Source organism: Pantoea sp. BL1, assembly GCF_000963985.1.
Classification (GTDB): domain Bacteria; phylum Pseudomonadota; class Gammaproteobacteria; order Enterobacterales; family Enterobacteriaceae; genus Pantoea; species Pantoea rwandensis_B.
This window is the reverse complement of record NZ_JZRH01000055.1, coordinates 1-57,671: the sequence shown is the minus strand read 5'-3', so window position 1 is coordinate 57,671 and position 57,671 is coordinate 1. Positions and strand designations below refer to the sequence as shown.

The 57,671-nt window shown below is 53.5% G+C and carries 50 protein-coding genes and 1 pseudogene (1 of these 51 running past the window's edge); 21 read left to right on the top strand and 30 right to left on the bottom strand.

All coding sequences use genetic code 11. The features are described 5' to 3' along the window. The 9 genes from VH86_RS21960 to serC form a co-directional block, all read right to left on the bottom strand. Positions 1 to 361, bottom strand: partial view of a winged helix-turn-helix domain-containing protein gene (locus VH86_RS21960; RefSeq protein ID WP_045834101.1) — the 5' portion only. The gene continues 857 nt to the left of window position 1, outside the view; the window shows 361 of its 1,218 coding nt (coding positions 1–361); the start codon lies at positions 359 to 361; its stop codon lies off the left edge, out of view. A 23-nt stretch (positions 362 to 384) separates the two neighbouring features. After that, the gene (gene lpxK / locus VH86_RS21955) at positions 385 to 1,386 is read right to left on the bottom strand and encodes a tetraacyldisaccharide 4'-kinase (RefSeq protein WP_045834100.1); all 1,002 of its coding nucleotides are present in this window, start codon (positions 1,384 to 1,386) and stop codon (positions 385 to 387) included. Beyond that, entirely contained in the window at positions 1,383 to 3,131 is a 1,749-nt protein-coding gene (msbA, locus tag VH86_RS21950) for a lipid A ABC transporter ATP-binding protein/permease MsbA (protein ID WP_045816269.1), read from the bottom strand. Before msbA ends, lpxK begins: the two co-directional genes overlap by 4 nt. Positions 3,132 to 3,165: 34 nt before the next feature. Then, entirely contained in the window at positions 3,166 to 5,424 is a 2,259-nt protein-coding gene (locus VH86_RS21945) for a DNA internalization-related competence protein ComEC/Rec2 (protein ID WP_045834099.1), read from the bottom strand. Positions 5,425 to 5,624: 200 nt separating this feature from the next. After that, on the bottom strand, positions 5,625 to 5,909 hold the full coding sequence (gene ihfB, locus VH86_RS21940) for an integration host factor subunit beta (protein WP_003849360.1): 285 nt from the start codon (positions 5,907 to 5,909) through the stop codon (positions 5,625 to 5,627). A gap of 86 nt (positions 5,910 to 5,995) precedes the next feature. Beyond that, the gene (gene rpsA / locus VH86_RS21935; protein ID WP_034820570.1) at positions 5,996 to 7,669 is read right to left on the bottom strand and encodes a 30S ribosomal protein S1; all 1,674 of its coding nucleotides are present in this window, start codon (positions 7,667 to 7,669) and stop codon (positions 5,996 to 5,998) included. A 122-nt stretch (positions 7,670 to 7,791) separates the two neighbouring features. Beyond that, on the bottom strand, positions 7,792 to 8,472 hold the full coding sequence (cmk, locus tag VH86_RS21930; RefSeq protein WP_045834098.1) for a (d)CMP kinase: 681 nt from the start codon (positions 8,470 to 8,472) through the stop codon (positions 7,792 to 7,794). A 197-nt stretch (positions 8,473 to 8,669) separates the two neighbouring features. Next, positions 8,670 to 9,956 (bottom strand): 3-phosphoshikimate 1-carboxyvinyltransferase, encoded by a 1,287-nt coding sequence (gene aroA, locus VH86_RS21925; RefSeq protein WP_045834097.1) that lies wholly within the window; start codon positions 9,954 to 9,956, stop codon positions 8,670 to 8,672. An 81-nt stretch (positions 9,957 to 10,037) separates the two neighbouring features. Further along, entirely contained in the window at positions 10,038 to 11,123 is a 1,086-nt protein-coding gene (serC, locus tag VH86_RS21920; RefSeq protein ID WP_045816273.1) for a 3-phosphoserine/phosphohydroxythreonine transaminase, read from the bottom strand. 313 nt (positions 11,124 to 11,436) lie between these two features. On the opposite strand from serC, the gene ycaO reads away from it, so the two are divergent. The 4 genes from ycaO (at position 11,437) to pflA (ending at position 17,663) form a co-directional block, all read left to right on the top strand. After that, positions 11,437 to 13,197, top strand: a complete 1,761-nt coding sequence (gene ycaO, locus VH86_RS21915; RefSeq protein ID WP_045834096.1) for a 30S ribosomal protein S12 methylthiotransferase accessory factor YcaO — start codon at positions 11,437 to 11,439, stop codon at positions 13,195 to 13,197. Positions 13,198 to 13,552: 355 nt separating this feature from the next. After that, positions 13,553 to 14,413, top strand: a complete 861-nt coding sequence (gene focA, locus VH86_RS21910) for a formate transporter FocA (RefSeq protein WP_038647829.1) — start codon at positions 13,553 to 13,555, stop codon at positions 14,411 to 14,413. Positions 14,414 to 14,480: 67 nt separating this feature from the next. Continuing rightward, positions 14,481 to 16,763, top strand: coding sequence for a formate C-acetyltransferase (gene pflB / locus VH86_RS21905; protein WP_045834095.1), 2,283 nt, complete (start codon positions 14,481 to 14,483; stop codon positions 16,761 to 16,763). Between the two features lie 159 nt (positions 16,764 to 16,922). Further along, positions 16,923 to 17,663: a pyruvate formate lyase 1-activating protein gene (gene pflA, locus VH86_RS21900; protein WP_038647833.1), complete on the top strand. Its 741-nt coding sequence runs from the start codon at positions 16,923 to 16,925 to the stop codon at positions 17,661 to 17,663. A gap of 48 nt (positions 17,664 to 17,711) precedes the next feature. On the opposite strand, the gene VH86_RS21895 is transcribed toward pflA, so the two are convergent. Then, a complete protein-coding gene (locus VH86_RS21895; protein ID WP_045834094.1) occupies positions 17,712 to 18,863 on the bottom strand; it encodes an MFS transporter in 1,152 nt (383 codons plus the stop codon). Between VH86_RS21895 and VH86_RS25955 the strand changes: the two genes are divergently transcribed. Further along, the gene (locus tag VH86_RS25955; protein WP_197080241.1) at positions 18,811 to 19,038 is read left to right on the top strand and encodes a hypothetical protein; all 228 of its coding nucleotides are present in this window, start codon (positions 18,811 to 18,813) and stop codon (positions 19,036 to 19,038) included. The two genes, VH86_RS21895 and VH86_RS25955, sit on opposite strands and share 53 nt — an antisense overlap. Before the next feature lie 137 nt (positions 19,039 to 19,175). Here the strand turns inward: VH86_RS25955 and serS are convergent, their stop codons facing one another. The 5 genes from serS to lrp form a co-directional block, all read right to left on the bottom strand. Continuing rightward, a complete protein-coding gene (gene serS, locus VH86_RS21890; RefSeq protein ID WP_034820608.1) occupies positions 19,176 to 20,468 on the bottom strand; it encodes a serine--tRNA ligase in 1,293 nt (430 codons plus the stop codon). Positions 20,469 to 20,564: 96 nt separating this feature from the next. Next, positions 20,565 to 21,911 carry a replication-associated recombination protein A gene (locus tag VH86_RS21885; protein WP_038647837.1) on the bottom strand — a complete coding sequence of 449 codons (1,347 nt, stop codon included), beginning with the start codon at positions 21,909 to 21,911 and terminating at the stop codon, positions 20,565 to 20,567. A 7-nt stretch (positions 21,912 to 21,918) separates the two neighbouring features. Then, entirely contained in the window at positions 21,919 to 22,530 is a 612-nt protein-coding gene (lolA, locus tag VH86_RS21880) for an outer membrane lipoprotein chaperone LolA (protein WP_034820613.1), read from the bottom strand. Positions 22,531 to 22,705: 175 nt separating this feature from the next. After that, positions 22,706 to 26,215: a DNA translocase FtsK 4TM domain-containing protein gene (locus VH86_RS21875; RefSeq protein WP_045834093.1), complete on the bottom strand. Its 3,510-nt coding sequence runs from the start codon at positions 26,213 to 26,215 to the stop codon at positions 22,706 to 22,708. 119 nt (positions 26,216 to 26,334) lie between these two features. Beyond that, entirely contained in the window at positions 26,335 to 26,829 is a 495-nt protein-coding gene (lrp, locus tag VH86_RS21870; RefSeq protein WP_006118610.1) for a leucine-responsive transcriptional regulator Lrp, read from the bottom strand. Between the two features lie 521 nt (positions 26,830 to 27,350). Between lrp and trxB the strand changes: the two genes are divergently transcribed. The 5 genes from trxB to infA all read left to right on the top strand — a co-directional run bounded on the left by trxB (position 27,351) and on the right by infA (position 33,256). After that, positions 27,351 to 28,316 (top strand): thioredoxin-disulfide reductase, encoded by a 966-nt coding sequence (trxB, locus tag VH86_RS21865; protein WP_045834092.1) that lies wholly within the window; start codon positions 27,351 to 27,353, stop codon positions 28,314 to 28,316. Between the two features lie 146 nt (positions 28,317 to 28,462). Continuing rightward, positions 28,463 to 30,232, top strand: a complete 1,770-nt coding sequence (gene cydD, locus VH86_RS21860; protein ID WP_045834091.1) for a cysteine/glutathione ABC transporter permease/ATP-binding protein CydD — start codon at positions 28,463 to 28,465, stop codon at positions 30,230 to 30,232. Then, positions 30,232 to 31,962 carry a cysteine/glutathione ABC transporter ATP-binding protein/permease CydC gene (gene cydC / locus VH86_RS21855; protein WP_045834090.1) on the top strand — a complete coding sequence of 577 codons (1,731 nt, stop codon included), beginning with the start codon at positions 30,232 to 30,234 and terminating at the stop codon, positions 31,960 to 31,962. Before cydD ends, cydC begins: the two co-directional genes overlap by 1 nt. Positions 31,963 to 31,995: 33 nt before the next feature. Continuing rightward, positions 31,996 to 32,688 (top strand): leucyl/phenylalanyl-tRNA--protein transferase, encoded by a 693-nt coding sequence (aat, locus tag VH86_RS21850; protein WP_034820657.1) that lies wholly within the window; start codon positions 31,996 to 31,998, stop codon positions 32,686 to 32,688. Between the two features lie 349 nt (positions 32,689 to 33,037). Next, positions 33,038 to 33,256: a translation initiation factor IF-1 gene (gene infA / locus VH86_RS21845; protein ID WP_002211347.1), complete on the top strand. Its 219-nt coding sequence runs from the start codon at positions 33,038 to 33,040 to the stop codon at positions 33,254 to 33,256. A 95-nt stretch (positions 33,257 to 33,351) separates the two neighbouring features. Here infA and clpA read toward each other — a convergent pair whose 3' ends face one another. Both clpA and clpS read right to left on the bottom strand, forming a co-directional pair. After that, positions 33,352 to 35,631, bottom strand: a complete 2,280-nt coding sequence (gene clpA / locus VH86_RS21840) for an ATP-dependent Clp protease ATP-binding subunit ClpA (protein WP_045834089.1) — start codon at positions 35,629 to 35,631, stop codon at positions 33,352 to 33,354. 55 nt (positions 35,632 to 35,686) lie between these two features. After that, the gene (clpS, locus tag VH86_RS21835) at positions 35,687 to 36,007 is read right to left on the bottom strand and encodes an ATP-dependent Clp protease adapter ClpS (protein WP_034820663.1); all 321 of its coding nucleotides are present in this window, start codon (positions 36,005 to 36,007) and stop codon (positions 35,687 to 35,689) included. A 322-nt stretch (positions 36,008 to 36,329) separates the two neighbouring features. Between clpS and cspD the strand changes: the two genes are divergently transcribed. Continuing rightward, positions 36,330 to 36,551 (top strand): cold shock-like protein CspD, encoded by a 222-nt coding sequence (gene cspD / locus VH86_RS21830; RefSeq protein WP_038647847.1) that lies wholly within the window; start codon positions 36,330 to 36,332, stop codon positions 36,549 to 36,551. Between the two features lie 89 nt (positions 36,552 to 36,640). Here the strand turns inward: cspD and VH86_RS21825 are convergent, their stop codons facing one another. Beyond that, the gene (locus VH86_RS21825; protein WP_045834088.1) at positions 36,641 to 38,281 is read right to left on the bottom strand and encodes an ATP-dependent endonuclease; all 1,641 of its coding nucleotides are present in this window, start codon (positions 38,279 to 38,281) and stop codon (positions 36,641 to 36,643) included. Between the two features lie 135 nt (positions 38,282 to 38,416). Here VH86_RS21825 and VH86_RS21820 point away from each other — a divergent pair, with 135 nt between their 5' ends. The 3 genes from VH86_RS21820 to ltaE all read left to right on the top strand — a co-directional run bounded on the left by VH86_RS21820 (position 38,417) and on the right by ltaE (position 42,213). Continuing rightward, positions 38,417 to 39,313: a lysine exporter LysO family protein gene (locus tag VH86_RS21820; protein ID WP_038647851.1), complete on the top strand. Its 897-nt coding sequence runs from the start codon at positions 38,417 to 38,419 to the stop codon at positions 39,311 to 39,313. Between the two features lie 110 nt (positions 39,314 to 39,423). Continuing rightward, positions 39,424 to 41,145: a ubiquinone-dependent pyruvate dehydrogenase gene (gene poxB, locus VH86_RS21815; RefSeq protein ID WP_045834087.1), complete on the top strand. Its 1,722-nt coding sequence runs from the start codon at positions 39,424 to 39,426 to the stop codon at positions 41,143 to 41,145. Positions 41,146 to 41,214: 69 nt separating this feature from the next. Beyond that, the gene (gene ltaE / locus VH86_RS21810) at positions 41,215 to 42,213 is read left to right on the top strand and encodes a low-specificity L-threonine aldolase (protein WP_038647855.1); all 999 of its coding nucleotides are present in this window, start codon (positions 41,215 to 41,217) and stop codon (positions 42,211 to 42,213) included. Between the two features lie 163 nt (positions 42,214 to 42,376). Here the strand turns inward: ltaE and VH86_RS21805 are convergent, their stop codons facing one another. After that, positions 42,377 to 43,201, bottom strand: a complete 825-nt coding sequence (locus VH86_RS21805; RefSeq protein ID WP_045834086.1) for an N-acetylmuramoyl-L-alanine amidase — start codon at positions 43,199 to 43,201, stop codon at positions 42,377 to 42,379. Further along, a complete protein-coding gene (locus tag VH86_RS21800) occupies positions 43,201 to 43,521 on the bottom strand; it encodes a heavy metal-binding domain-containing protein (protein ID WP_038647859.1) in 321 nt (106 codons plus the stop codon). The genes VH86_RS21805 and VH86_RS21800 overlap by 1 nt, the downstream gene beginning before the upstream one ends. A gap of 97 nt (positions 43,522 to 43,618) precedes the next feature. On the opposite strand from VH86_RS21800, the gene VH86_RS21795 reads away from it, so the two are divergent. The 6 genes from VH86_RS21795 (at position 43,619) to artJ (VH86_RS21770) (ending at position 48,184) form a co-directional block, all read left to right on the top strand. Beyond that, positions 43,619 to 44,158, top strand: coding sequence for a lipoprotein (locus VH86_RS21795; RefSeq protein ID WP_045834085.1), 540 nt, complete (start codon positions 43,619 to 43,621; stop codon positions 44,156 to 44,158). 239 nt (positions 44,159 to 44,397) lie between these two features. Further along, positions 44,398 to 45,126, top strand: a complete 729-nt coding sequence (artP, locus tag VH86_RS21790; RefSeq protein WP_045834084.1) for an arginine ABC transporter ATP-binding protein ArtP — start codon at positions 44,398 to 44,400, stop codon at positions 45,124 to 45,126. Positions 45,127 to 45,141: 15 nt separating this feature from the next. After that, positions 45,142 to 45,873, top strand: a complete 732-nt coding sequence (gene artJ / locus VH86_RS21785; protein ID WP_038647863.1) for an arginine ABC transporter substrate-binding protein — start codon at positions 45,142 to 45,144, stop codon at positions 45,871 to 45,873. 6 nt (positions 45,874 to 45,879) lie between these two features. Next, positions 45,880 to 46,593, top strand: coding sequence for an arginine ABC transporter permease ArtQ (artQ, locus tag VH86_RS21780; RefSeq protein WP_038647865.1), 714 nt, complete (start codon positions 45,880 to 45,882; stop codon positions 46,591 to 46,593). Between the two features lie 3 nt (positions 46,594 to 46,596). Continuing rightward, entirely contained in the window at positions 46,597 to 47,265 is a 669-nt protein-coding gene (artM, locus tag VH86_RS21775) for an arginine ABC transporter permease ArtM (protein WP_038647867.1), read from the top strand. 187 nt (positions 47,266 to 47,452) lie between these two features. Next, complete coding sequence (gene artJ / locus VH86_RS21770) at positions 47,453 to 48,184, top strand: arginine ABC transporter substrate-binding protein (RefSeq protein WP_045834083.1); 732 nt, start codon at positions 47,453 to 47,455, stop codon at positions 48,182 to 48,184. Positions 48,185 to 48,247: 63 nt separating this feature from the next. On the opposite strand, the gene rlmC is transcribed toward artJ (VH86_RS21770), so the two are convergent. The 10 genes and pseudogenes from rlmC to VH86_RS21720 form a co-directional block, all read right to left on the bottom strand. Further along, positions 48,248 to 49,384 (bottom strand): 23S rRNA (uracil(747)-C(5))-methyltransferase RlmC, encoded by a 1,137-nt coding sequence (rlmC, locus tag VH86_RS21765; RefSeq protein WP_045834082.1) that lies wholly within the window; start codon positions 49,382 to 49,384, stop codon positions 48,248 to 48,250. A 48-nt stretch (positions 49,385 to 49,432) separates the two neighbouring features. Beyond that, positions 49,433 to 49,897 (bottom strand): YbjO family protein, encoded by a 465-nt coding sequence (locus VH86_RS21760; RefSeq protein ID WP_045834081.1) that lies wholly within the window; start codon positions 49,895 to 49,897, stop codon positions 49,433 to 49,435. Positions 49,898 to 50,095: 198 nt separating this feature from the next. Continuing rightward, positions 50,096 to 50,941: a putrescine ABC transporter permease PotI gene (gene potI / locus VH86_RS21755; RefSeq protein ID WP_038647875.1), complete on the bottom strand. Its 846-nt coding sequence runs from the start codon at positions 50,939 to 50,941 to the stop codon at positions 50,096 to 50,098. After that, a complete protein-coding gene (gene potH / locus VH86_RS21750; protein ID WP_034820712.1) occupies positions 50,938 to 51,894 on the bottom strand; it encodes a putrescine ABC transporter permease PotH in 957 nt (318 codons plus the stop codon). Before potH ends, potI begins: the two co-directional genes overlap by 4 nt. Before the next feature lie 9 nt (positions 51,895 to 51,903). Further along, positions 51,904 to 53,037, bottom strand: a complete 1,134-nt coding sequence (gene potG / locus VH86_RS21745; RefSeq protein WP_156150611.1) for a putrescine ABC transporter ATP-binding subunit PotG — start codon at positions 53,035 to 53,037, stop codon at positions 51,904 to 51,906. Between the two features lie 119 nt (positions 53,038 to 53,156). Continuing rightward, positions 53,157 to 54,266 carry a spermidine/putrescine ABC transporter substrate-binding protein PotF gene (gene potF / locus VH86_RS21740; protein ID WP_038647879.1) on the bottom strand — a complete coding sequence of 370 codons (1,110 nt, stop codon included), beginning with the start codon at positions 54,264 to 54,266 and terminating at the stop codon, positions 53,157 to 53,159. Positions 54,267 to 54,639: 373 nt separating this feature from the next. Then, positions 54,640 to 55,119 (bottom strand): YbjN domain-containing protein, encoded by a 480-nt coding sequence (locus VH86_RS21735; protein WP_038647881.1) that lies wholly within the window; start codon positions 55,117 to 55,119, stop codon positions 54,640 to 54,642. Between the two features lie 86 nt (positions 55,120 to 55,205). Next, positions 55,206 to 56,108 (bottom strand): 30S ribosomal protein S6--L-glutamate ligase, encoded by a 903-nt coding sequence (gene rimK, locus VH86_RS21730; protein WP_038647884.1) that lies wholly within the window; start codon positions 56,106 to 56,108, stop codon positions 55,206 to 55,208. Positions 56,109 to 56,125: 17 nt separating this feature from the next. Further along, entirely contained in the window at positions 56,126 to 56,848 is a 723-nt protein-coding gene (nfsA, locus tag VH86_RS21725) for an oxygen-insensitive NADPH nitroreductase (protein WP_045834079.1), read from the bottom strand. A gap of 12 nt (positions 56,849 to 56,860) precedes the next feature. Continuing rightward, positions 56,861 to 57,111, bottom strand: a pseudogene (locus tag VH86_RS21720) (DUF1418 family protein). 261 nt (positions 57,112 to 57,372) lie between these two features. Between VH86_RS21720 and VH86_RS21715 the strand changes: the two are divergent. Then, positions 57,373 to 57,636, top strand: a complete 264-nt coding sequence (locus tag VH86_RS21715) for a GrxA family glutaredoxin (RefSeq protein ID WP_034820748.1) — start codon at positions 57,373 to 57,375, stop codon at positions 57,634 to 57,636. Positions 57,637 to 57,671: the final 35 nt, after the last annotated feature.

The following is a 57,671-nucleotide window of genomic DNA, read 5'->3' as shown; positions in this document are numbered from 1 at the left end:
TTACCCACTGCTCGTTATATTTCCATCCCAGCCGCTGCGGCTCCAGCATGCGATGGCGCAGCAACGGGTAATCTTCGAAGGGGATAAAACAGGCTTCGTGCGCCCAATACTCAAACAGCGCACCGGAGGCCAATGTATCTTCCAGCCACTGTGTGGGATAAGCGCCAAGGCGGCTGAACAGCACCAGATAAGGGCTGCGGGCGACGACATTGATGGTGTCGATTTGCAGCAGTGACATCTGCCGCACGCAGGCATGGATATCGGCCAGGCGGGCGCGGCGGCTCGGTGGGCGTAACAACCCCTGAGCAGCCAGGTGTAAATGACGAGCAGTTTGTAATGAAAGGGACGATGATGTGGTCATGACTCGATTCCCTTTGAGCAGGTTTAGCGCGAACGGGAGTCGCGCGCAGTCGTGCAGAGTTGGGTCACATCGGCGAGTAAAGCATCAAGGGATGCCCCCGACAAATCGGCATCAACCGGTAGATACCACCAGTTGTCACGTGCAAAACTACGGCATTTTACTGCGTCTTTTTCGGTCATCAGCAGGCATTGATGAGTTTGCGTCAAACGCTGCAACTCCTCTTCGCTATAAGCATGGTGATCGGCAAACGCGATTTCTGCCACCGGCTGGATACCGTGCTGCTGCAACGTATTGAAGAACCGCGGCGGATGACCAATACCGGCCATCGCCACCGTTTCTGGCAATTGATCGAGGTTCGCTGTCTCACCGTTCACCAGATTGATCGCCTTACCGGGACGCAACGTCATGGCGATCTCACCGGCTTGCGCCTCTCCACCATTAACGATGATGGCATTGACGCTCTGCAGCCGGGATGCGCGCTCACGCATCGGACCTGCGGGCAGCCACCAGCCATTACCGAAGCGACGGACACCATCCACCACCACGATTTCACGATCGCGCTGCAACGCGTAATGTTGCAGCCCGTCGTCGGTAATGATTACATCCAGATCCTGTGCGGCCAACAGTCCTTCTACCGCCATACGGCGTTGAGGTGCGACGGCTACCGGCACCTGAGTACGCTGCGCGATTAACACCGGCTCGTCGCCGGCTTGTGATGTCGGGGTATCGGCCGTCACCAGCAGGGGATAACGCTCAGCCTTTCCACCATAACCGCGTGAGACAACGCCAACGCGCAGGCCACGCTGTTGCAGCGCCTGAACCAGCCAAATCACCACCGGGGTTTTACCGTTGCCGCCAGCCGTCAGATTACCCACCACAATCACCGGGCAAGGCGCACGCCAGCTTTTACGCCAGCCACGCTGATAGCTGAGGCGTATCAAACTGCTGATTGCCCCATACAGCAAACTCAGTGGCCACAATAGTAGCCACAGTGGCGAGCGCCCGCTCCAGATGCGTTCAATCATTGACCAAACTGCAGTTTGTGAAGCTGAGCATAGGCACCCTTTTCGGCCAGCAGCACGCTGTGCGTACCGCGCTCAACGATACGACCATCTTCGACGACCACGATTTCATCGGCTTTTTCGATGGTCGACAGGCGGTGCGCGATAACCAGCGAAGTGCGGTTTTTCTGCAGCTCATCCAGAGCGGCCTGAATCGCGCGCTCGGATTCGGTATCCAGTGCTGAGGTCGCTTCATCGAGGATCAGAATCGGGCAATCACGCAGCAATGCGCGCGCGATGGCGATACGTTGACGCTGGCCACCAGACAGCAACACGCCGTTCTCACCAATCACGGTATCCAGGCCGTTGTCCATCTTCTTAATGAAGTCCATGGCGTGCGCCATAGTCGCTGCCTGTTCAATCTGTTCGCGGGTGTATTCACCATTACGTGCATAAGCAATGTTATTGGCGATGGTGTCATTGAACAGATGGACATTCTGGGAAACCAGCGCCACCTGATTACGCAGGGAGCGCAAGGTATATTCGCGCAGATCGTGACCGTCGAGCAGAATTTCGCCGGCATCAATATCGTAGAAGCGGGTCAGCAGGCTCGCCATGGTCGATTTACCCGAACCAGAACGCCCTACCAGCGCCACCGTCTTGCCTTCTGGCAGCGACAGATTGATATCACGCAGCGCAGGCACTTCACGGCCGGGATAAGTGAAAGTCACATTGCGGAATTCCACATCGCCTTTGGCACGCGTAATTTCACGCTTGCCATTATCGATTTCCTGCTCGCTATCCAGGATAGAGAACAAGGTCTGACAAGCAGCCATACCGCGCTGGAACTGGGCGTTGACGTTAGTCAGTGACTTCAATGGGCGCATCAAGGCAATCATCGATGAGAACACCACAGTGATGGTACCGGCGGTGAGGGTTTCCATCACGCTAGGGAAACTGGCGGCGTAGAGCACAAACGCCAGGGCCAGAGAAGCAATCAGCTGAATGACCGGATCGGAAATGGAAGAGGCCGACACCAGTTTCATGCCCTGCTGGCGCATTTTGTTGCTCACCAGCGAGAAACGCTGCGCTTCAACATCCTGACCACCGAAGATCAGCACCTCTTTATGCCCTTTCAGCATCTGTTCCGCGCTGGTGGTCACTTGTCCCATGGTGTTCTGCATGTTTTTACTGATGCTGCGGAAGCGTTTGGACACCGTGCGAATCGCAAAGGAAACAATCGGCGCAAGGACAATCAAAATCAACGACAGCTGCCAGCTGTAGTAGAACATCATGATAAACAGGCCAATGATCGAGGCACCTTCGCGTACGACCGTCACCAGTGCACTGGAAGAGGACGAAGCAACTTGCTCGGAATCATAAGTGATGCGTGACAGCAATGTGCCGGTTGATTGCTGGTCAAAGAACGCCACGGGCATGCCCATCATGTGGCCAAACAAGCGGCGACGCATATTCATGACCACGTTGCCCGATACCCAAGAGATGCAATAACTGGAAATGTAGCTGGTCACGCCACGCACCAGCATCAAGCCAATCACCACCAGAGGCATCCAAAGCATGACGGAACGATCGGCCTTACCGAAGCCATCATCCAGTAAAGGTTTCAACAGCGACAACATTAAGGTATCGCCGGCCGCATTAAGAATCAGCGCCACCGCAGACACAAACAGTCCTGCTTTGTGCGGCGCAATCATCGGCCAGAGTCGGCGGAACGTTTGCCACGTTGAGAGATCTTTGTCTTGATGCATTATTTATTCACGCTGTTTGAAATAGCCGCTCATTCTACCTGGATTCACGTTTGACGCCAAACCACTGATGATACCAGCGAGGTTTTATTTGCTCCCTCAATCCCTTAATCTGCCATTCACCCTGCCGAATACCAATGTGGACTTGCCCGGATTGTGCCGTGTCATACCAGATATAGCCCTGTTGGCGATAGCGTTCCACCACTGCGGCGGCTGGCATGCGCCAGGCGTTATAGCGCGCTACCGATGCCACCGCGCCCTTTCCTGCAACACTACGTAACAGTAAAGGCCCCGAAGAGGTTCGGCTACCATGATGTGGGACCTGCATTAACGTGCTGGTGAGCTGAGCTTTCTCTAATGCCACCAATTTTCTTTCTGCTTCTAACTCAATATCCCCGGTGAGCAGCAGGCTGACAGCTCCATCGTCTACACGTACGACACAGGAGTCATTATTTTGCCCTTGCGTATTTCCCGCAGGCGGCCAGAGTGCCGTGAAGGTCAGTTTGCCCCATTGCCACTGCTCTCCTCGCTGACAGGGTAAATGCCCCGCTTCACCCAATGCACTGCGGATCATCATATTGGGATTGGCCTGATGCAGTGAATTCAGCCCACCCCGATGATCCAGATGCTTATGACTTACCACCACCGTGTTTAGCTGTCGTCCCTTATACAGTAACCATGGCAGTATCACGCGCGCGCCCGCATCATCTTCATTCCAGCGTGGACCTGCATCGTACAACACCACTTCGTTACCCTGTGTAATAGCGATGGCCAGGCCATGGCCCACATCCAGCACATCAATCTGCCAGTCATCTTGCTCAGACTGATGACGCCATAACAGAAATGCCAGTGCGCAGCCGCAGCAAAGCATCAGCGTGTTATTCAGCAAACCACTGCGCCACAGAAATAAACCACCCCATAGCAGGGCCACTGCGGGCAAGGCATCATTTAACGGCCACCATCCTGCTGGCAAGTATGCCAGGCCCTGCATAACCTGATTGACAGAAAAATCCGCCAGCCGCCACAGTACTGAAGCGATGGGTTGTATGGGCAGCAAAAGCGCCAGCAGTATCAATGGAACGGTGATAAGCGATACCACCGGCACCGCGATAAGGTTAGCGACCAGTGCACTGAGGCTGATTCCCTGAAATAGAAAAATCTGCAGAGGAGCCATCAGTATCATCATGCCAAGCTGTAAGTGCAGCAATCTCAGCGGCAGCCAGCGCCTGGCCTCACGGTATCGATCCGGCAAGGCAAACCACTGGAACCAGATGATTAACATGGCGACGGCAAGAGCAGAGAGCCAAAAGCTTTCAGATAAGACGGTGAGGGGATCAAGCCAAAGTAGTACCCCCATGCAAAGTGTCCAAATCTGCCAGCCTGTTAACTGCCAGCCAGCGATTCTTATCGTCGTCCACAGTAGTAGCGCGACCAGCGCGCGCTGTGCTGGTGCATGGCTGCCCGACAGCCAGCAGTAGATTGTCGCGGTAATGATGCTCCCCATCAGTGGCAGCAGATAACCGATGGTGTGCGCAGGCTGCAGCAACTGTAAGCCACGTACTATCATCCAGCCAACACTGGCCGCTAGCGCAATATGCATGCCGGAAATCGCCATTAAGTGTGCGGTTCCGGTCTCACGTAATAGTTGTCGCTGAGTTTTGGTCATGTTCTCACGTTCACCAAAAGCCAGCGCCTGCAAAATGGCAGATTGTTGCAGGTGTTCAAAAAGAGGTTGATGATGGCGCATAACCTGCGTTCGCAAATGACAATTTACCGATTCCGCCTGCTGCTTAATGATTCTCCCCTGCAAAGGCGTATGGTTTGCCAGCGCAAAACGTTGGGCATCAAACCCGCCTTCATTCAAACGACCATGCACTGCACGCAAGCGTAAGGTCATTTTCCAGCGCTGCCCCGCACAATACCCCGATTCACCCGGCTCCGCATTAATACTGACAAACAACGGCGGGAACTGATATCGCTCACCCACACGAATAATCTGGGCTTTAAATTGCTGTTGATTTTCCTTCACATCAACAATACGCAGCGTCACTTCGGCTGGCGCCATTGAAAGCTGGTCAATCACATTCAGCATCTGTCTCGCTTCCAGTAGCGCCCACGCCAGAAGCAGGATACCCATGCCAATAAGACGCAGCCCAGCCCAAGGCAGGGATGCCACAATCAGTGCTAATAGCACCATCACTGCAATCATTCCCATGGTCGGTATTTGAGGTAGCAAACCTAATGGTAGCGCTGCCAGGATCATGATTCTGGCTACTGCAATCCCTGTTATACGCATCACTTTTCTCCCGCAATGGGCACCAGTTTGCGTGCAATTGGCAGGAATAGCTTTCAGGAATGGGGAGAGCTGGATTACGGATGCCAAAAAATCGGCGTGGTTTTCATTGTTGATGTGGGTTTAGGAATCATGTTCACAACAATGAATTTAGAGCAAAAAAAACGACACCCGGAGGTGTCGCTTTGTCGTTCGGTAACGGCTTAGCCGTAGATATTTGCACGGTCACGCAATTCTTTGCCCGGCTTGAAGTGGGGAACGTATTTACCTTCCAGATCCACTTTGTCACCCGTTTTCGGGTTACGACCAGTGCGCGGTGCGCGGTAGTGCAAAGAAAAGCTGCCGAATCCCCGGATTTCAATGCGCTCGCCCTGTGCCAACGTAGTGGCCATGTGCTCGAGCATCTCTTTAACTGCATCCTCAACGACTTTCGCCGGAATATGAGTATGCTGTCCAGCAAGTCTTTCAATAAGTTCTGACTTGGTCATGTAACCTCCGGTTAATCCTTAATGGGAAAGGTATGACAGCTTTTACCGAAACCGGACGATTGACATCGTCCGGTGCCTCGGGTCGATTACTCGCCTTTAGCCGCTTTGAACGCTTCAGCCATAGCGCTAGAGAAGTTGCTTTCTTCCTGTTTGGTGTTAACAGTGTTGATAGCTTCTTTCTCATCAGCCTGGTCTTTAGCACGAACAGACAGGCTTACAACGCGGTTCTTACGGTCAACGCCGGTGAATTTAGCTTCAACGTCGTCACCAACACTCAGAACCAGAGTTGCGTCTTCGATACGGTCCAGTGAAGCTTCTGAAGCGCGCAGGTAACCTTCAACGCCATCAGCCAATTCTACTGTAGCACCTTTAGCATCTACTGCAGTGACTTTACCGTTAACGATAGCGCCTTTCTTGTTCAGGGTGATGTAGTTGTTGAATGGATCTTCAGCCAACTGCTTCACGCCCAGAGAGATGCGCTCGCGCTCTGCATCAACCTGCAGTACAACGGCAGCGATTTCGTCGCCTTTTTTGTACTCACGAACGGCTTCTTCGCCAGTCGCGTTCCAGGAGATGTCTGACAGGTGAACCAGACCGTCGATGCCACCGTCCAGGCCGATGAAGATACCGAAGTCAGTGATTGACTTGATTTTACCTTCAACGCGATCGCCTTTGTTGTGGGTCTCAGCGAACTGCTGCCATGGGTTGTTTTTGCACTGCTTCAGACCCAGGGAGATACGACGACGTTCTTCGTCGATGTCCAGAACCATAACTTCAACAACATCGCCCACGTTAACAACTTTAGATGGGTGAATGTTTTTGTTGGTCCAGTCCATTTCAGAAACGTGTACCAGGCCTTCAACGCCTTCTTCGATTTCAACGAAGCAGCCGTAATCGGTCAGGTTGGTTACACGGCCAGTCAGCTTGGTGCCTTCTGGGTAACGCTTAGCGATAGCAACCCATGGATCTTCGCCCAGCTGTTTCAGGCCGAGGGATACACGAGTACGCTCGCGGTCGAATTTCAGCACTTTAACAGTGATTTCGTCGCCCACGTTGACGATTTCGCTCGGATGCTTAACGCGTTTCCAAGCCATGTCAGTGATGTGCAGCAGGCCGTCAACGCCACCCAGATCCACGAATGCGCCGTAGTCAGTGAGGTTCTTAACGATACCTTTAACTTCCATGCCTTCCTGCAGGTTTTCCAGCAGCTGATCGCGTTCAGCGCTGTTTTCAGATTCGATAACTGCGCGGCGAGAAACCACCACGTTGTTACGTTTCTGATCAAGCTTGATGACTTTGAACTCAAGCTCTTTGCCTTCCAGGTGCAGAGTATCGCGAACCGGACGAACGTCAACCAGTGAACCTGGCAGGAACGCACGAATACCGTTCAGCTCAACTGTGAAGCCACCTTTAACTTTGCCGTTGATAACACCGGTAACAGTTTCAGCTTCTTCGTAAGCTTTTTCCAGCGTGATCCAAGCTTCGTGACGCTTAGCTTTCTCACGGGACAGCAGGGTTTCACCGAAGCCGTCTTCAACTGCGTCAAGCGCAACGTCAACTTCGTCGCCAACCTGGATTTCCAGTTCGCCGGCTGCGTTCTTGAACTGCTCTGCAGGAATTGCAGACTCAGATTTCAGACCCGCATCAACCAGGACTACGTCTTTGTCGATAGAGACAACAACGCCACGAACGATGGAACCCGGACGGGTTTCGATTTCTTTCAGTGATTCTTCAAATAGTTGAGCAAAAGATTCAGTCATATTGATAATCTTAGGATTCTTCAATTTAACGTCCACCTGACGTCATTGTCGGATGGGGTTGTTTCACATGCCCAGCACCGGATCCCTGGTACAGGGTTACAGCAATTCAGTTACCGAATAGATTAAATGCCCAGCTTTTGGCGGGCATAATCAAGTGCCTTTTCAATCACTTGCTCAATGGACATGCTGGTCGAATCCAGCACCAGAGCATCAGAAGCAGGCACTAAAGGCGCGATTGCACGATTACGATCGCGGTCGTCGCGTTCCTTTATCTCGGATAAAAGGCGATCAAAGTTAACATTAAAGCCCTTCTCCTGCAACTGTAGCATACGCCGATGAGCACGCTCTTCTGAACTTGCATCAAGGAAGATTTTTACCGGTGCATCGGGGAACACGACTGTGCCCATATCACGGCCATCTGCAATTAAACCCGGCTCTTCACGGAATGCTCGCTGACGACGCAGCAATGCTTCACGCACGCGTGGGAAGGCAGCAACCCGCGAAGCCGTATTACTCACTTCCTGCGTGCGGATTTCACCGGTCACATCCTCACCTTCTAAAATGACCTGCATCTCACCTTCTACGGACAAGAAACGTACGTCAAGGTGAGCGGCCATAGGCACTAATGCTTCTTCGGATTCAATATCCACCTGATGATGAAGTGCAGCCAATGCAAGTACGCGATAAATGGCACCAGAATCCAGCAAGTGCCACTGCAATGACTCCGCCATCGCTTTACACAAAGTCCCTTTACCTGCGCCACTTGGGCCATCAATGGTAATTACCGGGGCGATTGCCGTCATTGTTCTCTCCTGTTGCTGCGTGCTTATTATCAGCCTTCTTGGCTGTTTGAATGCGCGGCATTATACGCTGCCCGCGTCAGGTTAGTTACCCTTTAGCGTAGACAGCGCCAGAATTTTCGACAGATTCAGAAGAATTTCCGCCCAATAAGGCCACAATAGAGCGAGGAAACCCGGCACAAGCGTACCGGGTAGCGGGATCAAGAAGTCTGGCTGATTTTAGCCAACTGCTGGAAGTAATCCGGGAAGGTTTTAGCTGTGCAGCCTGGATCAAGAATGGTGACAGGCGTGTCCGATAACGCCACGAGAGCAAAGCACATCGCCATACGGTGATCGTTATAAGTGCCAATATCCGCATGCTGAAGCTGAGCCGGTGGAGTGACACGAATGAAATCGTGACCCTCTTCGACTTCCGCACCCACTTTGCGCAGTTCGGTCGCCATCGCCGCTAAACGGTCGGTCTCTTTTACGCGCCAGTTGTAAATGTTACGCATCAAGGTCGTGCCTTCCGCGAACAACGCCGTGGTGGCAATGGTCATCGCCGCATCAGGAATATGGTTCATGTCCATATCAATCGCGGAGAGAGAACCTCGTGTGCAGGCAATATAGTCATCACCCCATTCAATCACCGCGCCCATTTTTTCCAGCACATCGGCAAAACGGATGTCGCCCTGAACGCTATTACGGCCAATCCCGGTTACGCGAACCGTTCCACCTTTAATGGCAGCGGCGGCGAGGAAATAAGAGGCAGATGAGGCATCGCCCTCCACCAGATAATCGCCCGGAGATTGGTACTGTTGCTGGCCTTTCACCACAAAGCGCTGGTAGTTCTGGTTATCGACTTCGACACCAAAACAACGCATCAGGTGCAGTGTAATATCAATGTACGGCTTAGAAACCAGATCACCTTTGATGGTAATCACAGTATCTTTCGGTGCCAGCGGCGCGGTCATCAGCAACGCTGTCAGGAACTGGCTGGAAACACTGCCATCCACACTGACTTCACCACCGACAAACCCACCGTTCAGACGCAGCGGCGGATAATCCGTCTGCTCCAGGTAATCAATATTGGCTCCGCCCTGACGCAACGCATCCACCAGATGACCAATTGGGCGCTCTTTCATGCGAGGTTCGCCAGTCAGTACAATCGACTGTTGACCCAGGCACAGTGCGGCAGCCAGCGGACGCATGGCAGTACCCGCGTTGCCCAGAAAGAGTTCCAGAGCCTGATTACTGTGCAGCGGACCTGCATTTCCCACCACTTCGCACACGGTACGATCAGCAGAGAGCGTGTAGTTAACGCCCAGCGCCTTCAGCGCATTCAGCATGTGTTTGACATCATCGCTATCCAGCAAATTAGTCAGGCGAGTTGTGCCATTTGCCAGCGCAGCCAGTAACAATGCGCGGTTAGAAACGCTTTTTGAACCCGGTAAGTTTACCGTGCCGTCAACGCGAGCAATCGGTTGTAGAGTCAGGGAGTCCTGCATGTGAAACCAAATCTCCAGAAAAGACAAAACCCCGTGACAGAACGGGGCCAGTGGCCAGCCAGGCTGGCCTGTGTTGATTAATTAGCCGTGACGACGTTCAAAGTCGATCATGAACTCAGTCAGGGCTTTCACCCCTTCCAGCGGCATCGCATTGTAGATCGATGCACGCATACCGCCAACGACGCGATGCCCTTTCAGTGCATGCAGGCCAGCCTGCAGCGACTCGTCAAGAAACACCTTATCCAGCGCGGCATCAGCCAGCTGGAACGGCACGTTCATACGTGAACGGTTCGCAGCAGCAACATCGTTACGGTAGAAGCTGCTGTTATCAATGACGCCATACAGCAAGTCAGCTTTTGCCTGATTAACCTTATCCATCTCAGCAACACCACCCTTCTCTTTCAGCCATTTAAATACCAGGCCAGAGAGGTACCAGGCAAAAGTCGGCGGTGTATTGAACATGGATTCGTTTTCAGCCAGTACCTTGTAATCAAGGATAGACGGCACATAACGCTGCGCCTTGCCCAGCAGATCCTCACGCACCACCACCAGCGTTAATCCCGCTGGGCCGATGTTTTTCTGAGCGCCTGCGTAGATCACACCGTAACGGCTGACATCAATAGGACGAGACATGATGGTTGAAGAAAGATCAGCCACCACGACTTTGTCACCAAAGTCAGGCTCTTCATCGATAGCAATACCATCAATGGTTTCATTCGGGCAGAAATGCACATAAGCGGCATCATCGTTCAACTGCCATTCACGCATTGGTAACAAAGCACGTTTACCGTCAAGCGTGGTTTTGACGTCGATGGTGTTCGGAGAGCAATATTTTTCCGCTTCTTTGATCGCGCTATGTGCCCAGTAGCCACCATCAATGTAGTCAGCGGATTTCGCATCACCTAACAGGTTACCAGGGATAGCTGCGAACTGCGCGCGAGCGCCGCCATGGCAGAATAAAACTTTGTAGTTCGATGGGATCTTCAGCAGATCGCGAAAATCCTGTTCTGCGGCTTCAGCGACAGCAATGAACTCTTTACTGCGATGGCTGATCTCCATTACAGAGGTGCCTAATCCGTGCCAGTTTGTCAGTTCTTGTTCTGCACGACGGAGCACTTCTACCGGCAGCATCGCTGGGCCGGAGCTAAAATTATAAACCTGCGTCATTTCCCCTCACCACTGTCATATCGAACGGTTATGAATACCGTATCGGTTTTATCATTGCCTCCGAATGGCTGCAATCATTAATCCGATAGCGATCACAATTCCGGGGCGGGCTCCACCGCAGCTTATGTCATAAATGCAATAAGCCACGGAATTTTGTGAGGGAGTTTCCCGAAGTAAAATCAGAATGCTGCCAGGTGATGAAATAGCCGTGACAATACCGCGATAAATTTAGACCACTGAATAGCGAAGCAGGCGCAAAACCCGTATCATTGCGCGCTTTACGCCCACCCCATCGACTTGAGAGAGCGCCAACATGACGCAAACGTTTATTCCAGGAAAAGACGCCGCACTGGAAGACTCCATCGCACGTTTCCAGCACAAACTGCAGGACCTGGGCTTCAACATTGAAGAAGCCTCGTGGCTGAACCCGGTTCCACACGTCTGGTCTGTGCATATCCGCGATCGCGACTGCCCGCTGTGCTTTACCAATGGTAAAGGTGCCAGTAAGAAAGCGGCACTGGCTTCGGCGTTAGGCGAATATTTTGAGCGTCTCTCAACCAACTACTTCTTCGCCGATTTCTGGCTCGGTCAGTCCATCGCCAACGGCGATTTCGTTCACTACCCGAATGAGAAGTGGTTCCCATTGACCGACGATGACAGCTTGCCAGCAGGCATTCTGGATGCGCGTCTGCAGAAATTTTACGATCCTGAAGATAGCCTGAGCGCCTCAGATCTGATTGACCTGCAGTCAGGTAATGTTGACCGTGGTATCTGCGGCCTGCCATTTATCCGTCAATCCGACCAGCAGACGGTCTACATCCCGATGAACATCATCGGCAACCTGTATGTTTCTAACGGCATGTCTGCCGGTAACACCGCGAACGAAGCGCGTGTACAGGGCCTGTCTGAAGTCTTTGAGCGCCACATTAAAAACCGCATTATCGCTGAGTCAATTAGCCTGCCAGAAATCCCTGCTGAAGTGATGCAGCGCTACCCCGGCGTGATTGAGGCGATTGAACGTCTGGAAGCCGAAGGTTTCCCGATCTTCTCTTACGATGCTTCGCTGGGCGGCAAGTACCCGGTTATCTGCGTAGTGTTGTTCAACCCGGCCAACGGCACTTGCTTTGCTTCATTCGGCGCGCACCCAGACTTTGGTGTGGCATTGGAACGTACCGTTACTGAACTGCTCCAGGGCCGTGGACTGAAAGACCTGGATGTCTTCACCCCACCAACCTTCGATGATGAAGAAGTGGCTGAACACGCCAACCTGGAAACCCACTTTATCGATTCCAGTGGTTTAATCTCCTGGGACATGTTCAAAGACGATGCGGATTATCCTTTCGTCGACTGGAGCTTCTCAGGCAGCACGCATGAAGAGTTTGATACGCTGATGGCCATCTTCCGCGCGGAAGATCAAGAGGTTTACATCGCGGATTATGAGCATCTGGGCGTTTACGCCTGCCGTATCATCGTACCGGGCATGTCAGATATTTATCCGGCAGAAGACCTGCTATTGGCCAACAACAGCATGGGCGCGCCGCTGCGTGAAACCTTGCTGGCGCTGCCAGCCAGTGAGTGGGAACCGGAGGCGTATCTGAACCTCATCGAGCAGTTGGATGAAGAAGGTCATGACGACTTCACTCGCGTCCGTGAGCTGCTGGGTCTGGCGTCAGGTAAAGACAATGGCTGGTACACCCTGCGTATTGGCGAGTTGAAAGCCATGCTGGCATTGGCGGGCGGAGATTTGGATCAGGCTCTGATCTGGACGGAGTGGACCATGGAGTTCAACCAGTCAATCTTCAGCGCCGAACGCGCCAACTATTACCGTTGCCTGCAAACCCTGCTATTGCTCGCCATGGAAGAAGAACGCGATCCGCTGCAATATCATCGTGCCTTTGTGCGGATGTATGGCGAAGCCGCTGTTGATGCCGCTTCTGCGGCGATCAGCGGTGAAGCGCCATTCTACGGCTTGCAGGCAGTGGACCTCGATCTGAAAGCTTTCCCGGCGCATCAGGCCCTGCTGGCCGCCTATGAAAAACTGCAGGCAGCAAAGCGCAACTACTGGTCGAAGTAATATTCACGAACGCTTAGCGCGATATTTTTGCTAACGTTGAGAATGGCACTGATTAATCCCGGTGCCATTTTTTTTGCTTCACATTGTTATACTCAACATTGAATATTGATAATTAACAATTCAGTTTCATTGGTTAAACTGAATTAACATTGAGTCACTCTCAAAGACCAAGCATTAAACTTATTTTGCATAAATTAAAAAATTTTTAGTTTATATTATTCAAACAGTTAAGTGTATATTCTTTAACTTAACGCCTCGCTTACCCCGTACCTCCCTGCCATTTATGATCCACATCAATTCCTGACCTATACTCCTTTGTTAGTATCTTTACAGACAATTTCAGGAGAGCGTTAGTGTGAAAGCTGACAACCCTTTTAATGCATTATTACCCGCGGCCATGGCGAAAGTTGCTGAAGATGCCGGCGTCTATAAAGCCACTAAACATCCTTTAACCACCTTTTTTTTAGCCATCACTGCTGGCGTATTTATATCTATCGCGTTTGTTTTCTACATTACTGCCACCACGGGCAGTGGCGCCATGCCCTACGGTATTGCGAAACTGATTGGCGGTATCTGCTTCTCTCTGGGTTTGATGCTGGTTGTGGTATGTGGCGCGGACCTGTTCACTTCGACGGTTTTGATTGTGGTGGCGAAAGCCAGCGGGCGCATCACCTGGATGCAACTCGGCCGTCATTGGCTGAATGTCTATATCGGTAACCTGTTTGGTGCGCTGTTCTTTGTCGCGCTGATTTGGTTAGCAGGTGAACATATGGTTGCCAATGGCGCGTGGGGGTTGAATGTCCTGCAAACCGCCGACCACAAAATGCATCACACGTTTATTGAAGCCGTTAGCCTCGGCACACTCGCTAACCTGATGGTTTGCCTGGCGGTGTGGATGAGTTACTCCGGCCGCAGTCTGTTCGACAAAATGTTCGCCATGATTTTGCCCGTCGGGATGTTCGTCGCCAGCGGCTTTGAGCACAGCATCGCAAACATGTTTTTGGTTCCGATGGCAATCGTCATTCGCGACTTCGCCAGCCCGGAATTCTGGCAAATGGCCGGTTCCAGCGCCGCACAGTTCCCCTCTCTCAGCGTTGGCGACTTTATCGTTAATAACCTCATTCCAGTGACAATCGGCAACATTATCGGTGGCGGATTGTTAGTCGGTTTGACCTACTGGGTCATCTATCTGCGCGGTGATGATCCGGTGCATTAAGAAATTAAAACGGGCGTGCCCGAGGGCGCGTCATCGTCAGAGTCTCCCTAAATAAGGCAGGTATATCATGTCCGAACTTAACGAAAAAATGGCGTCAGCCTGGGAAGGATTTAGCGCCGGCGAATGGCAGAACGGTGTCAACGTCCGTGACTTTATCCAGAAAAACTACACCCCCTATGAAGGTGACGAATCTTTCCTCGCGGGCGCCACACCAGCCACCATTAAACTGTGGGACAGCGTGCTGGAAGGTATCAAGATTGAGAACCGCACCCATGCACCGGTTGATTTCGATACCGACCTGGCTTCTACCATCACTTCACATGATGCGGGTTATATCAATAAGTCGCTGGAGACCATTGTAGGTCTGCAGACTGAAGCACCGCTGAAACGCGCCATTATCCCATTTGGCGGCATCAAAATGGTCGAAGGATCTTGCAAAGTTTATGGCCGTGAACTCGACCCCGCCCTGAAAAAAGTCTTCACCGACTATCGTAAAACCCATAACCAGGGCGTGTTCGATGTCTATACTCCGGACATTCTGCGCTGCCGTAAATCCGGTGTATTGACCGGTCTGCCAGATGCTTATGGTCGTGGTCGTATCATCGGTGACTATCGCCGCGTGGCGCTGTACGGCATCGATTATCTGATGAAAGATAAAGTGGCGCAGTTCAATTCACTGCAAAGCGATATGGAAAATGGTGTCAATCTTGAAGCCACTATCCGCCTGCGTGAAGAAATCTCCGAGCAACACCGTGCGCTTGGTCAGATTAAAGAAATGGCTGCCAAATACGGCTCTGATATTTCTCTGCCCGCGACCACAGCGCAAGAGGCTGTACAGTGGACCTACTTCGGCTATCTGGCCGCTGTGAAATCACAGAACGGCGCCGCGATGTCATTCGGTCGCGTATCCACCTTCCTCGATGTTTATATCGACCGTGATATTAAAGCGGGCAAACTGACTGAAGAAGGCGCGCAGGAGTTAATTGACCACCTGGTGATGAAACTGCGTATGGTGCGTTTCCTGCGTACCCCAGAATATGACGAATTGTTCTCAGGTGACCCAATATGGGCAACCGAGTCTCTGGCCGGTATGGGTGTCGATGGCCGTACTTTAGTCACCAAAAGTACCTTCCGCTTCCTGAATACCTTGTACACCATGGGCCCGTCACCGGAACCTAACATGACCATTCTGTGGTCAGAAAAACTGCCGGTTAACTTCAAAAAATATGCAGCCAAAGTCTCTATCGATACGTCTTCATTGCAGTATGAGAATGACGATTTGATGCGTCCTGACTTTGATAACGATGACTACGCGATCGCCTGCTGTGTGAGCCCAATGATTGTCGGCAAACAGATGCAATTCTTCGGCGCCCGCGCCAACCTGGCTAAAACACTGCTGTATGCAATCAACGGTGGCGTGGACGAAAAACTGAAAATGCAGGTTGGCCCAAAAGAAGCGCCAATCACTGATGAAATTCTGGATTTCGACATTGTGATGGCACGTCTGGATCACTTCATGGATTGGCTGGCTAAACAGTATGTCACCTCATTGAATATCATCCATTACATGCATGATAAGTATAGCTACGAAGCTTCACTGATGGCGCTGCATGACCGTGACGTCTATCGCACCATGGCGTGTGGTATCGCAGGCTTGTCAGTGGCGGCGGATTCCCTCTCTGCCATTAAATATGCCAAAGTAAAAACCGTGCGTGATGCTGATGGCCTGGCCGTAGATTTCGAGATTGAAGGCGAGTATCCGCAGTTTGGTAACAACGATTCACGTGTCGATGATATGGCGTGTGACCTGGTTGAACGTTTCATGAAGAAAATTCAGAAACTGCAAACCTATCGTAATGCGGTGCCAACGCAGTCGGTGCTCACCATCACCTCTAACGTGGTATACGGTAAGAAAACCGGTAACACCCCTGACGGTCGTCGTGCAGGTGCGCCATTCGGTCCAGGTGCTAACCCAATGCACGGTCGCGATCAGAAAGGTGCGGTGGCTTCTCTGACTTCGGTAGCCAAACTGCCGTTTGCGTATGCGAAAGATGGTATTTCTTACACCTTCTCCATCGTACCTAATGCACTCGGTAAAGATGATAATGTGCGTAAAACCAACCTTGCGGGCTTGATGGATGGCTACTTCCACCATGAAGCCAATATCGAGGGGGGTCAGCACCTTAACGTCAACGTCATGAACCGTGAGATGCTGCTGGATGCGATGGAACATCCGGAGAAATATCCTCAGCTGACCATTCGTGTTTCCGGTTATGCTGTGCGCTTTAACTCGCTGACCAAAGAGCAGCAGCAGGATGTGATTACCCGTACGTTCACTCAGTCCCTGTAATCCTCACTGAAATGTAAAGGCTCCTGCGGGAGCCTTTTCTCCACAAGTCTGTTTTGCCAGTTTGCTTTCGCTGGCAGCCTCGCAAAATCGACTTTAATCCAAGAGCACAACACAGATTGTGCCGCCTGATATTGAGGCTAACCCGGAGAATACATCGCAATGTCAACCATCGGTCGTATCCACTCATTTGAATCCTGCGGCACCGTTGACGGTCCCGGCATCCGTTTTATCACCTTCTTCCAGGGCTGTCTGATGCGCTGCCTCTACTGCCATAATCGCGACACCTGGGACACTCACGGTGGCAAAGAAGTCACGGTGGACGACCTGATGAAAGATGCACTGTCGTATCGTCACTTTATGAATGCCTCCGGCGGAGGAGTAACGGCATCAGGTGGGGAAGCAATCTTACAAGCCGAGTTTGTGCGTGATTGGTTCCGTGCCTGTAAGGCAGAAGGCATTCACACCTGCCTGGATACTAACGGCTTTGTACGTCGTTACGATCCGGTGATTGACGAACTGCTGGATGCCACCGATCTGGTGATGCTCGACCTAAAACAAATTAATGATGATGTGCACCAGATTCTGGTTGGCGTCTCTAATCATCGCACCCTCGATTTCGCGCGTTATCTGCAGAAGAAAGGCAAACGTACCTGGATTCGCTTTGTGGTCGTGCCCGGCTATTCCGATGACGATGACTCTGCCCATCGCCTGGGTGCATTCACCAAGGATATGGAGAACGTCGAGAAAATTGAGCTGCTACCCTACCATGAGTTAGGTAAGCACAAATGGATTGCCATGGGAGAAGAGTACAAGCTGGATGGGGTAAAACCACCCAGTAAAGAGACGATGGAACGGGTCAAAAATATTCTGGCAGGATATGGTCACGAAGTGATGTACTGACAAAAAAGGGAGCTTACCGCTCCCTTTTTTCATTGGTTCATTCAGATATTAAGCATGTGCAATTGGCGTGGCATGCTGGTCAGCTTTACGCAGCAGCATCACCAGATAGACCAGTGCCACAGCGGCAATCATTACAAACAGCAAACGGTCAGAGTAATTTTGCATCAGCATCGATGTCATACCCGGCCCGACCAGGCTGCCGATGGTGTAGCTAAACAACAGCGCCTGATTCATGGCAACCAGCTCATGATGCGCAACGGTTTCACATGCCCATGACATCGCCACTGGATAGAGCGTGAAGCCAGCCAGCCCCAAAACAAACAGTGCAGGCGCCATGGCAGTATCGCCCAACATGGCGATGGCACCCAGAATCACCACAAACACCTGAACGCGCAACACCATCAGGCGCCCAAAACGGTCGGCAAGACGTCCCACCGGCCACTGGCCGACAATGCCCGAACTCACCAGCAGCGCCATCCAATAACCGACGTTGGCATCACTCATTCCCCGATGCGACAGATACAACGGCATCAGACCATACAGTGAGCCCAGTACGATACCGGAAATAATGCAGCCGTTGATGCCCAGACGTGAGCTGCGACGGCGCAACATGGTCCAGATGCGACCGGTAGAAGCCTCTTCAGTCGCTGAGCTGGCATTAACACGCAGGAAGAGCACTGACAGCACGGCGCAGACGATAAGCGCGGTGACCCATGGAATGACATGCAGAAGTTCAGTCGAAACGCGGCTCACCAGCAACTGGCCCGCCACCGTGCCGAGATAATAGACAATCATATAGGCAGCCAACAACTGCCCGCGATTACGCACTGTACCACTGCACAGCAACGCACTCTCCACCACCACCCAGATCAGCGCACAACCGACACCCGCAACAAAACGCAGCGCAGTCCAGCTGTAGAAACCCTCTAACAGCGCCATTCCCATGGTCGCCACGGCAAACAGCGCGCTGGCCAGATAAAAACAGCGATTAAAGCCATAGCGGTTGATCAACCAGCCTGCGAGCAGCGTCCCCAGCAGATTCCCGGTGTAATAGGCTGAACTGGCCATACCCACCTGCCATGTCGGCAGTTGATCATGGGTAAGCCAAAGCGGTACCAGCGTATTCAGCACAGCAATAGACACCGTCATGAGCATTAAGCCGCAAAGCAGCAACACGACGGGGCGCGACCAGGTAGACATAGGGATTAAAAACCAAAGAAATGAAGATAATTGCGCGCAGTTTGCCATTCGCTATTTTAAAGTCAACGGGCAAAAAATCACCGCCGCACAATTTGCTGCTGAACAATTTATTATTTTTATCTTCAGCAGCTTAGGGGAGATATATCATCATAAAAACTCAATGCTATCTGCATGAATTTATGGATTTTAGTGTTTTGAGGAAGTCTGCTGACGATAACGTTTATTTCTGATTAATTCTTACTAAAAAATAATCGGCTGAAGCTAAAAACAAAAAACCCGGCATTGCCGGGTTTTACTATCAGAAAGCTGGGGTTAACCAATGATTTCCAGTCCGCCCATATAAGGACGCAGCACTTCTGGTACTTCGATACGGCCGTCAGCCTGCTGGTAGTTTTCTAGCACCGCAACCAGCGTACGACCTACCGCCAGCCCCGAACCGTTCAGTGTATGTACCAGACGCGGTTTCTTATCAGTTTTACTGCGGCAGCGAGCCTGCATGCGACGCGCCTGGAAATCCCACATGTTGGAACAAGAGGAGATCTCACGATAGGTATCCTGCGCCGGCAACCATACTTCCAGATCGTAGGTTTTGGCTGAACCAAAGCCCATATCGCCAGTGCACAGCAGTACTTTACGATATGGCAGATTCAGCAATTGCAGCACTTTCTCGGCGTGACCAACCAGCTCTTCCAGTGCGTCCATTGACGTTTCTGGCGCAACAATGTGCACCATCTCAACTTTGTCGAACTGGTGCATACGGATCAGACCACGCGTGTCGCGTCCATAAGAACCCGCTTCAGAACGGAAGCATGGCGTGTGCGCAGTGAGTTTAATCGGCAGATTTTCTTCTTCCACGATCTCATCACGCACCAGGTTGGTCAACGGCACTTCCGCCGTCGGGATCAGTGCGTAGTTGCTGCTGCCCGCTTCTTCACCCAAAGGCTTGGTGTGGAACAGGTCTTCACCAAACTTAGGTAATTGACCCGTACCAAACAGCGTCTCATGGTTAACCAGATACGGCACGTAGGTTTCCAGATACCCGTGCTGCTGAGTATGCAGATCAATCATGAACTGGCTAAGCGCACGGTGCAGGCGAGCGATTTGCCCCTGCATCACGATAAAGCGTGAACCGGTCAGTTTCACTGCGGCAGCGAAATCCAGGCCTTTAACCGCTTCACCCAACTCAACGTGGTCTTTTACCGGGAAATCGAACTGGCGGGGCTGGCCCCAGCGGCTGACTTCCTGATTCTCAGTATCATCTTTACCCAGCGGCACTTCATCGACCGGCAGGTTAGGCAACGAGAGGGCAAAATCGCGGATGGTATTTTGCAGTGTATCCAGCTCAACCTTCGCCGCATCCAGGCGTTCGCCCAGCACGTTCACTTCCTGACGCAGTGGCTCGATGTCTTCCCCACGCGCTTTGGCCTGACCGATGGATTTGGATCGGGAATTACGCTCTGCCTGCAGATTTTCAGTTTCTACCTGCAGTACTTTACGACGCTCTTCGAGCGAGCGCAGCGTTTCCACATCCAGTTTGAATCCTCGGCGTGCCAGTTTTTCAGCGACTGCGTCTGGCTCATTACGCAGCAGATTGGGATCGAGCATGCTTATCCTGTGTAATTAAGGTTGGTTGAACGAATGAAGGGATGCATCCCACTGGAATGCATTGAAATACTTGCTCACCTTACCGTAAGGCGTTTATCAGCGGTAGCGTTTTATCGGGCTATTTTGATCCTGTTCAGCCAACCAGGCGAGTTTTTCGCCGATTTTCCCTTCAAGCCCCCGATTGGTAGGTTGATAGTAGCGCGTTTGCGCCATTTCAGGCGGGAAGAACACCTCTCCGGCCGCATAAGCATTGGGTTCGTCATGAGCATAACGATACTCTTTGCCCAGCCCCATCTCTTTCATTAATTTGGTGGGTGCATTGCGCAGGTGCTCAGGCACATCGTAATCCGGGAATTCTCGCGCATCGCGCATGGCCGCCTTGAACGCGGTATAAACCGCATTACTTTTGGGTGCGCAGGCCAGATAAACAATCGCCTGGGCTATGGCGCGCTCGCCTTCAGCAGGCCCGACGCGGGTGAAACAGTCCCATGCCGAAATAGCCACCTGCATACCGCGTGGATCGGCGTTGCCCACATCTTCCGAAGCTATCGCCAGCAAACGGCGTGCAACGTACAACGGATCACCCCCGGCCGTGATGATGCGGGCATACCAGTAGAGAGCGGCATCCGGCGCCGAACCGCGCACGGATTTATGCAGCGCCGAAATCAGGTCGTAGAAACGATCGCCTTTGTTATCAAACCGCGCCGCCCTTTCTCCTGAGACTTCATTCAGCAACTGTGGCGTCAGCTCACGCTTTCCTTGCGCATTGCTCTCTGCCATATCCGCCATCATCTCCAGCGTATTCAGCGCACGACGCGCATCGCCGTTAACCAACTCAGCAATCATACGCCGGGTGTTGTCTGGCAGCAGAATATCGCTATTACCGTACCCTCGCGCACTGTCCTCCATCGCCTGGGTGAGCACCTGTTCAATATCTTCAGTGGTGAGCGATTTCAGCAGATAGACACGAGCACGCGATAGCAGTGCCGAGTTGAGTTCAAAAGATGGATTTTCGGTAGTCGCACCGATAAAGGTAATGGTGCCATCTTCAATATGGGGCAGGAATGCATCCTGCTGGCTTTTATTGAAACGATGAACCTCATCCACAAACAGGATGGTACGGCGGCCCAGTTGACGATTCTGCCGAGCGCGCTCGATGGCTTCACGGATCTCTTTCACGCCGGATGTCACGGCAGAAATTCGCTCAACATCCGCCTTGCCATAGTGCGCAATAATCTCTGCCAGCGTTGTTTTCCCTGTTCCTGGCGGCCCCCACAAAATCATTGAGTGCAGATGCCCGGCTTCAATCGCGCGCGGCAGCGGTTTACCCGCCGCCAGCAGATGCTGTTGCCCGATATACTGCTGCAATGTGGCTGGCCGCATACGCGCGGCCAGCGGCTGGAACTCATTTGAAGAGGCGAAATCCAGGGACAGGTTACTCACCGCGACCTCACTGACGTTGATCGTCCACCGTTACCCCTTTTGGCGGTGTAAAGGTGAACTTATCTGGGCTAATCGCACCGTTTTTCTGGCTCTTCAGCTGATAATCACTGTGTTGACCATCTTGCTCAATCGCACTGAATTTGTTGATGGTTCCGGATGCAGAAACATTGATGGTGAATTGCTTCAGGTTGCCATCGCTGCTTTTTGGCGTCAGCTCGAAATTATCACCCTGCTGCTTGATGTTGTACTGCTGCCAGTCGCTTGGCTGATTACGGGCAATCAGCATAAACGGCGTATTGCTGGTGGCGTTCTGCAGCAGGCTAACGCTGGCTTGCTCAACAAACGGATTATAGAACCACAGGTTTTTGCCATCGGAGATAATCACGCTTTCGTCTGGCGCGGTCATATGCCAGTTGAATAAACTTGGGCGTTTAACCCACAGTTCACCTTCACCATCCTGCACATTCGCACCGCTGCCATCTGTCACTTTCTGGCTAAAGCTGGCATGGAAACTGTTCACTTTGTTCAGACGCTGCTGCAAATCGCTCGACGCATCCGCCAATACCGACGAAGAAACAAAACCGGCCAGCAGGCCGCAGGCAATAACGCGTAATTTCATCTGATTCGATTCCTTATTCATGGTTTCCCGACACTTACTGCATTAAACGTAGTTGCCGCTCTGTCTGTTCGACAGAAGAAAAAGCCGAAAGCTCCCAACGATATGGGGATCGTTCTGCAGATAAACAACGGGCCAGTGTTAACTGGCCCAGAAGTAAGTCATGGCGTGCGCTAGATTACATCTCATGCGGCGGCGGTGATAGCACCTCGCGGTTACCATTATGGCCCGGTTCAGAGACAATACCCTGCGCTTCCATCTGTTCAATGATGCGCGCTGCACGGTTGTAACCAATACGGAACTGACGCTGAACACCGGAGATAGAGGCGCGACGTTTCTCGACCACAAATGAGACCGCCTGATCGAACAGCGGATCAAGCTCTTCATCACCATCAAGACCGCCCGCTGCACTCTCGCTCTCTTCACCCGCGGTAATGCTGTCGATGTATTGCGGACGTCCACGCGCTTTCCAGTCCTGTACTACCGCATGCACTTCCTGATCGCGCACGAAGGCACCATGGACACGCACCGGCATTGAGGAGTTAGGCGGCATGTAAAGCATATCACCCATCCCCAACAGTGATTCCGCGCCGCCTTGATCAAGAATGGTACGTGAGTCAATTTTACTGGACACCGTAAAGGCGATGCGCGTTGGGATGTTGGCTTTGATCAAGCCGGTAATCACATCTACCGACGGACGCTGCGTTGCCAGCACCAGGTGAATACCTGCCGCACGCGCTTTCTGTGCCAGGCGAGCAATCAACTCTTCAACTTTCTTGCCCACCGCCATCATCAGGTCAGCGAATTCATCCACCAACACCACGATGTACGGCAGTTTTTCCAGCACAGGCGGCGTGGTTTCCATACTGTCACCCGGCTTCCAGAATGGATCTGGAATTGGGCGCCCCATGGCAGCAGCCTGCTCAATTTTCTCGTTGTAACCGGCAAGGTTACGCACGCCCAGCGCAGACATCAGCTTGTAGCGGCGTTCCATCTCACCCACACTCCAGCGCAGCGCGTTCGCCGCATCTTTCATGTCGGTGACCACCTCAGTCAGCAAATGCGGAATGCCTTCGTAGACGGAGAGCTCCAGCATTTTCGGGTCGATCATGATAAAGCGCACTTCTTCTGGTGTGGCTTTATACAGCATGCTGATGATCATGGTGTTCACACCAACCGACTTACCGGAACCGGTCGTACCGGCAACCAGCAGGTGCGGCATCTTCGCCAGATCGGCCACCACCGGTTGACCCGAGATATCTTTACCCAGCACCACCGAAAGCGGTGACGGGTTATCGCGGAACTTGTCACAATCCAGCACTTCGCGCAGATAGACAGTTTGGCGATGTTTGTTCGGTAATTCCAGGCCGACGTAAGGTTTGCCCGGAATCACTTCAACCACACGCACCGCGACAGCTGAAAGCGAACGAGCCAAATCGCGCGACAGGTTAGAAATACGCGCAGCTTTCACGCCAGGAGCAAGATCCAGCTCAAAGCGGGTGATCACGGGACCTGGTGAAATACCGACGACTTCAGCTTTCACTCGATAATCGGCCAGACGCGCTTCAACTAATCGTGCTGTCTGCTCAAGCGCGAACATATCCACCGGCTCTTCTTCCGAAGGCGGAGAGGTCAGCAAATCAAGCGTCGGCAGCGGCGTAGAAGGCTTTTCTAGCGGACGTTCATGACGAACCAGGAACGGATGGAACAGGCTATCTTGCGCAGGGGCGACCGGTTGAGGCGCTTCTGCTGGCGCAGCATAGCTTTCGGTCTCGGATGACGACCATGGGCTATTGTGCTCATTCAGCGATGGCATGGCTTCTGGCTGCGGTGCAGCAGGTTGTTGCCACTGCACAGGTGCTTCCGGCTGCGGTGCGGCAGGTTGCTGCCACTGCGCAGGTGCTTCGGATTGTGGTGCGGCAGGTTGTTGCCACTGCGCAGGCGCTTCGGATTGTGGTGCAGCAGGTTGTTGCCACTGCGCAGGTGCTTCCGGCTCAGGCGTTGCAGCGATGGTAAACAATGGCTCGCTTGGGCCGTCATCGACCAAATCTTTCATTGGCGAAAAATCAAAGGCTGATGAAGTATCAAGGTTAAATACCGGGCCTTCATTGGTTTCAGATTGCTGATAGCGTTGTTGCTGCTGAGCTGCAAACTGATTGGCCAACTGCGCCTGATGTAAAGCCTCTTCATCTTCTTCGACTTGATGCTGTCCGCTTTCTGCATAACGCTGCTGTTGCTGAGATGCAAACGCTTCGCGCAGGTGTGCTTCCTGCAAGGCGGTATCCTCTTCATGATCCTGTGAGGGTTCATGATAGGTCGCTGTCATTTCAGGCAACAGCTGCTCGGCTTCTTCGCGCGCTTTGTCTTCTGCCATACGCTGTGACGGCAACTTAATGCCGTAAGAAGCCAGTTCACGACGTGTTGGCAGTTTAACTTTGTTCGGACGCGGCAATTCAGGGCCAATACCCTGCTTCACCTGCGGATTGTAATCACGCTCCGGCACCACATCGAAGGCTGGTGTATACGCAGAAGCCGTTTTCGCAGCAGCTGCCCCCACTGCTGCGGCTGCCGCAGTGTTCAAAGAAGCAGATGATTGAGCGGCATCCTGCCAGTTCCCCATGCGTGGCCCTTCATCGTCATCAACGGGTGAAAACGCTGAGGGTGCCGGTTCGCCCGGAACTTCAAAGCGATACAGCGGCGGTGCGGGTTGAATAACCGGTTCAGGCGCAGGCGGTACCGCAACAGGTGCTACTGCCGCAGGCACCTCAGGGGTATGAGCAACAGGTGCCGCTTCGGCGGGTGCATTGACCACGGGTGACGGCACAACGGGCGCCTGGTGTGCAGCTTCGGCGGTCACCGCAATGGCCGCGGCTGTCGCGGCACTGGCTTTAGCTAGCAGAGGATCATCCGGCAGCTGTTCGGCGATAGGCTCAGCCACCTTACGCGGTTTAGCCAGCAGAACGTCATCATCGTCATCATGCGATTGCGCAGCACGCAGTGGAGGCGCAGCATGTTCGGCATGCTCTTCCTCTTCTTCGTACTCCTCTTCTTCCTGCCAGGGTTCGTCATGACGAGAGCGGTTGCTGGCGAAGGTCAGTACGCCCATCACCACGCTCCCGATTTTTTCGGCGATCGTCAGCCACGACCAGCCCGTGTATAAGGTTATGCCTGCCGCCCAGACGCAGATCAGCGTCAAAGTCCCGCCGGCAGAACTAAACCAGGGCGCCATCGCATTACTGACGAGGCTGCCAATTACACCGCCCGAAGCAAAGTACCAGATGTCATCAACGTTCAGCGCGGCTAAACCACAAGTGGTCACCACCAGCGCCAACACGCCAATCAGGCGTAGGCCCACCGCAAAGTAATCGATGTAATCCTGGCGATCGCGCTGACGGAATGTAATCCAGCACAAACCAATGATGACCGGAGGAATGGCATACGCCATCACGCCGAAAATGAATAAGAGAGTATCCGCCAGCCATGCGCCGACACTACCGCCCAAATTATGGATCGGTTCATGCCAGGCGGTCTGCGACCAGCTTGGATCGGAAGGATTGAAGCTAACCAGCGACACCATCAAATAGATGGCGAACAGGGCCACAAGGATGAGCAACGCTTCCAGCAGCCTGCGTCCACTGCTCAGCGGTTGTAACGAAACGTCTTTATCTTCTGTATATTCCTGGCTCAAGAGAACTCTCCAGGTGCCTGTAAATTAAGAAGGCAACAGCGCCGGGCAAGCCCGACGCTGGTCCTGTATGAATTCACAGGAGTGTACCGAATTCCTGCAAGTTTTGCACCTGCCCTGCATTACCGGGTTTTGATCACCAGACGATTGCTCTGTTTGACCTCTTCCATCACCACGTAAGTACGGGTGTCGTTTACGCCCGGCAGGCGCAGCAAGGTTTCACCCAAAAGCTTACGGTAGGCGGACATGTCCGGTACACGGGTTTTCAACAGGTAGTCAAAGTCACCGGAAACGAGGTGACACTCTTGAGTTTCCTCAAGTTTTTGCACAGCGGCGTTAAATTGTTCAAACACATCTGGCGCACCACGATTCAGAGTAATCTCAACAAATACCAGCAGTGAAGCATCCAGATAATGTGGGTTCAGTTGTGCGGTGTAACCCAAAATGAAGCCCTGACGTTCCAGGCGACGCACACGCTCAAGACACGGCGTAGGTGATAAGCCAACACGTTTTGAAAGCTCAACATTAGAAATACGGCCGTCTTTCTGCAATTCATTCAGAATGTTTCTGTCGATACGGTCCAGATCTTTTCCGGGGCGTTTCTTATTGTCTACCATTATTATTGTCTCTCTTAATTCCTTCCCTTTACCTGCCAAACCCTGAAAACGCTCATTGTTCAGGGCCTTACTGAAGTGAAGACGATAAGTCTGTGCAGTAACGCTTCCATCCGTATGACGTATGTTGTCTGTCCACATCATGCGTCATTACCAATGTCAGACTGAGTTTATCCGGCAAAAACGTGCAAAACAGAAATGAAATTCTGTTTTGAACCGCTAAATATTCTCCGCTTCTGGTAATGTTTTCGCAAAACAGCAGGCGATTGTCAAAGTAAAACATCCAAATTCAGTACAAGATGCCAGATAGAGTTCTGGGTTGCTGTTTTTAAATGAGAATTTTTATGCTGCTGCACCAGAATTTGCCGAGCATTGCCCCCTTTTGGCGCAATCGACGTGCAGAATTTGCACTCATCGACTACGCCGCTTGCAGCGATTGTTATCAAAATTGCTGAAACCTTTTTTTGCTGCGCTAATTTCCCTACAATCAAAAACTATGTTGTCGCAAAAAAACTGAGGAACGCATGAGTACGGCCAAACACAGTAAGCTGCTCATTTTAGGCTCCGGTCCTGCCGGATATACCGCTGCAGTCTATGCCGCGCGCGCTAACCTGAATCCGGTATTGATTACCGGGCTGGAAAAAGGCGGTCAGCTCACCACGACCACTGAAGTTGAGAACTGGCCAGGCGATCCGAACGATCTGACCGGCCCGGCGTTGATGGAACGTATGCAAGAGCATGCCGAAAAATTCAACACCGAAATTATTTTCGACCATATTCACACGGTTGATTTGCAAAACCGCCCTTTCCGTTTAACGGGTGACAGCGGTGAGTACACCGCTGATGCGCTGATCATCGCGACCGGTGCATCCGCACGTTATCTGGGTCTACCTTCGGAGGAGGCGTTCAAAGGCAAAGGTGTTTCCGCCTGTGCGACCTGTGACGGTTTCTTTTATCGTAATCAAGAAGTCGCGGTGATTGGTGGCGGTAATACCGCGGTGGAAGAGGCCCTTTACCTGGCAAATATCGCGGCGAAAGTCCATTTGATTCACCGTCGTGATAGCTTCCGTGCGGAAAAAATCCTGATCGATCGTCTGATGGATAAAGTGCGAAACGGCAACATCGTACTGCACACCGATCGCACACTGGAAGAAGTGGTCGGGGATCAGATGGGTGTCACCGGTGTGAAACTGCTTTCCACCAAAGGTGAAGAGCCGGAAACGCTGGATGTTGCCGGGCTGTTTGTGGCGATTGGTCATAGCCCGAATACCGCCATTTTCGACGGCCAACTGGCGCTGGAAAACGGCTATATCAAAGTGCAGTCCGGTCTGCAGGGCAATGCGACCCAGACCAGCATTCCTGGCGTGTTTGCGGCGGGTGACGTGATGGATCATATTTATCGCCAGGCGATCACCTCTGCCGGTACCGGCTGTATGGCTGCGCTGGATGCAGAACGCTACCTTGACGGGCTTGTTAAAACCGATCTGTAACTTGTTAATAAGCTGATCATAATTGCAAAGAGGCGACCTGTTTTGGTCGCCTTTTTTATTGCCTGCATGCTAAAGTTCATGCGCTTAATATTTCCGGATACTTTATCCGGTTTTGCCTCTCTCCATCAGTGATCAAACGGCTTCGCATGGAAAAATCACGGCAGCAACATCTTCTTCGCTGGCTCCGTCAGCAACGTCTCCACGGCGCAAGCAGTTTACGTGCCGCATCGCTATTCGGTTTTGCCGGTGCACTGGTGATTATTGCTCAAGCCTGGTCACTGGCCTCGCTGCTGCAGAATCTTATCGTCGCCCAACAACCGCGCGGTGCCCTGCTGACTGATTTCATCCTGCTGCTGTTCTGCTTTGCTCTTCGCGCGGGTCTGCACTATGCACGGGAAATGGCAGGTTACCGTGCTGGCGTTGCCATCCGTCGCGCTCTGCGCAAGCAGGTACTGGATAAGCTAAATGAATTAGGTCCTGCCTGGGTTCAGGGCAAACCGGCGGGAAGCTGGGCAACACTGCTGCTTGAGCAAATTGAAGAGATGCAAGAATATTACGCGCGATATCTGCCACAGATGTCTCTGGCCGTTTTTATTCCCTTCGCTATCCTGATAGCCATCTTCCCGATTAACTGGGCGGCCGGATTGATCCTGCTCGCGACCGCACCGCTGATTCCGATTTTCATGGCGATGGTTGGCATGGGTGCCGCCGATGCAAATCGTCGAAATTTCCTCGCGCTGGCGCGTCTGAGCGGCGATTTTTATGACCGCCTGCGCGGGCGTGAAACATTGCGCCTGTTCCACAGGGCTGCCGCTGAGCAGCAGGCGATTGCTGAAAGCACCACGGATTTTCGTCAGCGCACCATGGAAGTGCTGCGCCTTGCTTTTCTCTCTTCCGCGGTGCTGGAATTCTTTGCCTCACTGGCGATTGCCGTGGTCGCGGTTTATTTCGGCTTCTCCTATCTTGGCGAACTTAATTTTGGTCATTATGGAACGGGTGTGACCCTGTTTGCTGGATTCCTGGCACTGATATTGGCGCCTGAGTTTTTCCAGCCGCTGCGCGATCTGGGTACTTTTTACCACGCTAAAGCGCAAGCCGTTGGCGGCGCCGATGCACTGGATCGTTTTCTTAACGAAAGTCCGGAAATCCCAGCATCAGCCTCCAGCCTGTCAGTCGCTTTCGATACCCCTTTAAGCCTTGAAGCACAGGATTTGGTGGTGATGACAGCCAAAGGTGAAGCGTTATCACAACCGCTGAATTTTACGCTTGAGGCGAATAAACGCGTGGCGCTGGTGGGTCAAAGTGGCGCAGGAAAATCAGCACTGATGAATGTGTTGCTCGGCTTTCTACCCTATCAAGGTTCGCTGTGCGTCAATGGGCATGAACTGCGGGATATTGGCCGTGATAGCTGGCAGCAGCATTTGGCGTGGGTGGGTCAAAACCCACATTTGCCCGCGACCACGCTGCGCGAAAACCTGTCTCTCAACAGCAGCATGGATGAAGCAACACTGCGCAGCGTTTTACAACAGGCGGGCGTGGATGAGTTTCTCGCCCGTTTGCCGCAAGGCCTCGACACACCCATTGGCGATGGCGGAATGGGCCTTTCTGTTGGCCAGGCGCAACGCGTCGCCGTTGCGCGTGCACTGTTGAAACCGGCACAACTCCTGCTGCTGGACGAGCCTGGTTCAGGCCTTGATAGCCAAAGTGAACAGCATGTGTTGCGCGCATTAAACCAGGCCGCCACACAGCAAACTACCCTCATGATCACCCACCAACTTCACGATCTTGCCAGTTGGGATGAAGTTTGGGTGATGCAATCCGGGCAACTGGTGCAGCAGGGGCAGTGGCAACAACTGATTGCTCAGGACGGGCCGTTGCGTGCCATGGTGCAGCATCGCCAGCAGGAGATTGTCTGATGAATCCACTATTGCCGTTTCTGCGTCTGTTTCGTCGTCATCCGTGGCGTTTAAGTCTGGGTATCATCTTAGCTATTGCGACTTTGCTCGCCAGTATCGGCTTGCTCACCCTATCTGGCTGGTTCCTCGCCGCCTCATCGCTGGCGGGCGTGGCTGGCCTGTACAGTTTCAACTATATGTTGCCCGCAGCAGGGGTGCGTGGAGCGGCAATCACTCGCACTGCGTCGCGTTACTTCGAGCGCTTAGTCAGTCACGATGCCACTTTCAGGGTGTTGCAGCATTTGCGTGTGTTCACCTTTAGCAAACTGATCGCGCTGGCCCCCGAACAACTGGCCTGTTTCAGACAGGGCGAGCTGCTTAACCGCTTTGTCAGTGATGTCGATACGTTAGACCATCTCTATCTGCGCGTCATTTCACCGCTGGCCGGTGCGGCGGTAGTGATAGTGGTGGTCACTTGCGGTCTGGCGATATTGGATGTGCCACTGGCGCTGCTGTTGGGCGGAATGATGCTGCTGACGCTTTTGCTCATGCCGCCGCTTTTCTGGCGATTAGGCACTTCAGCCGGGCATCGCATCGCCCAGCACCAAGCCAGTTGGCGTTTACAACTGACGCAGTGGGTAACCGGACTGGCTGAACTGCAAATTTATGGTGCAGCGGTCTTATGGCGTAAAAAACTGGATGCCGAAGAGATGCGCTGGCAGCAGGCTCAGCAGCATCAGCATTGTCTGCAAGCGCTGGCGCAAAGCCTGTTATTGTTAATCAGCGGCTCGACCGTCGTCTTGCTGCTGTGGATCTCCGCAGCGGGCGTAGGCGGCGATAGCGCACCTGGCGCATTCATCGCGCTTTTCGTGTTCTGCGGCCTGGCGGCATTTGAAGCGCTGGCACCGGTAGCAGGCGCATTTTTGCCGCTTTCGCAGGTCAGTGGCGCGGCACAGCGCGTACAGGAAATCATTGAGCAAGCGCCTCTGATTCGTTTTCCCTCCTCGACCGTGTCCTCTGATTCGGGCATCAGCCTGACGCTGGAAAAGATCACTTTCAGCTATCCGCAGCGACCGGAGCCGGTACTCAGGCACTTCTCGCTTACGCTACGAACCGGTGAGCATCTGGCACTGCTCGGCCCCACCGGCTGCGGCAAATCCAGTTTGCTGGCATTGATCACGCGTGGCTGGCTGGCGCAGCAAGGCGACATTCGACTAAATAATATTCCCCTTGCCGAGTGGGACGAAAAAAGTCTGCGTCAACGTGTCAGCGTGGTCACGCAGCGCGTGCATCTGTTTAGTCAGACGTTACGCGATAATTTGCTGCTGGCACACCCTGCCGCCAGTGATGAACAACTGAATGCAGTCCTGCATCAGGTTGGACTCACCCATTTGGCGGAACATGATGAAGGGCTCAACGCGTGGATGGGCGAAGGTGGCCGCCCGCTGTCGGGAGGCGAACTGCGTCGCCTGGCCATTGCGCGCGCCCTGTTGCACAACGGCGATCTGTGGTTGCTTGATGAGCCCACCGAAGGCCTGGATGCCACCACCGAACAGCAGATATTGACGCTGTTGCGTCAGGTCAGTCAGGGTAAGACGGTAATCATGGTGACCCATCGCCTCAGTGGCCTGGCAACAATGGATCGTATCTGCGTGATGGACCAGGGGCAGATTATTGAGTCGGGCACGCATGACGAATTAATCTCAAAAGCAGGACGCTATTGGCGTTTCCACCAGCGCTTTGCGCTATAGTCTTAGCGAGCAGCCCGAAGGGTAATTGACGCAATGAGACTGGTACAACTTTCACGGGATTCATTAAATTTTCCTCCGCCGGAGATGGCGCTGCGCGAGCCGAATGGATTATTGGCGATGGGCGGCGACCTCTCCCCTGCCCGACTGATGAACGCCTATCAGCGCGGCATTTTTCCCTGGTTTTCACCCGGCGATCCGATTCTATGGTGGTCGCCCGATCCGCGTGCTGTGATGCTTCCGGAATCTTTTCATCTCAGCCGCAGCATGGCGCGTTTTCATCGCCGTTCGCCTTTTCGCGTCACCATGAATCATGCCTTCCCGCAGGTACTGGAAGGCTGTGCCAGCGGCAGACAAGAAGGCACCTGGATCACCTTTGAAGTGAAACGTGCGTGGCTACGCTTGTATGAACTGGGTCACGCGCATTCGATTGAGGTCTGGAGTGATAATCGACTGGTGGGCGGCATGTATGGCCTGGCACTTGGGCAGATATTTTGTGGTGAGTCGATGTTCAGCCGCCAGGAAAATGCCTCAAAAACCGCGCTATGGGTTTTCTCTCAGCACTTCCTCGCTCATCAGGGACGCTTGATTGATTGCCAGGTGCTTAACCCACATACGGCTTCGTTGGGCGCCGTTGAAATCCCGCGTGTCGATTATTTACAGTACGTGCAAACACTGGCGTGGCAGCCTGTTTTAAGCGGTTGCTGGCAAACACAAACCCTTTTTTGACCCAGCTCGCAGATGTTTTGCACACAATTCCCGACAAAAGTGATACAATAAGCGAGTTTGGTATGTCGTCCGCGCTTCGCTGTGGCGAGCCGGAATTGCCAGGTTGGGAATCTCATCCATTTCCTGAAGCTGTTGCTGTTGTGCACTTGATGCTGATTGCGACAACTTCTTAGCCCGCTAATCCCCCGCAGACGTCAATAAAAACACCCGAATTTTTCCGTAATGCACGCGCAATGGCGCGACGCACGGCGAAGCGTTGGCAAAATCGCCAACGGTTCTTTACATAAATCATGGAATTCGGCATTATCTTGCCGGTTCAACAGTTTGGTAGTTCACCCCAGAGGATTCGATGGCCAAAGAAGACAATATTGAAATGCAAGGTACCGTACTGGATACGTTACCTAACACCATGTTCCGCGTAGAACTTGAAAACGGGCACGTGGTTACCGCTCATATCTCCGGTAAAATGCGCAAAAACTACATCCGCATCCTGACGGGCGACAAAGTGACTGTCGAGTTGACCCCGTACGACCTGAGCAAAGGCCGCATTGTCTTCCGTAGTCGCTAAGTTGTTGTCCACATCTCGCGTTTGTGGCAATTAACTGAGCGCGAAAAAAAAGGCCGGATTTTCATCCGGCCTTTTCTTATCTGCGACTCAGCACATCAGTGCACAGTCCCTTCGGTTTTCCGTTTTTCCGCACTCAGGAAATGGTAGGTCAGCTGGTTTTTTTCTTTATCCAGCGCCACCGAGACTGAACCGCCATCCACTAATGAACCAAACAGCAGCTCGTTAGCCAATGGTTTCTTCAGATTCTCCTGCACCGCACGTGCCATTGGACGGGCACCCATCGCTTTGTCATAACCCTTATCCGCCAGCCAGTCACGAGCATCATCACTGACTTCCAGCGAGACGCCTTTGGCATCCAGTTGCGCTTGCAACTCGACGATGAACTTATCCACCACCTGATGGATCACCGCGGTATCCAGATGACGGAACCAGATAATGTTATCCAGACGGTTGCGGAACTCTGGCGTAAAGATCTTTTTGATCTCTTCCATCGCGTCGGTACTGTTGTCCTGCTGAATCAAACCAATCGACTTACGCTCAGTTTCGCGAACACCGGCGTTGGTGGTCATCACCAGCACCACATTGCGGAAGTCCGCTTTGCGGCCGTTGTTATCGGTCAGCATGCCGTTATCCATCACCTGCAGCAGCAGGTTAAAGACATCCGGGTGCGCTTTCTCGATTTCATCCAGCAGCACCACCGCATGTGGATGCTTAATCACCGCATCGGTGAGCAAACCACCCTGATCGAAACCAACATATCCCGGAGGTGCACCGATCAAACGGCTAACGGTGTGGCGTTCCATATACTCGGACATATCGAAACGCAGCAGCTCAATCCCCAGGGCTTTCGCCAGCTGAACCGTCACCTCGGTTTTACCGACGCCGGTTGGACCAGCAAACAGGAATGACCCCACCGGTTTACGATCCTGACCGAGACCGGCACGGCTCATCTTGATGGCTTCAGTCAGTGCTTCAATCGCGTTATCCTGGCCAAACACCAGCATTTTCAGACGATCGCCGAGATTTTTCAGCGTGTCGCGATCGGTGGCTGACACACTTTGCTCTGGGATACGCGCAATACGTGCCACCACAGATTCAATATCAGACACATTGACCGTTTTCTTACGCTTACTCACCGGCACCAGGCGCGCACGCGCACCGGCTTCATCGATCACGTCAATCGCCTTATCCGGCAAATGACGATCGTTGATGTATTTCACCGCCAGTTCCACGGCTGCGCGCACCGCCTTCGCGGTATAACGCACATCATGGTGAGCTTCATACTTCGGTTTCAGGCCGTTAAGAATCTGCACGGTTTCTTCGACAGAAGGTTCGGTAATGTCGATCTTCTGGAAACGACGCGCCAGCGCACGGTCCTTCTCAAAGATGTTGCTGAACTCCTGATAGGTGGTTGAACCCATCACGCGGATTTTCCCGCTGGAGAGCAACGGTTTGATCAGGTTAGCGGCATCCACCTGGCCACCGGAAGCGGCACCCGCACCGATAATGGTGTGAATTTCATCAATAAACAGGATGCTACTGGTGTCTTGTTCCAGCTGTTTTAGCAGCGCTTTGAAACGTTTTTCAAAATCACCACGGTACTTGGTACCCGCAAGCAGCGAACCGATATCCAGTGAGTAGATGGTGCAATCTTTCATCACTTCCGGAACATCGCCCTTCACAATGCGCCAGGCCAGCCCTTCCGCAATGGCGGTTTTACCCACGCCAGATTCACCCACCAGCAGCGGGTTATTCTTACGTCGACGGCACAATACCTGAATGGCACGCTCCAGCTCTTTATCGCGGCCGATCAGCGGATCGATTCCGCCGACACGAGCAAGCTGATTAAGATTGGTGGTGAAGTTTTCCATACGTTCCTCCCCGCCTGCTTGCTCTTCGTTAACCGGATTCTCCGCATTATTTTGCGGCTGGCCCGGCTCATCTTTACGCGTACCATGGGAGATGAAGTTCACCACATCGAGGCGGCTGACTTCGTGTTTGCGCAGCAGGTAAGCCGCTTGTGACTCCTGCTCGCTGAAAATGGCGACCAGCACGTTCGCGCCTGCAACTTCGCTGCGACCGGATGACTGGACATGGAATACCGCACGTTGCAACACGCGCTGGAAGCTGAGCGTCGGTTGTGTATCGCGCTCCTCTTCACTGGCTGGCAGCACCGGTGTGGTTTGTTCGATGAAGGCTTCGAGTTCCTGTCGCAGAGCCACGATATCCACCGTACAGGCTTCCAGTGCCTCTCTGGCCGACGGGTTACTGAGCAATGCCAGCAACAGATGCTCGACGGTCATAAATTCATGACGGTGCTCGCGCGCTCTGGCGAAAGCCATGTTTAAACTGAGTTCCAGTTCTTGATTGAGCATTTGGCACCTCCCCCAATTATCGCTCTGACGACCTTTCCCCTATATGGAGACGGGCTCAGGCTTTTTCCAGCGTACACAGCAACGGATGTTCATTCTCTCGTGCGTAATTGTTCACCTGGGCGACTTTGGTTTCCGCCACTTCTGCAGTGAATACACCACAAATCGCCTTTCCGTGGTAGTGAACTTTCAACATCAGTTGCGTTGCACGTTCAACATCATAAGAAAAGAACTTTTGCAGAACGTCAATAACAAATTCCATAGGTGTATAATCGTCATTATTCAGAATGACTTTATACATCGAAGGCGGCTTTAACCCTTCGCGTACTTTATCTTCGGCTAAATGTTCAAAATTAAGCCAGTCGTTTGTGTTTGCCATAATGTTCCGTCGAAATTCTGCGTTACGATTGCGCGCATTTCTGCGCCCATTCCTAAGTTTAACATGTCTGTCAAGCCACCTTTCCCTTAAGAAAAAACGGTCCTAAAAGCCCATGCGCGACCTGTATCACAAAATTTGCAATAGCGTTAACTGCCTCAAATTTTGATGAATTTCTCCCCGTGCGCCAGGGCCGTTTGCTTGACGATAAGGACCGTTTCTCTACATTCTACTTACACAAGCTGATTGAGTTTTAAACAAACTCGACTCACAGCTTCAATGACCTCACCTACTGTTCAAAATGTCTTGCGAGGGAAGTAAAAGCATGGAGACGGGTACTGTTAAATGGTTCAACAACGCCAAGGGCTTCGGCTTTATCTGTCCGATTGGCGGCGGCGACGATATCTTCGCACACTACTCCACGATTCAGATGGAGGGATACAGAACGCTGAAGGCCGGCCAGCAGGTTCAGTTCGATGTCCATGAAGGGCCAAAAGGCAATCACGCCAGCTTGATTGTGCCCTGTGAAGTCACGCAAGTCGCCTGACGCGCGCCTCTTCATTCATTCTGACCACTCCCGAAAAAAAATGCCAGCCGCAGACGCTGGCATTTTTCTTTTGCGAATTTTCCCGCACCTCAATCCGCCCGTCCGCGTGCTAACCACATCACGCGAGCAAACAACTGATCCAGCAAGGCGGGAATCGCCTGCGGCCCACGCTCTGCCGCCGCCATGGCTACCGCAATCGCCAGCTCGGGTTTCGAGCTGTGATGAATCGCTTTGGTAATAATACGCCGCGCATTCATCGGCACGTTTAACGGCAGGTGCGCCATGTCGTGATAAACATCGCTGAACCCCTGCTTATAGAGAAAATGTTCTATATCCGGGGCCGGGAACTGCGTCAGATGATCGTCTTGCCGTTCATGCTCCTGCAGTTGGCTCCGGGCGCTGGCTGCATACTTATTGCCCGCTTCATCGCCATCCGTTAACACATGCCAGGCGATGCCCATGCGTCTGGCAAACTTCAACAGCGGCTTAAGACCAGACTGCGCAAATTCGATGACTTTGACCCCTTCGGCCGCAAAATGGTAGCCGCGCTGCCGTGCCAGTTCATTGATGATCCACACTTCCGTTTCTCCCTCCACCAGCAACCAGCAGCGGGCAAAGAGTGCCGAGGGGCGATTCAGACGGATATGAAATCCAATACGGCGGCTCTCCTCTGCGCTCAATCCTTCAGGACCAATCCGCCATGCCGCAACGCGTGTAGGTTCACGCACCAGGCGACAAATATTCTCCAACGGCACCTGAGATAACAGCTCCCCCGAATTGGTGGTGGTGATTTTTTGCAGCGGCATTAAATCCAGCAGGTTCCACGCCACTGACAGCATAATCGGATGCAATCGCGTTTCCGGATCCTCCACAAGCAGCAATGGGTGAGCGCCAGGCGGCAGCGCTTCATTGCCGTGCGCCTGAATCAGTAAAGAGAACATGCGCAATAAAATGACCTGGCGACTGCGTGATTCCGTTCCGGCAATCAGGTGGTTAAGCTTGTCGAGTGAGCGCCAGCCTTGCGAACCGTCGCGCAATTCAGGTGCGACACGCGCCGCGCTGACCCCCGGTTGCTGCACAAGAAAGTAGTGCTCCAGCAATTGCTGCATGGTGTGCAAGCCCTGACGCAGTAAATCGTCACTTAAATTCTGTGGCTGCACGACCAAATCCCGGGTTAATTTCTCAACTTCCTGTGACAATTCACTCAGCGTCGTGGCACGGCGATCCGCATCGGTGCTGCTGTGTCGTCCACGGCGGCCAAAGCGCGCATCGCGCAGTCTGAGCACTGGATAGAAGGCACGCAGATGCGCCAGCGCCGCCTCAGTGCCTTTCATCGCCAGCACATCGCCATTTTGGTCGATGAAGCGCCAGGTGGTTTTCACGCCATGCTCATTGCGGCGCGCACGGGTGCTGAAGCGGATAAAACGCCCGTTTTCATCACGCTGCCAGAAAGGCTGGAACACCGCTTCGTCATCGCTCGCTTGTGCACGAAAGCGAAACACCAGTTGCAGCTGACGCAGACGGGCTTCCAGATCGCCCGGTGGGAAGTGAAAATCATGCTCGGTAAATTGATATGGTTCAGCCGCAGGCGCCAGTAATAGTGTCAGCGCATCCAGCAGGCTGGATTTACCCCAGGCATTTTCACCAATCAGCAGATTGGTATCAGTGAGTGGCAACGACAGCCGATTGATGCCACGAAAACCGCGAATATCGATATGTTCCAGAAACATCATGCCATCCCTTAAGTGCTTTGCCTGAGCATGGTTCGCCTCGTTAAGTTGGTCAAGTTAATGCATGGGTAAAAGGTTTACACTTCAACTCTTTTCCGCTAGCTTGCGGCCCTCTCCCACGGATGGAAACGCTCTATGTATGGCTTAATCATCATTCTGTTGCCACTGATTGCTGGCTATTTACTGCATGTGACCCGTGCCAATCTGCTGCGTGGCGTCGCTCGCCTGTTGAGCGCTCTGGTGTACATCATCCTGTTTTTTATGGGCACCAGCCTCGCTTTCCTCGATAACCTCAGCAGTAATCTGCTTACCATTTTTCACACCGCCTTGATCAGTATGCTGTGCATTCTCGCTTGTTCCTTGATGGCTTTCTGGCTATTGGAGAAGCGCGTGCCGTGGCATCACCCGCACAAACAGCAAGCCCTGCCTTCCCGTCTGCACATGGCGCTGGAATCCCTCAAGCTGTGCGGCTCGGTACTGGGCGGATTCCTGTTGGGATTAAGCCAATGGTCAATTCTGCGCCACGCATCAACCATCAGTGAATATGCCCTGATGCTGATGTTGTTCCTGGTCGGCATTCAACTGCGCAGCAGCGGCATGACCTTGCGTCAAATCACGCTCAATCGTCGCGGCATGCTGGTGGCGGCGGTATCGCTGTGCAGCGCCTTAATTGGTGGGATGCTAGCCGCATTATGGCTCGATTTGCCAATCAAAACCGGCCTGGCGCTTGCCAGCGGCTTCGGCTGGTACTCGCTTTCCGGCATTCTCATGACGGAATCGTTTGGGCCGGTGATTGGCAGTGCTGCTTTCTTTAACGATCTGCTGCGTGAACTGATCACCATTATGCTGATCCCGCTGTTGATCAGCCGTCAGCGCAGTATGACGCTGGGTTTGAGTGGCGCCACCTCAATGGATTTCACCCTGCCGATTCTGCAACGCACCGGCGGCATGGAAATTGTCCCGGCCGCGATCGTGCACGGTTTTATCATGAGTTTACTGGCCCCGATTCTTATCGCGCTGTTTTCCGCCTGAGCACCGAGCGCATTTTTTCACGGCTGCGCGCGCCTTCCTTCGTCTACGCTTTCTGACTGACAGGTTTCCGCCATCGGGACGGATGGCAAAACACCAGAAAGGAGCAAACGATGAAGCAAACTGTGGCGGCACTGCTGGCCAAAACCCTGGAAAGCGCCGGTGTGAAACGCATTTGGGGTGTCACGGGCGATTCTCTTAATGGACTCAATGACAGCCTGAATCGCATGGGCACCATTGAATGGATGCCCACTCGCCATGAAGAGGTGGCGGCCTTTGCGGCAGGCGCTGAAGCGCAAATCAGCGGTGAACTGGCGGTATGCGCCGGTTCCTGCGGCCCAGGCAACCTGCATCTGATTAACGGGTTGTTTGACTGCCACCGCAACCATGTGCCAGTGCTGGCGATTGCGGCTCATATCCCCTCGAGTGAAATCGGCAGCGGTTACTTCCAGGAAACGCATCCGGAAGAGCTTTTCCGCGAATGCAGTCACTATTGCGAACTGGTGTCCAACCCTGAGCAACTGCCGCAGGTTCTCGGCATCGCCATGCGCAAAGCGATTCTCAATCGTGGTGTATCGGTCATCGTGCTTCCGGGCGATATTGCCCTGAAACCGGCGCCGGAAGGGGCGCGTAGCGAGTGGTATCCGCCACAATTACCCCATGTTGTGCCTAACGCCAGTGAAATTGCCCGGCTGGCCGACACGCTCAACCATGCCAAAAATATTACGCTGATGTGCGGCAGCGGCTGTGCTGGCGCGCACGCTGAAGTGGTGCAGCTGGCAGAAACACTGAAAGCGCCCGTGGTGCACGCCATGCGCGGCAAAGAGCACATTGAGTACGATAATCCTTACGACGTCGGCATGACCGGCTTGATCGGCTTTTCATCCGGTTATCACGCCATGATGAACGCCGACACGCTGGTGCTACTGGGTACACAGTTCCCTTATCGGCCGTTTTATCCGGCTGATGCCCATATCATCCAGATTGATATCAATCCCGCCAGCCTCGGTGCGCATAGCCATGTCAACATGGCGCTGATTGGCGATATCAAAGCCACACTGCAGGCGCTGCAACCTCAACTCGTCAGCAAAAGTGACCGGCACCATCTCGACAGCGCGCTGGAACACTATGCAGAGGCGCGAAAAGGCCTGGACGACCTGGCCACCGCCAATGATAAACAAGCGATTCATCCGCAATATCTGGCGCAACAAATCAGCCATTACGCGGCCGAGGATGCGATTTTCACTTGTGATGTGGGCACGCCTACGGTGTGGGCTGCGCGCTATCTGAAAATGAACGGCAAGCGCCGCCTGCTGGGATCGTTCAACCACGGTTCGATGGCCAACGCGATGCCACAGGCGCTCGGCGCTCAGGCCATCGATAAGCAACGGCAGGTCGTGGCGCTGTGTGGGGATGGTGGCTTCAGTATGCTGATGGGCGATTTTATTTCCGTCGCCCAGTTAAAGCTGCCGGTAAAGCTGGTGATTTTCAACAACAGCGTGCTGGGCTTTGTGGCAATGGAGATGAAAGCGGGCGGCTACCTCACCGATGGCACCGATCTGGAAAACCCCGATTTTGCCGCGATTGCCACCGCCTGTGGCATTAAAGGCATTCGCGTCGAGAAAGCCTCTGAACTTAACAGCGCGCTGGAACAGGCATTCGCACATGATGGTCCGGTGCTAATCGATGCGATTACCGCTAAGGAAGAGCTCTCGATGCCACCGCAGATCAAAGCTGAGCAGGCCAAAGGGTTCAGCCTGTATATGCTGCGCGCGATTCTGAATGGACGTGGCGATGAGATCGTTGAACTGGCGAAAACTAACTGGCTGAGGTAAAACGGATAACCAGGCCAGATAACTCACAACGCGGGCGCTCAGCCCGCTTTTTTGTTTCAGGAGAGCGATGTGATCGATTTACGCAGTGATACCGTAACCCGCCCAAGTGCCGCCATGCTGGATGCGATGATGGCCGCCGAAACTGGCGATGATGTCTATCGCGACGATCCCACCGTCAATGCGCTGGAACGCGAGGCCGCACGCCTGAGTGGCAAAGCCGCTGCGCTGTTCTTCCCTACCGGGACCCAGGCCAACCTGGTGGCACTGCTCTGTCACTGCCAGCGCGGCGATGAATATATCGTCGGCCAGCAGGCACATAACTACAAATACGAAGCGGGTGGCGCGGCGGTGCTGGGCAGCATTCAGCCTCAGCCTATTTCTCATGCCGAAGATGGATCGCTGCCGCTGGCGGATATTGTTGCCGCCATCAAACCGGATGACATCCATTTTGCGCGCACGCGCCTGCTAAGTCTGGAAAACACCCATCACGGCAAAGTGCTGTCGCAGAGCTATCTGGAGCAAGCGTGGAAGCTGACGCGTGAGCACAAACTGGCGCTGCACATTGATGGCGCCCGCATTTTCAATGCCGTGGTGGCGCAAAATGTTGAGCTGAAAGATATCGCGCGCTATTGCGATACGCTGACCATCTGCCTGTCCAAAGGGCTGGGCACGCCGGTCGGTTCACTGCTGTGCGGTGATGAAGCCTACATTGAGCAAGCACGTCGCTGGCGTAAAATGACCGGTGGCGGCATGCGTCAGGCAGGCATCCTGGCCGCGGCAGGTCTGTACGCACTGAAGCACAATGTGGCGCGCCTGAAAGAAGATCATGACAATGCCGCCTGGCTGGCGGAGCAGCTTAGCGCGATTGGCGTAGAGGTACTGAATCAGCACACCAACATGCTGTTTGTGAAAGTACCGGCGGATCAGGTTGACGCGCTCAAAAGCTGGATGCACTCCGGCGATGTGCTGATGAGCGTGGGTCCGGTCACGCGCATTGCCACCCACCTCGATGTCAGCCGTCAGGATTTACAACGTCTGGTTGCACACTGGCAGGCGTTTTTAGCGTAACAAAGCTCAGGTTGTCTTGCAGGGACGGTCTTCGGGCCGTCCACAAGTTCACCCTGGCGAGCCCCCTACTTCATCTTTACATCACCGTGCCGTACCGTTCTTCGCCAGTCACGCCTGTGCTATCGCCAGCGTTTCTGCATCGGCGATGTCATATACCGTTTCATCACTGCGCTGCGCCGTATTTCGCCAGTAACGCCCGGGCTATCGCCAGCGTTTCTGCATCGGCGATGCCTCGATAATCCCGCGCACGGAAGTGCATCTGAAACGCCGCGATAAGCTTACGCTGCATTTGCGGGGTATTCGCAGAATTGACGTCATAACCATAGCGCTGCAGCGCATCCAGCAGCTCGGCCTGATCGATGGGCGCACCCGCCGCGTGCCCGTTCAAATAACGCTGTACCGTGTCACGATCGGGCCATGCGCCCAGCCCCTGCTCCGCCAACTGCTGCCAGGGGAACAGCGGGCCAGGATCCTGCTTCCGCTGCGGCGCGATATCGCTGTGCCCCACCAGATTCTCTGGCGTAATGGCATAGCGCTGCGTGATATCTTTCACCAGCGCCACCAGCACGCTGATTTGCGCTGGCGTAAACGGCTGCCACTCCACGCCAGTTAGTGTCCGCGTATAACCACGATTGACGATCTCGATACCAATCGACGTGTCATTGATGCGGGTCGCACCGCGCCAGAAACTCGGCCCGGCATGCCACGCCAGCTCAGGCTCCGGCACCAGTTGCCAGATCACACCCTTACCCCGTTTCTGCGCGGGCTGCTGTGGAATGAGATAGTGTGCGCTGACTTCACGATCGGTCAGCGTGGCCAGTGAGGAAGGCAGATCTTCGGCGGTATAGTGAATCACCACCACTTTGATACGAGGCCGCGCGCCCTGTGCCGGATGCGCGGTATCGACCCAATAACCTTGTCTTGATTCCAGCGAGGAGTGGCAGGCGCTGAGCAGCAGCGCCATCATCATAGCGACAACGACCCGCATCAGCGAATGATCACAGCCGTTCCGGTCACGCTGACCATCAGCATGCTACTGTCTTTGCCCACGGTTTCATAATCGATATCAATGCCCACGACCGCATTCGCACCCAGCGCCTTTGCTTGCTCTTCCAGCTCTTCAAATGCAATCTGCCGCGCTTTGCGCAGCTCTTTTTCATAAGCTCCGGAACGACCACCGACGATATCGCGAATCCCGGCAAAGAAGTCGCGGAAAATATTGGCCCCGAGAATCGCTTCACCGGTAACCACACCGCAATATTCACTGATGCTGTGCCCTTCTAACGTGGGCGTGGTGGAAAATTTCATTTTTCTCTCCTGAGGTGAACAGCTCGTACGGCGTAAAAGCGAGACTATACTCTATGCTAAAAATGACGCTTTGCCAGTGAACAATAAGGAAATCGAGATGAGAAACAATGCCTTTGCGCTGCTTGTTCCCGCTGCGTTACTGCTCAGTGCCTGTACCACCGTCGAACCGGTGATCAAAGATAACGGACCGCGCACTGCCAGCTGTGTCGACGGTGGCCCAGATAGCGTCGCGCAGCAGTTTTACGATTTACGCATCAGCCAGCCCGGCCAGGGTCTGCCCGATAGCACCACGCTGGCAAAATATCGCCCTTACCTGAGCGATCACCTGTATCAAAAACTGCTGAGCGCCAGCACGCAGAGCAGCAAACCTGCCTCGTGGAGCCAGGGCGATTTGTTCTCCAGCCTCGCGCAGGGTCCAACGTCGGCGGAAGTTGCCAGCGCCTCAACCATTCCTAATCGCGATGCACGTAATATTCCACTGCGCGTCGATTTGAGTCGCGAGGGTAAAAGCTGGCATGACGAGGTATTGATGATTCATGAAGGCACCTGCTGGGCTGTGGATGATATTCGCTACGTCGGTGACTGGCCGCGCGCAGGTGGCGGGTCGCTCAGCCAACTGCTGGAAGAGAAGAAATAGCTGTTTAATTTTACCGCACTCAGTTCTAAACATAAGCGCGCCGCATCTTTGCGGCGTTTTTTGTTAATTTTTCATCAATAAATTGCAGCCAGCGAGCCCTTCCCAGCGTTGACCGGCGCGATATTGTGCTACGCTTTGGGGACTTCACTGCTGTTTAATAAATTTTAACCCACCACAATTGCATAACTATTCTGGTGACGTTAAGATCCGCGGCACTAATTACTATTCATTTTTTGCGCATGAGTATTCAACTAAACGCCATAAACTGTTTTTACGGTGCCCATCAGGCACTGTTCGATATCAACCTGGCTTGCCCGCAGGGAGAGACGCTGGTGTTGCTTGGGCCGAGTGGCGCGGGTAAAAGTTCGCTCCTGCGCGTCCTCAATCTGCTGGAGCAGCCGCGTTCCGGCAGCCTGCAGATTGCCGGGAATCACTTCGACTTCAGCAAAGCGCCGTCAGACAGCGCTATTCGTGAACTGCGCCAAAACGTGGGCATGGTGTTCCAGCAATACAATCTGTGGCCGCACCTCAGCGTGGTGCAGAATCTGATTGAAGCACCGTGTCGCGTGCTCGGTCTCAGCAAAGAAGCCGCGCGCGCGCGCGCTGATAAACTGCTGGAACGTCTGCGTCTGACCCCTTTTGCCGATCGTTTTCCCTTGCATCTTTCCGGTGGCCAGCAACAGCGTGTGGCGATTGCCCGAGCGTTGATGATGGAGCCGCAGGTGCTGTTGTTTGACGAACCCACCGCAGCCCTCGACCCTGAAATCACCGCGCAGATCGTCAGCATCATTCGTGAGCTGGCACAGACGCAGATCACTCAGGTGATTGTGACCCACGAAGTCGAAGTGGCGCGTAAAACCGCCAGCCGCGTGGTGTACATGGAGAACGGCCATATCGTTGAGCAAGGCGATGCCAGCCACTTTACACAGCCGCAAACCGAAGCGTTTGCACATTATCTTTCGCACTAAGTCAGGATGCATCTAATGAAAAAAGTCGTACTTGCTGCACTGCTTGCCGGTCTGAGCCTCAGCGCTTCTGCTGCGCAAACCCTGCGTTTTGCCACCGAAGCTTCATATCCTCCGTTTGAATTTGTCGACTCTGACAACAAGATTCAGGGCTTCGATGTCGATCTGGCCAATGCGCTGTGTAAAGAGATTGATGCGACCTGTACTTTCACTAATCAGGCGTTTGACAGCCTGATCCCCAGCCTGAAATTCCGTCGTTTTGACGCCGTAATGGCGGGTATGGATATCACCCCAGAGCGTGAAAAGCAGGTGCTGTTCTCCAAGCCTTACTACGATAATTCCGCGATCTTTATTGCCCAGAAAGGCAAGCTGGCGAACGTTGATGCGCTGAAAGGTAAACGCGTTGGCGTTCAGAACGGCACCACGCACCAGAAATATCTGTCTGATAAACACAGCGACATCACCGTTGTGCCTTACGACAGCTACCAGAACGCGGTTCTGGACCTGAAAAATGGTCGTATTGATGCGGTATTTGGTGACACCGCCGTGGTGAACGAATGGCTGAAACAGAATGCCAACCTCGCACCACTGGGTGAGAAAGTGACCGATAAAGATTACTTCGGTACCGGTCTGGGTATCGCCGTCCGTCAGGGCAACACCGAGCTGCAGGGCAAATTCAACACCGCCCTGGAAAAGATCAAAGCTGACGGCACCTACAAAACCATCTACAACAAATGGTTCCAGCAGTAATCCCTGATGAATGAAATGATTCCACTCGCAAGCGCCGCCGGCATGACTGTCGGCCTTGCTGTTTGTGCACTGATCGCCGGCCTTGTGCTGGCGATGATTTTTGCTGGCTGGGAAACCGTCCGCTGGAAACCGCTGGCGTGGATCGGTACCGCGCTGGTGACGCTGATCCGTGGTCTGCCGGAAATTCTGGTGGTGCTGTTTGTCTACTTTGGTGCCTCACAACTGCTACTGACCTTATCCGATGGCTTCCATATCAATCTGGGCTTGTTCAGCATTCCCGTGCAGGTACAGATTGAAAACTTCGACGTCAGCCCCTTCCTGTGCGGTGTGATTGCCCTCGCGATGCTTTATTCTGCCTATGCCTCCCAAACGTTGCGCGGCGCACTGAAAGCCGTGCCTGTGGGCCAATGGGAATCCGGCCAGGCGTTGGGTATGAAGAAGTCGGCGATTTTTTTCCGCCTGATCATGCCGCAAATGTGGCGTCATGCGCTGCCGGGTCTTGGCAATCAGTGGTTGGTGTTACTGAAAGATACTGCGTTGGTGTCGCTGATTAGCGTGAATGACATCATGCTGCAAACCAAAAGCATTGCCACGCGCACACAAGAACCCTTTACCTGGTATCTGGTGGCTGCGGCCGTCTACCTGATTATTACGCTGTTCAGTCAGGCGATACTGCGCCGTATTGAATCGCGCACCACGCGTTTTGAACGGGGAGCCTGACGCATGCTGGATTACTTACCCGAGCTCCTGAAAGGGTTGCATACCAGTCTGACCCTGACGGTGGCATCACTGATTGCCGCGCTGCTGCTGTCGCTGCTGTGCACCATCGTGCTTTCACTGAAAGTCCCGGTGCTGAACTGGCTGGTAAAAGGCTACATCACGGTATTTACCGGCACCCCACTGCTGGTGCAAATCTTCCTCATTTATTATGGCCCCGGCCAGTTTCCCAGCATTCAGAACGTGCCGTGGTTATGGCATCTGCTATCACAGCCCTGGCTTTGCGCGTTGATTGCGCTGTCGCTCAACAGTGCAGCCTATACCACCCAGCTGTTCTACGGTGCAGTTCGCGCTATCCCCTCCGGGCAGTGGCAATCCTGCGCTGCGCTGGGGATGAACCGTAAAGACACGCTGCGTATCCTGCTGCCGTATGCGTTTAAACGTGCTCTATCTTCTTACTCAAACGAAGTGGTGCTGGTGTTTAAAAGTACCTCACTGGCGTACACCATTACGTTGATGGAAGTGATGGGACACGGTCAGTTGCTGTATGGGCGCACCTATGACATCACGGTGTATGCCGCTGCCGGGCTGATCTATTTGGTGGTCAACGGTTTGCTCACGCTGATGATGCGTTTAATCGAAAAGCGCGCACTGGCATTCGAACACCGCAATTGATTGCTGTCGTGGCGCGATTTGTCGCGTTTGTCTGAGATGGAAGAGTTGCGGACAAACGCGTCATAACTCGCGCTGCTACACCCCCAACAACACATGTAATATTTTAATCATATTATTTGCATATAAATTCATTTGCTGGCATCGTGTAATCCGTTCTATCTCTGGCATGGTTTACAGGAGTCACATAATGAAAAAATGGATTGTTGCTGCGGCGCTGGCAACACTGGCAATGAATGCTTATGCGGCGGAGAAAATTCGTTTCGCCTCTTCTGCGACCTATCCCCCGTTTGAATCCCTCGATCACGACAACCAAATTGTCGGCTTCGATATCGATCTGGCAAAAGCCTTATGTCAGCAAATGAAAGCGGATTGCACCTTTACCAATAACGCGTTTGACAGTTTGATCCCTTCGCTGAAATTCCGTCGTTATGATGCGGTCATCTCAGGCATGGACATCACGGCAGAGCGCAGCAAACAGGTCGATTTCACTCAGCCTTACTACGCCAACTCCGCGATTGTGATTGCCCAAAAGGGACAGTTCACCGACTTTAGCCAGTTGAAAGGTAAGCGTGTAGGGGTAGAAAACGGCACCACGCACCAGAAATACCTGCTGGAGAAACATCCAGAAGTGATTGCCGTGTCCTACGACAGTTATCAGAACGCGATTCTCGACCTGAAAAATGGTCGTCTGAACGGCGTGTTTGGTGATAGCGCGGTGGTCAATCAGTGGCTGAAAGCCAACGACGATCTCAGCCCGGTGGGTGAACATATCACTGATACCGAATACTTTGGCACTGGCTTAGGCATTGCGGTGCGTAAAGGCAATGCAGCTTTGTTGAAAGAGATGAATGACGCACTGGTGGCGCTGAAAGCCGATGGCACCTGGCAGCAAATCAACCAGAAGTGGTTCCCGGAATAAGCATTATGGAGCCGTGTGGCGTGCCACCTGACAGGTTCTGCACGTCCTCCGTTCAGGCGGTGGCTACGTGGCTCCACCCTTCTTAATCAGCAGCGTTAGCACTTCAAAGTGTGCCGTGTGTGGAAACATATCAAACAGCTGGACGCGGCTCACCGCGTAGTCTTCCAGGCGTGCAATATCCTGCGCCATCGTAGTGGGATTGCAGCTTGAATAGAGAATGTAGTCTGGCGCCATTTCACTGAGATAAGCACTCAGCTCAGCCCCAATACCGCGACGCGGCGGATTAACCAGCACCAGCTGTGGCACCTGTTCATGCGATGTCGCGAACCGGGTGGAATCCAGCGCGGCGAAACTCACTTTATCGAGCCCCAACTGCTCAGCCGATTGCTGCGCACAGGCAATGGCTTCCGCATTGATTTCAATACCGGTCAGCTGCATCTCGGGCGTGGCACAGTGCAAACCGAAACCGCCCACGCCGCAGAACAGATCCCACATACTGGTCACCGGCAACTCTGCGACCCAATCACGCGCCGTGGCATACAAATCTGCTGCGACCTGCGGGTTGGTCTGAAAGAAACTCTGCGGACGAATATACAGCGGGACCTGATTGAAACATTCTGCCAGTGCCTGATCGGGCGTCAAAGCAATCTCTTCTTCCCCTTCCAAAATCGCCATATGTACTGGCTGGATATTGGCGGAAATCACTTTCAACTGCGGCAACTGCTGCTGCAACCAGGGTAAAGCCGCGCGCAACTGCTCCAGCTTGCGGGTGGATCGCAGCACAAACCGCAGCATCATCCCACCTTGCGAACTCTCGGTAAGCAGCAGGAATTTCAGTTCGCCGCGTTGACGCGCCACGTTATAGGGTGTCAATCCAGCGCGGGCAATAAAGGGTTTTAGCACATCAAACACCGGCGCAAAGCTGGCGGGATAGAGTGGGCAATCACACAGATCCACCGGTTCGCCATCACGCGCCATCATGCCGAAAATCGGCCGTTCGACGCTGCCGCTCACCACCATTTTGGCTTTATTACGAAAACCCTGCAGCGGCGAGGTCACCGGCGGTAAATATTCTGCCACCGCGGTCTGCGACAGCAACTGCTCGAGCAGCGACTGCTTCTCGCTGAGCTGCTGCGGATAGGGTTTCTCCAGCCACTGGCATGAACGACAGCGACCGGCATTATAAAGCGCGCAATACATGGAAAGGCCTGTATATCAAAATCGGGAGAAAAACGGGGGCAGATTGTATCACCGGGCGCGGAAAAAAGCGCGGCTGCTGGCCGGCACAAACAGTAGCAGCAACACCAGCACATCCGGTACTTTCTGCATCAACGTGTGATGAATGATCTGCGCATTGGTTTCACCTGGAATACTGAAAATTTCCGGGTAGATCCAGCCGACAGATGCCATGAGCATGTAACCGAGCACAATAATTTGCGCCACCACATAACCCCAGCGTCCGCGATTGCTGCCACGCAGCAGGGTAAAAGCACAGCGCAGTTCAAACAGAAAGATCAGCTGACTGGCGATAAAAATCAGCGTGGAATCCCACGCCTGCGCACTGCGGTGGACAAAGTTGGCTATTTCGTCGTAACCCAGCTCATTGGCCAGCATCAGCACGCTGAGACAGCGTGTGGCAATGATGGCGATCCCCGCGACCATAACCGGTGCAGGCGTTGAATTGGCCATCGTGTTTTTGAGGGTTTCCGACATGGTTTGACTCCGTAACCATAAAAAAACGGGCAAGTCTTACCCCAAAATAATTCACGTTTTAGCAAGGCGGCAAGTGTGCGAATCCTCAGGAGCTTACCTAAGTAAGTGACTGGGATGAACACACGTAGCCAACGCCCCTACAACGTGAAGTATGAAGGGTAAACCGGCCCGTTATTATATTGGCAAATGTTACGGGTTTCAGCCACGTCTGGCTTTCTGAATATCGCGTAAACGTTGCTTTTCTTCGTGCGCCATAAAGCGCCAGGCGATAAATCCGACCAGGCCGACGACAAACAGAATCAATGAGGCTAACGCATTGATCTCTGGATTGACGCCGCGTCGCACAGTAGCAAAGATCGCCATCGGTAGCGTCGTGGCGCCCGGCCCGGTGACGAAGCTGGCAATCACCAGATCATCCAGTGACAGCGTAAAGGCCAGCAGCCAACCGGTGACAATTGCCGGAGCAATCATTGGCACGGTTATCACGAAGAACACTTTCAGCGGCGTCGCCCCGAGATCCATTGCCGCTTCTTCGATGGAACGATCCAGCTCGCGCAGACGGGAGTTGATCACCACCGCCACGTAAGCAGTACAGAAGGTGACGTGCGCCAGCCAGATGGTGAGCATGCCACGATCGCTCGGCCAGCCGAAGGTATTGCCCATCGCCACAAACAGCAGCAGCAGTGACAGCCCGGTGATCACATCTGGCATCACCAGCGGCGCGGTGAGCATAAACGCAAAACCGCTATGCCCACGGAAACGGCCGAAACGCACGATGATTACCGCCGCCATGGTGCCCAACACCACCGCCATGGTAGCGGAGAGCGCCGCAATGGTCAGGCTGAGGCCAACGGCATCCAGCATCGCATCGTCCTGGAACAGCACTTTGTACCAGTGGAACGAGAAGCTCTCCCACACAGTCACCAGCTGCGAGCTGTTGAAGGAGTAAACCACCAGCAGCAGCATCGGCGCGTACAGGAACAGGAAGCATGCGGCCAAAATCGCCGTACGCCATGGAGAGCGAATGGTTGGTAACTGATTCATTCCTTCTCTCCTAACTCACGATTTTGATGCTTGTGGAACCAGATGATCGGCAGAATCAAAATTAACAGGATGATCACCGCCAGCGCCGAAGCCACCGGCCAGTCACGGTTGTTAAAGAACTCCTGCCACAGGATGCGGCCGATCATGATGCTGTCCGGCCCTCCCAGCAGTTCCGGGATCACGTACTCACCCACTGCCGGGATAAACACCAGCATCGAACCGGCGATAATGCCGCCTTTGGTCAGCGGCACAATCACGCTGAAGAAGGTTTTCAGCGGACGCGCCCCCAGATCCAGCGAGGCTTCCACCAGCGAGTAGTCGATACGGGTTAACGCGGTATAGATCGGCAACACCATAAACGGCAGATAGCAGTAAACGATACCGATATACACCGCGGTATTGGTGTAAAGAATCACCAGTGGATGATCGATCACCCCCAGCCACATCAGGAAGCGGTTAAGAATACCGTTGTTGTTCAGTAAGCCCATCCACGCGTACACGCGCACCAGGAATGAGGTCCAGGAGGGCAAGATGACCAGCAACAGCAGAATAGTGCGCATTGAAGGCTTACTGTGCGCCACCGCCCAGGCCAGCGGGTATCCGATCAGCAGACAGATCACGGTAGAAATCGCCGCCACCTTGAGTGAAGTCAGATAGGCTTCGGCATACAGTGGATCGTCCGTCAGTGTGATGTAGTTACCGAGATTCAGCACCAGATTGAGTTGGTCATCGGCCCAGGTCACCAGATCGGTGTAAGGCGGAATGGCACGCGCAATATCGGCGAAACTGATCTTCAGCACGATCAGGAACGGCAGCAGAAACAGCAGGATCAGCCAAAGATAAGGCAAGGCGATCACCAGCTTGCGACCATGCAGCATTTTAATACGCGTGCCCCAGCGCTGCAGCGGTGTACCCACCACTTCCGGCTCGCTGCGTTGAGAAATCTGGCTCATTACGCCTCCTTAAACCGTCAGAACCACACAGCTGTCGGCGTCCCAGCACAGGCGAACTTCATCACCCCATGTTGGCGCACCTTTACGGTAGCGATGTGCATTCTGCAGCTGCGCGCTGATCATCTGACCGCTACGCAGGCGAACGTGATAAATCGACAGGTCGCCGAGATAAGCGATATGCACCACTTCACCCACGGCAAAGTTGCAGCCATCCACCGGCACCTCTTCGCACAGCATCACTTTTTCCGGACGTAAAGCGACATGCACGGGCACGTTATCGATGATGGAGACATCGGTCTGCACTTTAAGCGGATGCACCAGGCCCGGCGCATCGATCACCACGCCCTCTTCCGTGCGCTCACGCAGCAGGCCATCAAACACGTTAACTGAACCGATAAATTCGGCGCTGTAACGGCTGGTAGGATGCTCGTAGATCTCTTCCGGCTCACCAATCTGCACAAATTTGCCACGGTTCATGATCGCGATACGACCGGCCATAGTCATCGCTTCTTCCTGGTCGTGCGTGACCATTACGCAGGTCGCGCCAACGCGTTCAAGAATATCCACCACTTCGTGCTGCATGCGGTCGCGCAGTTTCTTATCCAGCGCGCCCATCGGTTCATCCAGCAGCAGCAGTTTGGGGCGTTTCGCCAGGCTACGCGCCAGCGCCACACGCTGGCGCTGGCCGCCAGAGAGCTGGTGCGGCTTACGTTTCGCAAACTCTTGCATGTGCACCAGCGTCAGCATTTCTGCTACGCGGCTGCTGATTTCGCCTTTCGGCAATTTATCCTGCTTCAGTCCAAAGGCGATGTTCTGTTCCACCGTCATGTGCGGGAACAGCGCGTAGGACTGGAACATCATATTAATCGGGCGCTGATAAGGCGGAACGTGCGACAGGTCTTGCCCATCCAGCACAATCTGCCCGCTGGTCGGTGGCTCAAAGCCTGCCAGCATGCGCAGTAATGTCGATTTACCGCAGCCGGAAGCACCCAGCAGGGCAAATATCTCACCTTTATAAATGGTCAGGCTGACATCATCCACGGCGTGCTGGCCGTCAAAAGATTTGGTCAGGTTGCGAATTTCCAGCAGCGGCGTTAACGCCTTAGCCGTTTTATTTGGGGGGCGGGGAATCGCGTCGTTCACTAACATTTCTCCGGCGCTAAGCGGTGTAGCGCGGCACAGCTAGCCGCTAAAATGGCACAACAGAGGCCATCACCGCGCCTCTGTTGTCGTCTACAGGTCATGAATCCGTTTAGAACGAATTACTTACCACTTTTTACTTTAGTCCATGCACGGGTGCGCGCACGATCCAGTTTCGGATCCTGGACTTTGAGCACAAACAGCTTGGCCATCGCATCCGGCGTTGGGAAGATGCCCGGATTGTTGCGCACATCCGCATTGATCAATGGCAGTGACGCCTTGTTGCCGTTGGCGTAGTTCATCTTGTTAGAGACATCCGCGATCACTTTTGGATCCATGATGTAGTTCAGCCACTGATAGGCTGCATCGAGGTTTTTCGCGTCTTTCGGAATCGCCATCATGTCGAAGAAGGCCAGAGCCCCCTCTTTCGGCACGCTGTAACCCAGGTGCACGCCGTTGTTGGCTTTGACTGCACGATCTTTCGCCTGCAGGATATCGCCCGACCAGCCGATCGCCACGCAGATGTTGCCATTGGCCAGGTCGTTAATGTACTGAGACGAATGGAAGTAACGGATATTAGGACGCAGCTTCAGCAACAGATCCGTGGCGGCGCCGGTGTAATCTTTCGCGTCAGAGCTGTTCGGATCTTTGCCGAGATAATTCAGTACGGTGGCGAAAATCTCTTCCGGTGCATCGAGGAAGGAAACACCACAGCTTTTCAGTTTTTCCAGGTTTTCTGGCTTCAGCACCAAATCCCAGCTGTTGACGGGCGCATCAGTGCCCAATGCGGCTTTCACTTTATCAACGTTGTAACCGATGCCAGTGGTACCCCACAGATACGGAATCGCATATTTGTTACCCGGATCGTGCTGCGCGACTTTCGCCATCAAATCAGGATCGAGGTTTTTGTAGTTTGGCAGTTTGCTCTTATCCAGCTCCTGGAACACACCGGATTGCAGCTGACGTGCGAGGAAGCTGGAAGAAGGCACGACGACGTCGTAACCGGTTGAACCGGCCATCAGTTTACCTTCCAGCACTTCGTTGGAATCGAAGACGTCGTAGACCACTTTGATGCCGGTCTGCTTTTCAAAATTCGGCACGGTGTCGGCCGAAATATAATCGGACCAGTTATAGACGTGCAGCGTTTTATCCTCTGCCTGAGCACTAACGGCCGTCGCCATCAGCACACCTGCAACCACACCTGGCAACCATTTTTTACGTTGGTTGATCATGTTTTACTTCCTCCTGAGGGGGTCATCACAACGCTGCATACACGCGATCCTGACGTTGCGTTTTTTCTGTTTAATCACAGACACACAATGAATCAATATTCAGCGGGAGTTTAATAGCAAAAACCTATAGTTGTGCTGAGGTTGCATGTCTCAAGCAGCCCCGCAAGAATAGCCCCCCTGCTTCACGCGTGCCAGATCTCAGCGTAAAAAACGCCTTTTTGCGATATTTTATGCATGTTTCTGCTATGGGGTTTGGCACTAGCGGCATAAAGCACGACTAATATCTGGCAATAAAGGGCAAAATGCAGAATAAAAAGTGGTAGGGCTAAAATGAAAACTGCCGCAAAAAGCGGCAGTTAGCGAGGCGGGGAACTCAGTGCAGCATCGCGTGGCTGCTGGAGCTGGGTTGTCGCTCCTCTTCTTCGCCCATCATCAGCAAATTATTGGCAAAGGCTTCCATGATCACCATGGAAACGCCCTCTTCACTTTGCTTCATAAAGTGCGAGAACTGACCAAAGGTTAATCCGGCAGTGGTACTGATCGACTGGCAGACAATCAGCTTGGGCAGATTGTCATCCTGAATATCGATAAAGGCCTTCACCGTAAGCGAACTGGCATTGATCTGCGATAAATCGCCGACCAAAGGAATAAGTGCTGTGGGTTTCACTTCCGCGAGGGCCGAGAAAAGGATGACGTTGTCCACCAGGTCGATTTTTGCATCAAACACCCCGTCAAAATTCTGCATGTGCGGCAGGTGCAGTGCCTGGCAGGCATCGCATTCGAACCAGGTGATATTTTGTTGATCCAGCCAGCGACGCAGGATGTCGATGTCAGGAACGACCAGTGAATCCATCGTTATGTCCTGTGGGGTGAAGAAATAAGCGCCTTAGCTTACGGAAAAAGTCCCTCTGATGCCACGAAAACCACGTAAAAGCGCGCCTAGCCCCCGGTTTTAAGACGATAGCCGGGGCAGGCATGCGCTTCTACCCAGTGAATCATCATTGAAGCGATGTCGAGGCCGGTGGTGCCTTCAATGCCCTCAAGCCCTGGCGAAGCATTCACCTCCATCACCAGCGGGCCGCGATTGGCGCGTAAAATATCCACCCCTGCGATTTCCAGCCCGAGCGTGGACGCGGCTTTCACGGCGATTTCGCGCTCTTTTTCGGTGATGGTCACCGCGTGCGCTTTACCGCCACGATGAAGATTCGAGCGGAAATCCCCCTCTTTCGCTTCACGCTCAATCGACGCCACCACTTCATTGCCAATCACCAGGCAGCGAATATCTCGCCCCTGTGCCTCTTTGATAAACTCTTGCACCAGAATGTGGGCGTTAAGGCCACGAAATGCATCAATCACGCTCTCCGCCGCCTGCCGCGTTTCAGCCAGCACCACGCCAATCCCCTGCGTGCCCTCCACTAATTTCACCACCAGCGGCGCCCCCCCCACCATGGCGATCACATCCTGAGTATCGTCAGGCGAAGAGGCGAACCCGGTGATCGGCATATCAATGCCTTCACGCGCCAGCAGCTGCAACGATCGCAATTTGTCACGCGCCCGGGTGATGGCCACCGATTCATTCAGCGGATAGCTGCCCAACATCTCGAACTGGCGCAGCACCGCCGTGCCGTAAAAGGTAGTCGCCGTGCCAATGCGCGGGATAACGGCATCAAAATGGCCCAGCGGTTCGCCACGATAATGCACCGCGGGAGAATCGGAATTGATGTTCATGTAGCAGGAGAGTGGATCGATCATCTGCACCTGATGACCACGCTCTTCCGCGGCGTCGCGCAGGCGCTTACACGAATACAGCGTTCCATCACGCGTGAGAATGGCCATCTTCATTGCAGAGTTCCTTGTGCTTAGCGCGTTGCCCAGCCCTGTTGATGCAGATAATCCAGCATAAACGGACGCGTTTCTTTGATGATCAGGCGTTGAATCAGTTCGCTCCAGGTTTCCGAACGCTGGTTGCTTTCACGCTGCTGGTAATAAGCCGTGATTTGGTTATCGTACTGGGCCAGCACGCTTTTATCGACAGGTTGATAACGATTTTCATGCACCAGCATCGCCGCTGGCATGCGGGGTTTCACGTCTGGGGCAGAAGCGGGATGGCCGATGCAGAAACCAAACAGTGGCAGCACAAATTTCGGCAGTTCCAGCAAATCTGTGACTTGCGCGATGCTATTACGGATGCCACCAATAAACACCCCACCCAATCCCAGCGATTCCGCTGCGACCATGGCGTTTTGTGCCATCAATGCCGTATCCACACAGCCCAACAGCAACTGTTCGGCGCGCCCAAGATGAGCATCCGGGCAGATCTGCTGATGACGATTAAAGTCGGCACAAAACACCCAAAATTCAGCGGCGGCACTCACCCACGGTTGCCCGCCGGTGAGTTGCACCAGCTGTTGACGCTTTTCCTGGTCGGTAATGCGAATAATTGAGGAGCACTGTAAAAAGCTGGAGGTCGAGGCCGCTTGTGCTGCAGCAATGATCGCGCTGCGCTGGGCATCATCAATGCCCTGCTCGGTAAAGGCGCGAATGGAACGGTGGCTGCACAGTAAATCGATGGTCGGCGTCATAATCCTCTCCGGTTACTTCTTCTTGTGGTTGTGATTGAACAACTGCGGTGCCATCGCTTGCGCGGTACGCCACATCATCAGCCAGGCGGCTGGCAACATCAGCGCAATGCCAAGGAAAAACAGCAGCGTGGCCAGCGACTTTTTCGCCATAAAATCCGGCGCGCTAATCCAGTCGTTGACCAGCAACAGCGCCCCCGTCACCGCGAGTACGCAAGCACTTCCAGCAACAAAACCGGTTTAGGCAACGTGGCCAGATTACGCATGGGTGATTTCCTCAGTTGCTCAATAGGTCAGTCGCATTTTAGACCCGAATAATTCGCTCTGCAGCAAGGCGTGGCTATCACCAGCCGCTTAACTGGAGCCAAACGCATCTGCAGAGTGAAGTATGATGGACATAGATTGCGGTCATTAGAGTAACAGGCATTTTCTTCTTTGCTTAAGCAGGATGGGCGGGCATGATGTTAGCCATTATTCACGCTGTAATGTGAAACTGGTCACAAAACAGCAGCGGAAGGAGAGAAGCAATGATTGCAGTGATTTTTGGCCGTTCAAGCTGCCCATACTGCGTACGTGCGAAAGAGTTAGCCACCAAGCTGACCAGCGAGCGCGATGATTTCAACTATCAGTACGTCGATATTCAGGCGACCGGCATCACCAAGGCCGACCTGGAAGCACGTGCCGGCAAACCGGTGACCACCGTGCCGCAGATTTTCCTTGATGACCAGCACATCGGTGGTTACACCGAATTTGCGGCCTGGACCAAAGAAAATCTGGGTGTTGAAGCCTAATCAAGCGGGCCTGCGGGCCTAATGCCAGTCAGTTA

Excerpts from the sequence above, each read along its gene's own strand:
- cydD (WP_045834091.1), top strand. The coding sequence starts at position 28,463 with ATGGAAAAATCACGGCAGCAACATCTTCTTCGCTGGCTCCGTCAGCAA.
- serS (WP_034820608.1), bottom strand. The coding sequence starts at position 20,468 with ATGCTCGATCCCAATCTGCTGCGTAATGAGCCAGACGCAGTCGCTGAA.
- artP (WP_045834084.1), top strand. The coding sequence starts at position 44,398 with ATGAGTATTCAACTAAACGCCATAAACTGTTTTTACGGTGCCCATCAG.
- VH86_RS21805 (WP_045834086.1), bottom strand. The coding sequence starts at position 43,201 with ATGCGGGTCGTTGTCGCTATGATGATGGCGCTGCTGCTCAGCGCCTGC.
- cspD (WP_038647847.1), top strand. The coding sequence starts at position 36,330 with ATGGAGACGGGTACTGTTAAATGGTTCAACAACGCCAAGGGCTTCGGC.
- VH86_RS21895 (WP_045834094.1), bottom strand. The coding sequence starts at position 18,863 with ATGTCTACCTGGTCGCGCCCCGTCGTGTTGCTGCTTTGCGGCTTAATG.
- lolA (WP_034820613.1), bottom strand. The coding sequence starts at position 22,530 with ATGAAATTACGCGTTATTGCCTGCGGCCTGCTGGCCGGTTTTGTTTCT.
- ihfB (WP_003849360.1), bottom strand. The coding sequence starts at position 5,909 with ATGACCAAGTCAGAACTTATTGAAAGACTTGCTGGACAGCATACTCAT.
- rlmC (WP_045834082.1), bottom strand. The coding sequence starts at position 49,384 with ATGTATTGCGCGCTTTATAATGCCGGTCGCTGTCGTTCATGCCAGTGG.
- VH86_RS21825 (WP_045834088.1), bottom strand. The coding sequence starts at position 38,281 with ATGTTTCTGGAACATATCGATATTCGCGGTTTTCGTGGCATCAATCGG.
- artM (WP_038647867.1), top strand. The coding sequence starts at position 46,597 with ATGCTGGATTACTTACCCGAGCTCCTGAAAGGGTTGCATACCAGTCTG.
- VH86_RS21760 (WP_045834081.1), bottom strand. The coding sequence starts at position 49,897 with ATGTCGGAAACCCTCAAAAACACGATGGCCAATTCAACGCCTGCACCG.
- VH86_RS21820 (WP_038647851.1), top strand. The coding sequence starts at position 38,417 with ATGTATGGCTTAATCATCATTCTGTTGCCACTGATTGCTGGCTATTTA.
- potI (WP_038647875.1), bottom strand. The coding sequence starts at position 50,941 with ATGAATCAGTTACCAACCATTCGCTCTCCATGGCGTACGGCGATTTTG.
- cydC (WP_045834090.1), top strand. The coding sequence starts at position 30,232 with ATGAATCCACTATTGCCGTTTCTGCGTCTGTTTCGTCGTCATCCGTGG.
- ycaO (WP_045834096.1), top strand. The coding sequence starts at position 11,437 with ATGACGCAAACGTTTATTCCAGGAAAAGACGCCGCACTGGAAGACTCC.
- rpsA (WP_034820570.1), bottom strand. The coding sequence starts at position 7,669 with ATGACTGAATCTTTTGCTCAACTATTTGAAGAATCACTGAAAGAAATC.
- artJ (WP_045834083.1), top strand. The coding sequence starts at position 47,453 with ATGAAAAAATGGATTGTTGCTGCGGCGCTGGCAACACTGGCAATGAAT.
- VH86_RS21795 (WP_045834085.1), top strand. The coding sequence starts at position 43,619 with ATGAGAAACAATGCCTTTGCGCTGCTTGTTCCCGCTGCGTTACTGCTC.
- rimK (WP_038647884.1), bottom strand. The coding sequence starts at position 56,108 with ATGAAGATGGCCATTCTCACGCGTGATGGAACGCTGTATTCGTGTAAG.
- aroA (WP_045834097.1), bottom strand. The coding sequence starts at position 9,956 with ATGCAGGACTCCCTGACTCTACAACCGATTGCTCGCGTTGACGGCACG.
- artQ (WP_038647865.1), top strand. The coding sequence starts at position 45,880 with ATGAATGAAATGATTCCACTCGCAAGCGCCGCCGGCATGACTGTCGGC.
- VH86_RS25955 (WP_197080241.1), top strand. The coding sequence starts at position 18,811 with ATGAGCATTAAGCCGCAAAGCAGCAACACGACGGGGCGCGACCAGGTA.
- poxB (WP_045834087.1), top strand. The coding sequence starts at position 39,424 with ATGAAGCAAACTGTGGCGGCACTGCTGGCCAAAACCCTGGAAAGCGCC.
- VH86_RS21715 (WP_034820748.1), top strand. The coding sequence starts at position 57,373 with ATGATTGCAGTGATTTTTGGCCGTTCAAGCTGCCCATACTGCGTACGT.
- aat (WP_034820657.1), top strand. The coding sequence starts at position 31,996 with ATGAGACTGGTACAACTTTCACGGGATTCATTAAATTTTCCTCCGCCG.
- pflA (WP_038647833.1), top strand. The coding sequence starts at position 16,923 with ATGTCAACCATCGGTCGTATCCACTCATTTGAATCCTGCGGCACCGTT.
- lrp (WP_006118610.1), bottom strand. The coding sequence starts at position 26,829 with ATGGTAGACAATAAGAAACGCCCCGGAAAAGATCTGGACCGTATCGAC.
- potF (WP_038647879.1), bottom strand. The coding sequence starts at position 54,266 with ATGATCAACCAACGTAAAAAATGGTTGCCAGGTGTGGTTGCAGGTGTG.
- clpA (WP_045834089.1), bottom strand. The coding sequence starts at position 35,631 with ATGCTCAATCAAGAACTGGAACTCAGTTTAAACATGGCTTTCGCCAGA.
- infA (WP_002211347.1), top strand. The coding sequence starts at position 33,038 with ATGGCCAAAGAAGACAATATTGAAATGCAAGGTACCGTACTGGATACG.
- lpxK (WP_045834100.1), bottom strand. The coding sequence starts at position 1,386 with ATGATTGAACGCATCTGGAGCGGGCGCTCGCCACTGTGGCTACTATTG.
- VH86_RS21800 (WP_038647859.1), bottom strand. The coding sequence starts at position 43,521 with ATGAAATTTTCCACCACGCCCACGTTAGAAGGGCACAGCATCAGTGAA.
- clpS (WP_034820663.1), bottom strand. The coding sequence starts at position 36,007 with ATGGCAAACACAAACGACTGGCTTAATTTTGAACATTTAGCCGAAGAT.
- cmk (WP_045834098.1), bottom strand. The coding sequence starts at position 8,472 with ATGACGGCAATCGCCCCGGTAATTACCATTGATGGCCCAAGTGGCGCA.
- trxB (WP_045834092.1), top strand. The coding sequence starts at position 27,351 with ATGAGTACGGCCAAACACAGTAAGCTGCTCATTTTAGGCTCCGGTCCT.
- pflB (WP_045834095.1), top strand. The coding sequence starts at position 14,481 with ATGTCCGAACTTAACGAAAAAATGGCGTCAGCCTGGGAAGGATTTAGC.
- serC (WP_045816273.1), bottom strand. The coding sequence starts at position 11,123 with ATGACGCAGGTTTATAATTTTAGCTCCGGCCCAGCGATGCTGCCGGTA.
- artJ (WP_038647863.1), top strand. The coding sequence starts at position 45,142 with ATGAAAAAAGTCGTACTTGCTGCACTGCTTGCCGGTCTGAGCCTCAGC.
- VH86_RS21945 (WP_045834099.1), bottom strand. The coding sequence starts at position 5,424 with ATGCGTATAACAGGGATTGCAGTAGCCAGAATCATGATCCTGGCAGCG.
- VH86_RS21735 (WP_038647881.1), bottom strand. The coding sequence starts at position 55,119 with ATGGATTCACTGGTCGTTCCTGACATCGACATCCTGCGTCGCTGGCTG.
- msbA (WP_045816269.1), bottom strand. The coding sequence starts at position 3,131 with ATGCATCAAGACAAAGATCTCTCAACGTGGCAAACGTTCCGCCGACTC.
- nfsA (WP_045834079.1), bottom strand. The coding sequence starts at position 56,848 with ATGACGCCGACCATCGATTTACTGTGCAGCCACCGTTCCATTCGCGCC.
- potH (WP_034820712.1), bottom strand. The coding sequence starts at position 51,894 with ATGAGCCAGATTTCTCAACGCAGCGAGCCGGAAGTGGTGGGTACACCG.